At 56.4% G+C, this 55974-nt stretch carries 55 protein-coding genes and 1 tRNA gene (2 of these 56 cut by a window edge); 38 read left to right on the top strand and 18 right to left on the bottom strand.

Annotated features, from left to right (window positions below):
* The 5 genes from lapB to cysM all read left to right on the top strand — a co-directional run.
* Positions 1–175: the final stretch of a lipopolysaccharide assembly protein LapB gene (gene lapB, locus H0484_RS09635; RefSeq protein ID WP_226954357.1), read on the top strand. The gene continues 1046 nt to the left of window position 1, outside the view; the window shows 175 of its 1221 coding nt (coding positions 1047–1221); the start codon falls outside the window, past its left edge; the stop codon is at positions 173–175.
* A complete protein-coding gene (rfaE1, locus tag H0484_RS09640) occupies positions 172–1101 on the top strand; it encodes a D-glycero-beta-D-manno-heptose-7-phosphate kinase (protein WP_226954358.1) in 930 nt (309 codons plus the stop codon). Before lapB ends, rfaE1 begins: the two co-directional genes overlap by 4 nt.
* On the top strand, positions 1098–2093 hold the full coding sequence (gene rfaD / locus H0484_RS09645) for an ADP-glyceromanno-heptose 6-epimerase (RefSeq protein WP_226954359.1): 996 nt from the start codon (positions 1098–1100) through the stop codon (positions 2091–2093). Before rfaE1 ends, rfaD begins: the two co-directional genes overlap by 4 nt.
* 156 nt (positions 2094–2249) lie before the next feature.
* Positions 2250–2762, top strand: a complete 513-nt coding sequence (locus H0484_RS09650; protein WP_226954360.1) for a ComEA family DNA-binding protein — start codon at positions 2250–2252, stop codon at positions 2760–2762.
* 41 nt (positions 2763–2803) lie between these two features.
* Positions 2804–3721, top strand: a complete 918-nt coding sequence (gene cysM / locus H0484_RS09655) for a cysteine synthase CysM (RefSeq protein ID WP_226954361.1) — start codon at positions 2804–2806, stop codon at positions 3719–3721.
* A 9-nt stretch (positions 3722–3730) separates the two neighbouring features.
* Here cysM and mltB read toward each other — a convergent pair whose 3' ends face one another.
* Entirely contained in the window at positions 3731–4831 is a 1101-nt protein-coding gene (gene mltB, locus H0484_RS09660; RefSeq protein WP_226954362.1) for a lytic murein transglycosylase B, read from the bottom strand.
* 11 nt (positions 4832–4842) lie between these two features.
* Between mltB and H0484_RS09665 the strand changes: the two genes are divergently transcribed.
* The 5 genes from H0484_RS09665 to H0484_RS09685 all read left to right on the top strand — a co-directional run bounded on the left by H0484_RS09665 (position 4843) and on the right by H0484_RS09685 (position 10891).
* On the top strand, positions 4843–5766 hold the full coding sequence (locus H0484_RS09665; RefSeq protein ID WP_226954363.1) for a histone deacetylase family protein: 924 nt from the start codon (positions 4843–4845) through the stop codon (positions 5764–5766).
* Positions 5767–5863: 97 nt separating this feature from the next.
* Positions 5864–6613 carry an electron transfer flavoprotein subunit beta/FixA family protein gene (locus H0484_RS09670; RefSeq protein ID WP_226954364.1) on the top strand — a complete coding sequence of 250 codons (750 nt, stop codon included), beginning with the start codon at positions 5864–5866 and terminating at the stop codon, positions 6611–6613.
* Between the two features lie 2 nt (positions 6614–6615).
* Positions 6616–7545 carry an electron transfer flavoprotein subunit alpha/FixB family protein gene (locus tag H0484_RS09675; protein WP_226954365.1) on the top strand — a complete coding sequence of 310 codons (930 nt, stop codon included), beginning with the start codon at positions 6616–6618 and terminating at the stop codon, positions 7543–7545.
* Positions 7546–7807: 262 nt separating this feature from the next.
* Positions 7808–8449, top strand: a complete 642-nt coding sequence (locus H0484_RS09680) for a peroxiredoxin (protein WP_226954366.1) — start codon at positions 7808–7810, stop codon at positions 8447–8449.
* Positions 8450–8692: 243 nt separating this feature from the next.
* Positions 8693–10891, top strand: coding sequence for a sulfatase-like hydrolase/transferase (locus H0484_RS09685; RefSeq protein WP_226954367.1), 2199 nt, complete (start codon positions 8693–8695; stop codon positions 10889–10891).
* Positions 10892–10895: 4 nt separating this feature from the next.
* Here the strand turns inward: H0484_RS09685 and H0484_RS09690 are convergent, their stop codons facing one another.
* Both H0484_RS09690 and H0484_RS09695 read right to left on the bottom strand, forming a co-directional pair.
* Positions 10896–11450 (bottom strand): DUF934 domain-containing protein, encoded by a 555-nt coding sequence (locus tag H0484_RS09690; RefSeq protein ID WP_226954368.1) that lies wholly within the window; start codon positions 11448–11450, stop codon positions 10896–10898.
* Positions 11443–13176 (bottom strand): nitrite/sulfite reductase, encoded by a 1734-nt coding sequence (locus tag H0484_RS09695; RefSeq protein ID WP_226954451.1) that lies wholly within the window; start codon positions 13174–13176, stop codon positions 11443–11445. Before H0484_RS09695 ends, H0484_RS09690 begins: the two co-directional genes overlap by 8 nt.
* Before the next feature lie 335 nt (positions 13177–13511).
* On the opposite strand from H0484_RS09695, the gene H0484_RS09700 reads away from it, so the two are divergent.
* The 6 genes from H0484_RS09700 to H0484_RS09725 are packed head-to-tail and all read left to right on the top strand — an operon-like array spanning position 13512 to position 19256.
* On the top strand, positions 13512–14534 hold the full coding sequence (locus tag H0484_RS09700; RefSeq protein WP_226954369.1) for a sulfate ABC transporter substrate-binding protein: 1023 nt from the start codon (positions 13512–13514) through the stop codon (positions 14532–14534).
* 21 nt (positions 14535–14555) lie between these two features.
* The gene (gene cysT / locus H0484_RS09705; protein WP_226954370.1) at positions 14556–15428 is read left to right on the top strand and encodes a sulfate ABC transporter permease subunit CysT; all 873 of its coding nucleotides are present in this window, start codon (positions 14556–14558) and stop codon (positions 15426–15428) included.
* On the top strand, positions 15428–16288 hold the full coding sequence (gene cysW, locus H0484_RS09710) for a sulfate ABC transporter permease subunit CysW (RefSeq protein ID WP_226954371.1): 861 nt from the start codon (positions 15428–15430) through the stop codon (positions 16286–16288). The genes cysT and cysW overlap by 1 nt, the downstream gene beginning before the upstream one ends.
* A gap of 34 nt (positions 16289–16322) precedes the next feature.
* Positions 16323–17051 carry a phosphoadenylyl-sulfate reductase gene (locus H0484_RS09715; protein WP_226954372.1) on the top strand — a complete coding sequence of 243 codons (729 nt, stop codon included), beginning with the start codon at positions 16323–16325 and terminating at the stop codon, positions 17049–17051.
* The gene (gene cysD / locus H0484_RS09720; protein ID WP_226954373.1) at positions 17044–17952 is read left to right on the top strand and encodes a sulfate adenylyltransferase subunit CysD; all 909 of its coding nucleotides are present in this window, start codon (positions 17044–17046) and stop codon (positions 17950–17952) included. The genes H0484_RS09715 and cysD overlap by 8 nt, the downstream gene beginning before the upstream one ends.
* Positions 17952–19256, top strand: coding sequence for a sulfate adenylyltransferase subunit 1 (locus H0484_RS09725; protein ID WP_226954374.1), 1305 nt, complete (start codon positions 17952–17954; stop codon positions 19254–19256). The genes cysD and H0484_RS09725 overlap by 1 nt, the downstream gene beginning before the upstream one ends.
* 14 nt (positions 19257–19270) lie before the next feature.
* On the opposite strand, the gene H0484_RS09730 is transcribed toward H0484_RS09725, so the two are convergent.
* The 7 genes from H0484_RS09730 to fdnG all read right to left on the bottom strand — a co-directional run bounded on the left by H0484_RS09730 (position 19271) and on the right by fdnG (position 28358).
* Positions 19271–19366 (bottom strand) — tRNA-Sec (locus H0484_RS09730).
* 53 nt (positions 19367–19419) lie between these two features.
* Positions 19420–21324 carry a selenocysteine-specific translation elongation factor gene (gene selB, locus H0484_RS09735; protein ID WP_226954375.1) on the bottom strand — a complete coding sequence of 635 codons (1905 nt, stop codon included), beginning with the start codon at positions 21322–21324 and terminating at the stop codon, positions 19420–19422.
* On the bottom strand, positions 21321–22697 hold the full coding sequence (gene selA / locus H0484_RS09740) for an L-seryl-tRNA(Sec) selenium transferase (protein WP_226954376.1): 1377 nt from the start codon (positions 22695–22697) through the stop codon (positions 21321–21323). Before selA ends, selB begins: the two co-directional genes overlap by 4 nt.
* The gene (fdhE, locus tag H0484_RS09745; RefSeq protein WP_226954377.1) at positions 22697–23608 is read right to left on the bottom strand and encodes a formate dehydrogenase accessory protein FdhE; all 912 of its coding nucleotides are present in this window, start codon (positions 23606–23608) and stop codon (positions 22697–22699) included. The genes selA and fdhE overlap by 1 nt, the downstream gene beginning before the upstream one ends.
* A 9-nt stretch (positions 23609–23617) precedes the next feature.
* Entirely contained in the window at positions 23618–24301 is a 684-nt protein-coding gene (locus H0484_RS09750) for a formate dehydrogenase subunit gamma (RefSeq protein WP_226954378.1), read from the bottom strand.
* Positions 24298–25179, bottom strand: coding sequence for a formate dehydrogenase subunit beta (gene fdxH / locus H0484_RS09755; protein ID WP_226954452.1), 882 nt, complete (start codon positions 25177–25179; stop codon positions 24298–24300). The genes H0484_RS09750 and fdxH overlap by 4 nt, the downstream gene beginning before the upstream one ends.
* A 98-nt stretch (positions 25180–25277) precedes the next feature.
* Positions 25278–28358, bottom strand: a complete 3081-nt coding sequence (fdnG, locus tag H0484_RS09760) for a formate dehydrogenase-N subunit alpha (protein WP_255644767.1) — start codon at positions 28356–28358, stop codon at positions 25278–25280.
* Between the two features lie 198 nt (positions 28359–28556).
* Here fdnG and H0484_RS09765 point away from each other — a divergent pair, with 198 nt between their 5' ends.
* Together H0484_RS09765 and H0484_RS09770 are read left to right on the top strand one after the other, a co-directional pair.
* The gene (locus H0484_RS09765) at positions 28557–28736 is read left to right on the top strand and encodes a hypothetical protein (protein WP_226954379.1); all 180 of its coding nucleotides are present in this window, start codon (positions 28557–28559) and stop codon (positions 28734–28736) included.
* A 308-nt stretch (positions 28737–29044) separates the two neighbouring features.
* The gene (locus H0484_RS09770) at positions 29045–29254 is read left to right on the top strand and encodes a cold-shock protein (protein WP_226954380.1); all 210 of its coding nucleotides are present in this window, start codon (positions 29045–29047) and stop codon (positions 29252–29254) included.
* Between the two features lie 196 nt (positions 29255–29450).
* Here the strand turns inward: H0484_RS09770 and H0484_RS09775 are convergent, their stop codons facing one another.
* A complete protein-coding gene (locus H0484_RS09775; RefSeq protein ID WP_226954381.1) occupies positions 29451–30530 on the bottom strand; it encodes an adenosine deaminase in 1080 nt (359 codons plus the stop codon).
* 14 nt (positions 30531–30544) lie between these two features.
* A complete protein-coding gene (locus H0484_RS09780; protein ID WP_226954382.1) occupies positions 30545–30922 on the bottom strand; it encodes a DUF423 domain-containing protein in 378 nt (125 codons plus the stop codon).
* A 201-nt stretch (positions 30923–31123) separates the two neighbouring features.
* On the opposite strand from H0484_RS09780, the gene H0484_RS09785 reads away from it, so the two are divergent.
* From H0484_RS09785 to H0484_RS09810, 6 genes are read left to right on the top strand one after another with little or no spacing between them, the layout of a single operon-like run.
* Complete coding sequence (locus H0484_RS09785; protein ID WP_226954383.1) at positions 31124–31654, top strand: thermonuclease family protein; 531 nt, start codon at positions 31124–31126, stop codon at positions 31652–31654.
* Positions 31651–33864 (top strand): ABC transporter substrate-binding protein, encoded by a 2214-nt coding sequence (locus tag H0484_RS09790; protein WP_226954384.1) that lies wholly within the window; start codon positions 31651–31653, stop codon positions 33862–33864. The genes H0484_RS09785 and H0484_RS09790 overlap by 4 nt, the downstream gene beginning before the upstream one ends.
* Positions 33861–34841: an ABC transporter permease gene (locus tag H0484_RS09795; RefSeq protein WP_226954385.1), complete on the top strand. Its 981-nt coding sequence runs from the start codon at positions 33861–33863 to the stop codon at positions 34839–34841. Before H0484_RS09790 ends, H0484_RS09795 begins: the two co-directional genes overlap by 4 nt.
* A 20-nt stretch (positions 34842–34861) precedes the next feature.
* The gene (locus H0484_RS09800; RefSeq protein WP_226954386.1) at positions 34862–36322 is read left to right on the top strand and encodes an ABC transporter permease; all 1461 of its coding nucleotides are present in this window, start codon (positions 34862–34864) and stop codon (positions 36320–36322) included.
* Complete coding sequence (locus H0484_RS09805) at positions 36319–38001, top strand: ABC transporter ATP-binding protein (protein WP_226954387.1); 1683 nt, start codon at positions 36319–36321, stop codon at positions 37999–38001. Before H0484_RS09800 ends, H0484_RS09805 begins: the two co-directional genes overlap by 4 nt.
* Before the next feature lie 16 nt (positions 38002–38017).
* Positions 38018–38455, top strand: coding sequence for a MarR family winged helix-turn-helix transcriptional regulator (locus H0484_RS09810; protein WP_226954388.1), 438 nt, complete (start codon positions 38018–38020; stop codon positions 38453–38455).
* A gap of 82 nt (positions 38456–38537) precedes the next feature.
* On the opposite strand, the gene H0484_RS09815 is transcribed toward H0484_RS09810, so the two are convergent.
* Both H0484_RS09815 and argF read right to left on the bottom strand, forming a co-directional pair.
* Complete coding sequence (locus tag H0484_RS09815) at positions 38538–41084, bottom strand: penicillin acylase family protein (RefSeq protein WP_226954389.1); 2547 nt, start codon at positions 41082–41084, stop codon at positions 38538–38540.
* A 279-nt stretch (positions 41085–41363) separates the two neighbouring features.
* A complete protein-coding gene (gene argF, locus H0484_RS09820; protein ID WP_226954390.1) occupies positions 41364–42302 on the bottom strand; it encodes an ornithine carbamoyltransferase in 939 nt (312 codons plus the stop codon).
* Between the two features lie 114 nt (positions 42303–42416).
* On the opposite strand from argF, the gene H0484_RS09825 reads away from it, so the two are divergent.
* The 4 genes from H0484_RS09825 to H0484_RS09840 all read left to right on the top strand — a co-directional run bounded on the left by H0484_RS09825 (position 42417) and on the right by H0484_RS09840 (position 44282).
* A complete protein-coding gene (locus H0484_RS09825) occupies positions 42417–42725 on the top strand; it encodes a DUF3579 domain-containing protein (RefSeq protein WP_226954392.1) in 309 nt (102 codons plus the stop codon).
* Between the two features lie 9 nt (positions 42726–42734).
* Positions 42735–43157, top strand: a complete 423-nt coding sequence (locus H0484_RS09830; RefSeq protein ID WP_226954393.1) for a hypothetical protein — start codon at positions 42735–42737, stop codon at positions 43155–43157.
* Positions 43158–43277: 120 nt separating this feature from the next.
* Positions 43278–43772, top strand: coding sequence for a copper chaperone PCu(A)C (locus H0484_RS09835; RefSeq protein WP_226954394.1), 495 nt, complete (start codon positions 43278–43280; stop codon positions 43770–43772).
* Positions 43773–43781: 9 nt separating this feature from the next.
* Entirely contained in the window at positions 43782–44282 is a 501-nt protein-coding gene (locus H0484_RS09840) for a copper chaperone PCu(A)C (protein WP_226954395.1), read from the top strand.
* Between the two features lie 71 nt (positions 44283–44353).
* Here H0484_RS09840 and H0484_RS09845 read toward each other — a convergent pair whose 3' ends face one another.
* From H0484_RS09845 to H0484_RS09855, 3 genes are all read right to left on the bottom strand, one after another.
* Positions 44354–45325 carry a 2-hydroxyacid dehydrogenase gene (locus H0484_RS09845; RefSeq protein ID WP_226954396.1) on the bottom strand — a complete coding sequence of 324 codons (972 nt, stop codon included), beginning with the start codon at positions 45323–45325 and terminating at the stop codon, positions 44354–44356.
* A 156-nt stretch (positions 45326–45481) separates the two neighbouring features.
* Positions 45482–45748 carry a 30S ribosomal protein S20 gene (rpsT, locus tag H0484_RS09850; RefSeq protein ID WP_226954397.1) on the bottom strand — a complete coding sequence of 89 codons (267 nt, stop codon included), beginning with the start codon at positions 45746–45748 and terminating at the stop codon, positions 45482–45484.
* A gap of 223 nt (positions 45749–45971) precedes the next feature.
* A complete protein-coding gene (locus tag H0484_RS09855) occupies positions 45972–47189 on the bottom strand; it encodes an amino acid aminotransferase (protein ID WP_226954398.1) in 1218 nt (405 codons plus the stop codon).
* 115 nt (positions 47190–47304) lie between these two features.
* Here H0484_RS09855 and uvrB point away from each other — a divergent pair, with 115 nt between their 5' ends.
* The 10 genes from uvrB (at position 47305) to iscX (ending at position 55622) form a co-directional block, all read left to right on the top strand.
* Entirely contained in the window at positions 47305–49332 is a 2028-nt protein-coding gene (gene uvrB / locus H0484_RS09860) for an excinuclease ABC subunit UvrB (RefSeq protein WP_226954455.1), read from the top strand.
* Between the two features lie 194 nt (positions 49333–49526).
* Complete coding sequence (locus H0484_RS09865) at positions 49527–50018, top strand: low molecular weight protein-tyrosine-phosphatase (protein ID WP_226954456.1); 492 nt, start codon at positions 49527–49529, stop codon at positions 50016–50018.
* A gap of 135 nt (positions 50019–50153) precedes the next feature.
* Entirely contained in the window at positions 50154–50672 is a 519-nt protein-coding gene (locus H0484_RS09870) for a Fe-S cluster assembly transcription factor (protein ID WP_226954399.1), read from the top strand.
* A gap of 37 nt (positions 50673–50709) precedes the next feature.
* Positions 50710–51924, top strand: a complete 1215-nt coding sequence (locus H0484_RS09875) for an IscS subfamily cysteine desulfurase (RefSeq protein ID WP_226954400.1) — start codon at positions 50710–50712, stop codon at positions 51922–51924.
* A gap of 24 nt (positions 51925–51948) precedes the next feature.
* Positions 51949–52332, top strand: a complete 384-nt coding sequence (iscU, locus tag H0484_RS09880) for a Fe-S cluster assembly scaffold IscU (protein ID WP_226954401.1) — start codon at positions 51949–51951, stop codon at positions 52330–52332.
* A 3-nt stretch (positions 52333–52335) separates the two neighbouring features.
* Complete coding sequence (gene iscA, locus H0484_RS09885; RefSeq protein WP_226954402.1) at positions 52336–52659, top strand: iron-sulfur cluster assembly protein IscA; 324 nt, start codon at positions 52336–52338, stop codon at positions 52657–52659.
* A 1-nt stretch (position 52660) separates the two neighbouring features.
* Complete coding sequence (gene hscB / locus H0484_RS09890) at positions 52661–53194, top strand: Fe-S protein assembly co-chaperone HscB (protein WP_226954403.1); 534 nt, start codon at positions 52661–52663, stop codon at positions 53192–53194.
* A 2-nt stretch (positions 53195–53196) separates the two neighbouring features.
* Positions 53197–55062, top strand: coding sequence for a Fe-S protein assembly chaperone HscA (hscA, locus tag H0484_RS09895; protein ID WP_226954405.1), 1866 nt, complete (start codon positions 53197–53199; stop codon positions 55060–55062).
* A 27-nt stretch (positions 55063–55089) separates the two neighbouring features.
* Complete coding sequence (fdx, locus tag H0484_RS09900; protein ID WP_226954406.1) at positions 55090–55431, top strand: ISC system 2Fe-2S type ferredoxin; 342 nt, start codon at positions 55090–55092, stop codon at positions 55429–55431.
* A complete protein-coding gene (gene iscX, locus H0484_RS09905) occupies positions 55431–55622 on the top strand; it encodes a Fe-S cluster assembly protein IscX (RefSeq protein WP_226954407.1) in 192 nt (63 codons plus the stop codon). Before fdx ends, iscX begins: the two co-directional genes overlap by 1 nt.
* Positions 55623–55731: 109 nt before the next feature.
* Here iscX and lysS read toward each other — a convergent pair whose 3' ends face one another.
* Positions 55732–55974: the end of a lysine--tRNA ligase gene (gene lysS / locus H0484_RS09910; RefSeq protein ID WP_226954408.1), read on the bottom strand. 1281 nt of this gene lie beyond the right edge of the window; the window shows 243 of its 1524 coding nt (coding positions 1282–1524); its start codon lies off the right edge, out of view; it ends in the stop codon at positions 55732–55734.

A 55974-nucleotide genomic window follows, 5' to 3' on the forward strand; every position in this document is an offset into this window, starting at 1 on the left:
GCAGTCTCTGGCTGACCTCGGGCTGTTGCGTAAGCTAATCCATAGGCATACGCAACGCCTTGATCGATATGCTTGTCGTGAGTGCGGCTTTGAAGCCCGACATTATTATTGGCAGTGCCCGGGCTGCAACGCCTGGGAAACCTATCAGCCCCGGCGTATCGAGGAAGCAGTATGAGTACATTTCCCATGCAGGCGGTAGCCGCCGCGCGGGTGTTGGTGGTTGGCGACCTGATGCTTGATCGCTATTGGTTTGGTGAAGTCGATCGCATTTCACCCGAGGCGCCGGTGCCCGTGGTCAAAGTGGCCAGACGCGAAGATCGCCTAGGTGGCGCAGCCAATGTGGCGCGCAATGTGGCCGCGCTGGGTGCGCAAGTCAGCTTGTTAGGCATTGTTGGCGACGATGAAGCAGGGCGTCAGATTGATGCGCTGTCTCAGCAGGCCGGCATACGCACTCAACTTTTGACCGATGTGGGTTTACACACCACGCTGAAAATGCGGGTGCTAGGAAGACAGCAGCAGTTATTGAGGGTCGACTTCGAAGAGCGTCCTGCCGCAGAGTCCCTGGCACAGTTGCAACAGGCTGTAGCCCAATGGTTGGCTCAGCACGATGTCCTGGTGCTTTCCGATTATGCCAAGGGCACTCTGCATGGCGTTAAAGCCTTGATCGATATGGCGCGACAAGCCGGCGTGCCGGTGCTTGTGGACCCCAAGGGGCGCGAGTACGAACAGTACGTGGGCGCGTCGGTTATTACCCCTAATCGGCTTGAAATGACCGAAGCCATAGGGGCTTGGCGCACCGAGGATGAACTGACAGCGCGGGCACAGGCACTGCGTGAACGCCTCCAGCTCGAAGCCTTGCTGGTCACGCGCTCAGAGCAAGGTATGACCTTGTTTACCGAGCAAGGGCGGCAACATGTGGATGCTCTGGCTCAAGAGGTTTTCGACGTCTCTGGGGCAGGGGATACCGTTTTGGCTACCTTGGCAGTGATGCGGGCTTCGGGTCTGGCTTGGTTCGACTCCGTTCAGTGGGCCAACAAGGCGGGCGGTATTGTGGTCGGAAAATTAGGTACGTCGGTCGTTACAGCAGGAGAACTAGCATGATCATCGTCACGGGCGCTGCGGGTTTCATAGGCAGCAATCTGGTACGCGGCTTGAACCGCTTGGGGCACACAGACATCCTGGTCGTAGACGACTTGGTCGAAGGCGACAAGTTCGTCAATATGGTGGATCTGAGTATTTCCGACTACATGGATAAGGACGATTTCCGCATCCGCCTGGCGCAAAATCGCTTACCCAAGATCGAAGCTATCTTGCATCAAGGCGCTTGCTCAGACACCACCGAGCGCAACGGCAAGTACATGCTCGACAACAACTATCGCGTCACGCTCGAGATTTTCGAATTCGCGCAAAAGCATAAAGTGCCTTTGCTGTACGCATCTTCCGCTGCGGTATATGGCGCCGGCCCGCAATACGTCGAAGACCTGCGCTTCGAAGCGCCGCTTAATGTGTACGGCTACTCTAAATATTTGTTCGATCAGGTGCTGCGTCGGCATCTAGACAACCTGACCGCACCTGTGGTGGGGCTGCGTTACTTCAATGTGTATGGCCCTGGTGAGCAGCATAAAGGCCGCATGGCTTCGGTGGCCTTTCACAATATGAACCAGTTTCGCGCCGAAGGTCATGTGCGCTTATTTGGGGGTTGGGATGGCTATGAGTCCGGCGGTCAGATGCGAGACTTCATCCACGTAGACGACGTGGTTTCAGTCAATATGTTTTTCCTCGAACGGCCCGATATCTCTGGGGTGTTCAATTGTGGCACCGGCAGGGCTCAGCCTTTCAACGATGTGGCGTCAACGGTGGTCAATACCTTGCGTCAGTCCCAGGGTGAAGAGCAGCTCTCATTGCCAGAGTTGGTTCAGCAAGGTTTGCTGCGCTATGTGCCTTTCCCCGACGACCTGAAAGGGCGTTATCAAAGCCATACCCAGGCTGATCTGTCGCGTCTGCGTAGCGTAGGCTATGACAAGCCTTTCATGACTGTGCAAGAGGGGGTTGCGGCTTACGCGCAGCATCTGGTTCAAACCGGGCGGCTCTGATCTGATTGGTTTTTCTCCACCATAGGCAAAACTACTGGTGGAGAAAAGTGTTCATTGGCGGCAGACGTGGGCTGTCCCGCGTTGCATGATGTTTGAACAGCGTGCCTTACCTATACGCACGCTGTGTTCCCAGCATCGTTCAACGGAGGCAGCATCATGAACCCATTTATCGATTCCACTTTAGCTGAGCCGCTGCAAGACGCCGCAGCACACTGGCCGAAAGGCGAGCGTGCATCTGGCGGCCCATCGCAAGGTAGGCCTTCGCGCATGGCACGCTTGTTAAGACGCCGTTCGCGCGCGCTTAAAAGCGATAAGGCGCGCTCTAAGCCCTCGGGTGTGGGGTTAAAACGCTTGGCGGGCAATGCTGTTGTGCTTTTGGGCCTAGCCTTGAGCGGCTCGGTTCCCGCTTGGGCTGTCGATGTAAATAGTGCGACTCAGGAATCTCTGCAAACCATACGTGGCATAGGGCCAAAAACGGCCCAGGCGATACTGGATGAACGTATGCGAGGTGGTGCATTCGACTCATTCGAAGACCTATCGGAACGCGTCAAGGGGATAGGGGCCAAAAAAGTGCAGTCGTTGCAGGCGGCAGGACTGAAACTTTCGGCGCCGCGCATGACGGCTTCACCTGATAAACCTGGTGTAAGCAAGTCTGTGGCCGGGCGCTAGCAAATTGGCAGCGTGGGCCACGCCCGGTGTATGATTTCGCGATGAAGCCAAATTATCCTACCCTAGAACAGACAATAGGGCGTACGCCCCTGGTGCGTTTGCAGCGTATTCCCGGCGATTTAGCCCAAGCGCGTGGCAACGTGATTCTTGCCAAGCTCGAAGGCAATAACCCTGCGGGTTCTGTCAAAGACCGCCCGGCCTTGTCCATGATAGTCAGGGCCGAGCAACGAGGCGAAATCCGGCCGGGAGATACGCTCATCGAAGCCACCAGTGGCAATACGGGTATTGCCTTGGCCATGGTGGCTGCGATACGCGGTTATCGCATGATTCTCATCATGCCAGACAATCTTTCCCTAGAGCGTCGTGCCGCGATGACAGCTTATGGCGCCGAGCTTATCCTCACCCCGGCGTCTCAGGGTGGCATGGAGTACGCCCGAGATCTGGCGCTACGCATGCAGTCCGAGGGCAAAGGTAAAGTGCTGGATCAATTCGGCAACGACGACAACCCCCAGGCACACATTGACACGACAGGGCCCGAGATCTGGCAGCAAACCGAAGGCCAAATTACGCACTTTGTCAGCGCCATGGGTACCACCGGCACCATCATGGGGGTGGCGGCCTATTTGCGTGACTGTAATGAGGCTATCCAGATAGTTGGGGCGCAGCCTGCGGAAGGGGCGCAAATTCCGGGTATACGCAAGTGGCCCGAAGCCTATTTGCCCAAGATTTATCATGCCGATCGTGTCCATGCCCTGGAGTACATCGGCCAGCCTGAAGCCGAGACCATGGCGCGCCGACTGGCCGCCGAAGAAGGCATATTTGCGGGGATATCTTCGGCTGGTGCCTTGGTGGCGGCATTGCGCGTGGCTGCCCGCGTGCAAAATGCCACCATCGTGTTCATCGTCTGCGACCGGGGTGACCGTTATCTTTCCACGGGTGTTTTCAATCAAGAAAGCTAGGCTATGCGCTTAGCGCGCAGCCAGCTTTCTGCGTTCAGACTCTAATGCTTGGGCCAGATCGGCCACCGACGCTGCGTAAAAATAGCTGCGGTTGTATTGTGTGATGGCAAAAAAATTGGGTGTGGCGGTACGGTATTCGGCGCGTTGTTGGGTTTCGTCAACCAAATCCACGACACCCAATTCATAGGTTTGCCAGGCTTGTGGTGAGCCGACCTGGGTGGTGGCACCCGCCAGTTTTAAGGTGTCCCAGGTAAGCGTGGGCTTCAGGCCGCCTGCTACCAATGTTTTGGCGTTAGCTGGGAGCTTGACCGGCGCAAACACCGGCAAACCGGGCTGCCAGCCATGCATAATCAAAAAATTGGCGACTGAAGCCACTACATCGGGGACGCTGCCATGAAGGTCTATGTGTTTGTCACCGTCGCCATCTACCGCATAAAGCTTCAGGCTGCCAGGCATGAACTGAGGCAGCCCGATAGCCCCTGCAAACGAGCCCTTGGCGCTTGTCGCGTCTAGTTGGCCGGCGTAATCCAATTCGATAAGGTCGGCCAGTTGTTCACGAAACATTTGCACACGTTCAGGGCGTGCGGGTTCGGGATGGCGGAAAGACAGTGTATAAAGAGCATCCAGTACTGAAAAACCACCGGTGTGGCGCCCGTAAACGGTCTCTACGCCTATGATGGCGACGATGATGGAGGCAGGCACGCCGTATTGCTTGGCAGTTTGCTCTAAGGTGTTTTGATGTTGCTGCCAAAACTCCAAGCCTGCGCGTATTCGTATGGGCTCAACCACACGCTTGCGATACACCGTCCAGCTGCGGCGTACGCGAGTGGTTTTTGCGGGCGACATGAGTTCGGCCACGCGCGCGTTATAACTGGCTTGGCTTAGCCGATTCTCGACATGGTTTACCGGTAGCTGCCGGGATTGTGCAACGTACAAGGCATAATCCTGTTCGCTGCTGCTTAGCGGCACCGAGGGCCTTGCCACTTGTGCTTGTGTGGGTTCCGGGGAAGACATTGCCGAGCCGGAGGCTGTAGGTGTACCAGGAGAGGCGGCGCAAGCGGTTAGCAACGCCAACAACGAAACTTGCAAAAACCCATTGGGCTTGAACATAATCATCCTTTATGCAGACGCTCTATATTACCCATCCCGCATGTCGATTGCACGACATGGGCGACTGGCATCCGGAATCGCCCGACAGGCTGGACGCCATTCAAGATCAGTTGATTGCGCAAGGCCTGCTGGATTTGCTGGATGAGCGGCAAGCCCAGCCAGCGCAGCCTACAGACGCGCTCCGTGTGCATGGGCAAAGTTACCTGCATCTTCTCGATATGTTGGCTCCCACTGAAGGGGTGGCGACGCTGGATGATGACACCCTGATGTGCGCTCATACGGCTGCGGCGATGTGGGCCGCAGCTGGGGCGGGTATGACTGCGGTAGACGCCATCATGGGAGGAGAGGCCCAAACTGCCTTCTGTTCCGTACGCCCACCCGGGCACCATGCGCGGCCCGAACAAGCCATGGGCTTCTGCTTCCTCAATAATGTTGCTATAACTGTAGCGTATACACTCGAAAAATACGGGTTAGAACGTATAGCAATTATTGATTTTGATGTGCATCATGGCAATGGAACAGCGGAAATGTTTGCTGGAAATGATAAAGTGCTAATGTGCGGAATCTTTCAAGAAAATATTTTTCCTGGTGTGTACGCTCAAAATAGTGGAAAAAACCTATTGAACCTACCCATGCACGCGGGCGCGAACGGCGAGCAGATGAGGCAACTGGTGCAGCAACATTGGTTACCCCGTCTCGAGGCCTTCCGGCCGCAATTGATTGTGGTTTCTGCAGGGTTTGACGCCCACCGGGATGATGACATGGCACAGCTTAACCTTAGCGATGGCGATTATCTCTGGCTCACAGAGCAAATCATGCAGGTGGCCGAACGCCATGCCTCAGGGCGGGTGATCAGCTTGCTTGAGGGGGGCTACGATTTGCCTGCCTTGGGGCGCTGTGTTGCACTGCACATAAAAAAGCTGGCAAACTTGTAGAATAAGGCGTTTTTACACTCGGGCCGTCTTCCCTAAACCATGGAAGCCCGCCATACCAAGAATTAGTCGTTCAATTTTTATCCGGAGGTAGTGCTCGATGAAGGTGCTGGTACCCGTCAAGCGCGTGGTTGATTACAACGTCAAGGTACGCGTCAAGTCCGATCAAAGCGACGTAGATATTGCTAACGTCAAAATGTCCATGAACCCCTTCGACGAAATTGCTGTCGAAGAAGCCACGCGCTTGCGCGAGCAGTCCGTGGCCACCGAGGTCGTTGCCGTTTCTTGCGGCGTGGCCCAAAGTCAGGAGACCCTTCGTACGGCTATGGCCATTGGTGCCGATCGTGCCGTGCTGGTGCAAACCGATGCTCAGTTGCAGCCATTGGCTGTTGCCAAACTGCTCAAAGCGGTCGTTGATAAAGAACAGCCTCAATTGGTTATCCTGGGCAAGCAGGCTATCGATGACGACGCCAACCAAACCGGTCAAATGCTTGCCGCGCTGCTAGATTGGCCGCAGGCTACCTTTGCCAGCAAGGTCGAAGTCACCGGTGATCGCGTCAAAGTCATTCGTGAAGTCGACGGCGGTCTGGAAACCCTGGACCTCAAGCTGCCGGCTATCATCACAACCGATCTGCGCTTGAACGAGCCGCGTTATGTCACGCTGCCCAACATCATGAAGGCCAAGAAAAAACCCCTCGAGACCCTCACCCCAGAGGAACTCGGTGTCGATGTCGCTCCCAGGCTGAAGACCTTAAAGGTCGCCGAGCCTCCGGCACGCGCAGCCGGTGTCGTGGTGCCTGATGTGGCGGCACTGGTCGACAAACTCAAGAACGAAGCAAAGGTGATCTGAACATGTCCATTCTCGTTATTGCAGAACACGACAATGCCCAACTGAAGGGCGCTACATTGAATGTATTGGCTGCCGCTGCCAAGCTGGGTGGCGACGTGCACGTGTTGGTGGCCGGTGCCAATGCGCAAGCGGTTGCTCAGCAGGCTGCGCAAGCTGTCGGCGTGGCCAAGGTGTTGGTTGCCGATGCACCCGCCCTCGAAAACGCATTGGCTGAAAACCTGGCCGCCCAGGTGTTGGCATTGGCTTCAGGCTATAGCCATATCTTGTTTGCTTCTACCGCCAGCGGCAAGAACGTAGCGCCTCGCGTGGCAGCTAAACTCGACGTTGCACAGATCTCCGACATCATTGCGGTCGATTCGGCAGACACCTTCCAGCGCCCCATCTACGCGGGTAACGCCATTGCAACGGTGCAGTCGGCTGACCCGGTCAAGGTCATTACCGTGCGTACCACGGGCTTTGACGCCGTGGCGGCTGAAGGCGGCCAAGCGGCCATCGAGAATGTAGATGCCGTGGCTGATACCGGTCTTTCCGCTTTTGTTAGCCGTGAAGTGGCCAAAAGCGATCGTCCCGAGCTGGCCGGCGCTCCTATCGTGGTCTCTGGTGGCCGCGGTTTGGGCAGTGCCGAGAACTTCAAGGTTGTCGAGGCCCTGGCAGACAAGCTCGGCGCAGCCGTGGGTGCTTCACGTGCGGCGGTCGATGCAGGCTACGCGCCCAACGATTGGCAAGTGGGTCAAACCGGCAAGATCGTTGCGCCTCAGTTGTACGTGGCGGTAGGTATTTCCGGCGCTATTCAGCATCTGGCCGGCATGAAAGATTCCAAGGTCATCGTTGCCATCAACAAAGATCCCGAAGCCCCGATTTTCGGCGTAGCCGATTACGGGCTGGTGGCTGATTTGTTCCAGGCCACACCTGAACTGACCAAGGCGCTGTAAGCGTCCATATGCCCCGCTACGGGCTCAAGTAAACCCGTAGCAGGTATAAATTCGTCATGTTGCACCCCAAAGGCTGAATTACCTTCCAGTCTTTGGGGTGTTTTCATATTCGGAGGGAGCCGCTTGTTAGTATTGTCTGGTTCCTCTAATTAAATATAAGCCATAAGAATATAAACAAGGGGAATTTTGATTTTTTGAAATAAAGTGGCACTATCATGAATGTGCTACGACCCTCATGTTTTCTCTTTTAAGGACGATCATCATGGCAACTCTGCGATTGGGCGATACCGCCCCCGACTTCGAACAAGACAGCAGCATCGGTCCTATACGCTTTCACGAGTTCTTGGGTGACAGCTGGGGCGTGTTGTTTTCGCACCCGGCCGACTACACGCCCGTGTGCACCACCGAACTAGGCTACACAGCCAAGTTGGCCGACGAATTCGCCAAACGTAATGTCAAAGTCTTGGCGCTCTCCGTTGATGATGCTCAGTCGCATAAGGGCTGGATAGACGACATCAACGATACGCAAAAGACCCAGGTTAATTTCCCCATCATTGCTGACGCAGACCGCAAGGTCTCCGAGCTGTACGACATGATTCACCCCAATGCCAGCGCTACCGTAACAGTGCGTTCGGTGTTTGTCATCGACCCAGCCAAAAAAGTCAGGCTAACCATTACTTACCCTGCCAGCACTGGGCGCAACTTCGACGAAATCCTGCGTGTCATCGATTCGCTGCAACTGACGGACAACTACAGCGTGGCAACGCCTGTCAACTGGAAGGATGGCGAAGACGTCATCATTGTTCCGTCCCTGAAGGACGAAGCCGTGTTGAAGGAAAAATTCCCCAAGGGCTACACCGTTGTTCGCCCTTATCTGCGTGTAACGCCTCAACCTAACAAGTAAAGGCCAGGCGCGCCTGGCTCATTACAGGCGGCCTACACCAAGCTTCACAGGCGCATGCCGGTCTAGCTTTTTTGGCTGGCCGGCATTTTTTATGAGAAAAATATTTTCAATTACTTATTTAAGAAGTAAAGTTTACTGCAGCGTAGAGTCGGGGCTTATCTATTTATTGAAACGCTCATTTGACATCCGGTGGCTCAGGGTGGGGCTTTTAGCAAAGCCATAACAATTAATCTGGAGACAACTATGGATGCTCATCCCTTGCGCGCGGCAGCCGCTTTGTTAGCGTCAGCCTGGCTATTGGCGGCTTGCGGTGGGTCAAGTGATTCCAGTGATGTCGATCCCGTCCCTCCACCCGTCGCCTCTACGCCCAATATCCTGGTGTTCATCATGGACGACGTGGGCATAGACCAAATGACGTCGTTCGGCTATGGGGGGCAGACTCCACCCCAGCTACCCAATATCGACACCATAGCCGATGGCGGCATACGGTTTCGCAACACCTGGGCCATGCCCGAATGCTCGCCCAGTCGCGCAGCCTTGTTCGTAGGGCGTTACCCTGTTCGAACCAATATCAATCAAGCCATAGGTCCCAACGATTCGGCCCTTTCGCAAGTCTCGCCCTTCGAGGTTACGGCCCCCAAGCTGCTTAAGGCAGCAGGTTACGAAAGCGCCATGTTCGGCAAGTTTCATTTGGCCGGGCCGCATCACAATCAAGCGGGGGTAACGACGCCCAGCGTGTTGGGCTGGGACTACTTCTATGGTTGGGTCGATGGCGTGCCAGGCTCCATTGACACAACGGCTGGCGGTGTGGCCGAAGGCAACACGCGGTATTCCTGTGGCTTTGTCCCCAATGCCAAAGCTGCGGGTGGCGCAGACACCGGTGCCTGCTATTACGCCGACAACTCTTGCGTCCCTATGCAAGGCAAAGGGCTGCAAAGCGATGCCCCAGGTTTGCAGTGTCTAGAGTCAGGTGGCATATTTGTCCCCAAAAATAATTGCGGCGATGCTCACCCGCCACTGAACTTTAAGCGCGAGAACGCGCATTATGTCTCGCCACTGGTCATTATCGATAACGGCAAGCTCGAGGAGGTCCCTCTCGATGATTCCCGCGGTCGCGGATACCGCACGCGCATCGAGGCCAATGCGGCCATAGACTGGATCAAAGCGCGCACTGACTCAGCCGCGCCCTGGATGGCCACAGTTAGTTTCAGTGCCGCGCACACGCCCATCCAGCCCCCTCCGCACGATTTGGTGCCGGGTGGAACCGGCTTGGCCGATCTGGCAAGCTGCGAAGACTTCGGCCAGATGCGCGTGTTACAGAACCGCATGACCGAAGCGCTTGACAGCGAAATAGGCCGCATTCTGATTGAAACCGGTATTGCCAAGCGTGGCGCAGATGGCGCCTTGGCCTATGATCCCAAAGCCTCCAATACCATGGTGGTCATCATCGGTGATAACGGCACCTTTGGTTTTGCCGTCAAAGAGCCTTTCAATCCGCAGCGGGCCAAGGGTACGGCCTATCAGACCGGCGTATGGGTCCCGCTTATTGTTGCCGGCCCGCAGGTCGAGCAACCCAATCGGGATGTCGGTCATATGGTCAATGTGGTCGACTTGTTCCAGCTGTTCGGGGAAGTGGCCGGCATTGATGTACACCAAGCCGTACCCCGTCCAGTTGATGCCGCGCCCATGTTGGCCTACCTTGAGAACCCCAGGCAAGACAGCGTGCGCAGCCTCAACTTTGCTATCTCGGGTTTCAATATCCAAGACAATGGCGGCCAGAACGGCCCTTGTGTCATGGATACCGCCTGCACGCAAATACCCATGAGCAAAAGCGTGTGCGAAGACAATCAGGGTGTTTGGTGGGGCGAAGGCTACGATGAAGACTCGGTCATAGACAACGGCGGTAAAGGGTACAAAAACTGCTGCGCGGTGAATCAAGCCTTGGCCGGCAAGGGCTTTGATCAGCTTAATATTTTCCCCGAGCGTTCTGTGGCGGTTCGTGACGCTACCCTTAAGTTGGTGCGCAACACCACGCAGTCATACGATGCCACCAACAAAAGTTGCGGCTACACCGAAAGCGACGAGCTTTATTTGGTCAATGAAGAGGCACCTAAGCCTTTGCTCGATAACCCCGAGGAAAACCTGTTGGGGAAGGGTGGAAACCTTGAGCCCGCCATGCAAAAACGCTACGAGGCGCTGGTGGCAAGCATGGAAAGCATATTGGCTTCCGACCCTGCTTGCCCGGGCGATGGCAATCGTGATGGTGTCGTCAACGAAGAGGATATGGCCAACTGGCGCCGGATTGCCCAAGAATGGGGGCAATCCAGCGTTTACGATATGTTCATCGATGGGCAGGTTGATGGCTTAACCAATGCGCTTGATGCCCAAATCATCCAGCAAAATATGGGCAAGACCTGCCCTAAGGCCTATGCCCAGTACTAAGGCTTCAGGCGGCGGGCGCCAAGCTCGCCACCTGGGCCGAGTGTCGATACGACTTTTGATAAGCCAAGGTAAAGGTGGCAAGCGCGGCCAAGGCGGCCTGGGGGTTATGCCCAGGCTTAACCAGAAAGCTGTCGAAGCCGCAGCGTGCCAGATAGTGCATGGTGTCTATCATCACATCACCCACAGCGCGTAGCTCTCCTGTCCAGCCATATTGCTGACGCAATAATTGTGCCAACGAGTACCCGCGCCCATCGGTATAGGCGGGAAAATCCACGGCAATCAAACTGACATGCGCCTGCAGGTCGGACAAGCTGCTGTGCTCAAAGAGAGACTCCAGCTCGGTGTGGGGCTCGACCAGCAGTGCTACGGGATGGCGGCGCTGCTTCCAGTCATCGAGCGGGTGTGCCACCCACACCGATACAGGCACCAGCCAGCCAGCCTCATCGTCAGGGGTGGCGTGCGTGTCGGGCTCTGGTTCAAAGCGTCGCAAGTCATTTTCGACCAGCTTGCCTTCAATGATGAGGTGCGGGGTGGGGGGTAGAACAATAGGTTCAGACATGGGCGGCTTCCTTGGGAGTGCTGTTGCTGAGGGCCGAATCGGCATAGACGCGCTCTTTGAAAGGGCCTATGCCCAAGCGCTCGACGACGTCGATAAACCGCTCGTGCTCGCTGTCGCGCATATCCAGGTAGGCTTGGACGAGGTGTTCGACAACCACAGGGACTTGATCTCGTGCAAAAGAGGGGCCGATGATTTTGCCTATGGCTGCGCCCGTGCTTTTATCGGCTTCCAGAGCGGAGACATTCTTTTGTGCGCCGCTTTGACGCCCACCCAAGGTAATTTGGTACCACTCTTCGCCGGCCTTATCCACGCCCAGAATGCCGATATGGCCGACGTGGTGGTGCCCGCAAGAGTTGATGCAGCCCGAGATGTTCAGATCCAGTTCGCCGATATCGTGCAGATAGTCTAGATCGTCGAAACGTTCTTGAATGGCCGCTGCGACAGGGATGGAGACTGCGTTGGCCAAGGCACAGAAGTCGCCGCCGGGGCAGGCAATGATATTGGTCAGCAAACCTATGTTGGCGGTGGCCAGATTCAGTGCTTTAAGGCGTTGCCACAAGGCGTACAAATGATCGCGGCGTACATCGGCAAGAATAAGGTTTTGCTCATGGGAAACGCGTAACTCGCCAAAGCCGAACTCTTCTGCAAGGTCGGCAACAGCGTCCATTTGCTCGGCGGTGATGTCACCTGGGGGCACACCCGTGGCCTTGAGCGAAACCGTGACGGCGGCGTAACCCGGCACCTTATGGGCGTGGACATTACGCTTGAGCCAATGGCGATAGCCGGACTCGGCCTTATCGTCGGAACCGTCGTTCAGATCGGCAGGCAAGCTTTCGTACTTGGGCCAGGTAAAGCGGGCAGCGATGGCGTCCAGTTCTTCTTGGCGTATGGTGTCGGGGCCGCCGCGCAGGGTTTGCCACAAGGCCTCGACTTCCGCCGCAAAAACGTGGGGCTTGAGGTCTTTGACGAGTATCTTGATGCGCGCCTTGTATTTGTTGTCGCGTCGACCATGCAGGTTGTAGACACGCAAGGCGGCTTGCAGATAGGTAAGAAGGTCGTACCAAGCAACGAAAGGCTTGATCAGATGACCCACCATGGGGGTGCGCCCCAGCCCACCGCCTATCCAAACGCGGAAACCGACCTCGCCGTTTTGTTCGACAGCCTGCAGACCGATGTCGTTGACACCTGCTGCGGCACGGTCGGTATGGGCACCGCTGACAGCAATCTTGAACTTGCGTGGCAAGAAGGCAAACTCGGGGTGGAAGGTAGACCATTGGCGAATGATTTCGCACCATACCAAGGGGTTCACCAATTCGTCGGGCGCAATGCCGGCGAAGTGGTCAGTGGTGGTATTGCGTATGCAGTTGCCACTGGTTTGAATGGCGTGCATTTGTACTGTTGCAAGCTTGGCCAGAATGTCGGGTACGTTGGGCAGGGCAGGCCAATTGAATTGGATGTTCTGGCGCGTGGAAAAGTGAGCATAGCCACGGTCCCAACGTCGAGCAATCTCAGCCAAGGCGCGCAATTGCGTGCTGCTGAGCATGCCATAAGGAATCGCGACGCGCAGCATGGGGGCGTGGCGTTGAATATACAGACCGTTCTGCAAGCGCAGGACTCGGAACTCGTCTTCGGTCAGTTCGCCTGCCAAGAAGCGGCGTGTCTGGTCGGAGAACTGAGCGACGCGCTGTTCCACCAGATTCTGGTCGACTTCATCGTAGATGTACATGGTGCTCCAAAGCATGAACCGAGCAGCTGAGTGCCGGCTATGAAATAAGTAATAGTGCTAAGCGGGCACGAAAAAGTGCAGTTTCCGCAATTGGGAAAATTGTAGGCGGGTTTAAAGCAGTTTCAGTGCTTACCTTATGGCGGCCAGGCATAAGAGCGTAAACAAGGAATGGGGGGATTTGCTCGCAAAGCCTTTATACATGCGGGTTTCGATGGATGGTGCTGTTGTTTAATGAGTAAAAGGCATAAGCAACGAAAAAACGATTCGTTCTTTTGATGCACCTGGCTGGGTCAAGATGGCGCTTCTTTGCGCAGCTGGCTCTCCAGGAGGCCATCATGAAATTCCGTCGTATCGCTAGATCCTTACACATACTTGCTACCGCCGTCGCGCTAGCGCTGCCCGTTGTTAGCCAGGCGCAGCAGCCGGTGACGCTGCTCAATGTGTCCTACGATCCGACGCGAGAGCTATACCGTGAAATTGATGCTGGCTTTATAGAGCATTACAAGCAGCAAGCCAAGCAAGACATCGTGATTCGCCCCTCGCATGGTGGCTCTGGTCGTCAAGCGCGCTCAGTGATCGATGGGCTCAACGCCGACGTGGTGACCCTGGCCCTGGCTTCTGACATCGATGCCATAGCGGATGCTGGCTTGTTGCCTCAAGACTGGCAAAAGCGTTTGCCCAACAATAGCTCGCCTTACACCTCCACCATTGTGTTCTTGGTGCGTAAAGGCAATCCCAAGCAACTCAAGGATTGGGATGATTTGGCGCAAGAGGGCGTACAAGTGATTACGCCCAACCCCAAAACCTCGGGTGGCGCACGCTGGAACTACTTGGCCGCTTGGGCTTTCGAACTGGCCCGCACCAACGGAGATCAGGCCAAGGCACAAGATTTCGTCAAACGCCTTTACAAGAACGTGCCTGTGCTTGACACCGGCGCGCGCGGCTCGACCACGACTTTCGTTGAGCGCGGAATGGGTGACGTGCTGCTGGCATGGGAAAACGAAGCTTTCTTGGCACTGAATGAGTTGGGGCCGGACAAATTCGATATTGTGGTGCCTTCGCTGTCCATTCTGGCCGAGCCGCCGGTGGCGCTTGTCGATAAGGCGGTTGATCGCAAAAATACTCGTGCGCAGGCACAAGCCTACTTGGAGTGGTTGTACACGCCGGAAGCGCAAGAGATCATTGCCAAAAACTATTACCGGCCCAGTGATCCCGCCGTTGCAGCCAAATATCGCGATAAGTTCCCTGAGGTTAAGTTGGTCACCATAGACGAGGTGTTCGGTGGCTGGCGCAAGGCGCAGAAAGAACACTTTGCAGATGGCGGCACCTTCGACCAGATCTATCAGCCGAGCCGCTGAGCGCTGTAGGTGACATCCATCATGAGCGCTAGTGTTGCCGCTGTTGCTTTGCCCGCGCGAAATCTTTCGCGTGGGGCATTGCCCGGCTTCGGCTTAAGCATGGGTTATGCCGTGCTGTATTTAAGCCTGTTGGTTTTGATTCCTCTTTCGGCCTTGCCGCTGAAAGCCGCCGGCCTGGGGTGGAGCGGGTTCTGGGAGGTTGTGACTGAGCCGCGCGTGGTGGCTTCGTATCGCTTGTCGTTTACCACTGCGTTCATTGCAGCGGCAGTCAATGTGGTTTTCGGCGCCATAGTCGCATGGATACTGGTGCGCTATCCCTTTCCCGGTAGACGCGTGGTAGACGCGCTGGTAGACCTGCCTTTTGCCCTCCCTACTGCGGTGGCCGGTATCGTGCTGACATCCTTGTACGCGCCCAAGGGTTGGTTAGGCGCGCCGTTGGAGCAATGGTTTGGTTTGAAGGTGGCCTATACACCGCTGGGTATTTGCCTGGCGCTGATTTTTATAGGCTTGCCCTTTGTCGTACGCACGGTTCAACCGATTCTGACCGACCTCGATCGCGAGCTGGAAGAGGCGGCTGCGGTGCTGGGTGCGGGTCGATGGGTAACGTTCAGGCAGGTAATACTGCCTGCCATAACCCCGGCTTTGCTTACGGGCTTTGCCATGGCCTTCGCGCGTTCAATTGGCGAGTACGGATCCGTTGTGTTTATTGCCGGCAATATGCCCATGTTCTCTGAAATCACGCCTTTGCTGATTATCTCCAAGCTGGAGCAATATGATTACGCCGGTGCTGCCGCCATCGCTACCGTAATGCTGAGCGCCTCGTTTGTGCTGTTGCTGCTGATCAATGGCTTGCAGTGGTGGCAGGGTCGTCGCGGCCAGGCAAGGGGGCACTGATGGGCGCGGTGGCTATCAATGTGGGGATGCCCATTCAGGCTGAGGCATTACCGGCGCACCTGACCGAATCCTCTTGGGTGCGGGGCTTGCTGTTGGTGCTGGGCTTGGGGTTCCTGACGCTATTCCTATTCCTGCCGCTTGCTGCCGTATTCATAGAGGCCTTCCGCCGAGGGGCGCACGTATATTGGCAATCTATTACCGACCCCGATGCGTGGTCCGCCATCAAGCTGACCCTGATGGTGGCGGCCATCAGCCTGCCGCTGAACCTGATCTTTGGGCTGGCCGCCGCGTGGGCGATTACGCGTTTTCAGTTTCGCGGAAAACAGCTGCTGGTCACGCTGATCGACTTGCCATTCACTATATCGCCGGTGGTTGCGGGTTTGATCTTCATCTTGTTGTTTGGCCGGCATGGCTGGTTTGGCACTACCTTGCAAGAGTGGGACATACGCATTGTTTACGCTGTGCCCGGTATTGTGCTTGCCACGCTATTTGTCACTTTCCCTTTTATTGCACGTGCGCTGATCCCCTTGATGCAGTCGCAGGGGCAAGATGAAGAGCAGGTGGCGCTGACGCTGGGTGCCGGTGGTTGGACTATTTTTCGGCGCGTGACATTGCCCAATATTAAATGGGCGCTGCTCTACGGCGCCATTCTGGCCAATGCGCGGGCCTTGGGCGAATTCGGTGCGGTTTCGGTGGTGTCCGGGCAGATACGCGGCCTGACCAACACCATGACTTTGCACGTCGAGATTCTCTACAACGAGTATATGTTTGCATCAGCGTTCGCGGTTGCATCGCTATTGGCATTGCTGGCCTTAGTGACTTTAGTGCTGAAAAGCTTGGTGGAATGGCGCATGCGCTAGCCCGGCCAAGTGCTTTTTTAAGAAAGGTTTAACGATGAGTGAATTTCCGGAGACCCGCTGGCAAGCCTTGCAAGACTCGCTTGCATCGGTTGCCCAAGAGTTTCCAAATGCGGTGGTGGCATCGTCATTGGCGGCTGAAGACATGGTATTGACCCACGCCTTGTCCGAACTGGGTTTTCCGCTGGCCATGCTTACCCTGGATACCGGCATGCTGCCGGCGCCAACCTTGGCGCTGTTGGAAACCGTGCGTCAGCATTATGGCTGTGCCATCGAAGTGTGGCGGCCTGAAGAGCAGGCCTTGCAGCACTACGTTGCAGAACATGGCGCGTATGCCTTCTACGAAAGCGTCGCATTGCGCAAGAGCTGTTGTCAGATTCGCAAAGTAGAGCCTCTGCGCCGCGCTTTGCAAGGCCGCGGTGCCTGGGTTACGGGCCAAAGACGAGGGCAGGGGGTGACTCGCGAAGATCTTCCCTTATCAGAGTTTGATACGGCTTTCGGCCTGCAAAAATTCAATCCCCTGGCCGAATGGAGCCACGACGAGGTCTGGCAGCTCATTCGTCACTTTGAAATTCCCTACAACACATTGCACGACCAAGGCTATCCCTCCATAGGTTGCGATCCTTGTACCCGTGCGGTAAAGCCTGGAGAAGACCTGCGTGCCGGCAGATGGTGGTGGGAAAGCTCCGACTCAAAAGAGTGCGGGTTGCATGGGGCCAACCTGCAAAGAAACACTGTAGAACAGGAAACACAGAATCATGGTTAATGTGCAAGCAAGAAGTCATTTGGATTGGCTGGAAGCCGAAGCCATCTATATCCTGCGAGAAGTAGCCGCTGAATGCGAACGCCCGGTGTTGCTGTTTTCGGGCGGCAAGGATTCTTGCGTGCTGTTGCGTCTGGCCGAAAAAGCTTTTCGTCCGCAAGCCTTCCCCTTCCCTTTGATGCATATCGACACGGGACACAACTTTGCCGAGGTCATTGAGTTTCGCGATGAACGTGCTCAGCAACTGGGTGAGCGCCTTATCGTGCGCAGTGTCGAAGACTCCATCGCACGCGGTTCGGTCGTGTTGCGGCGTGAAACAGACTCGCGCAATGCGGCGCAGGCCGTCACGCTGCTCGAAGCCATTGAAGAGTTCCGTTTCGATGCGTGCATAGGCGGAGCACGTCGCGATGAAGAGAAAGCCCGTGCCAAAGAACGCATTTTCTCCTTCCGTGATGAGTTCGGCCAATGGGACCCTAAGGCGCAGCGCCCCGAGTTATGGAATTTGTACAACACCAAGGTGCACCCGGGTGAGAACATGCGAGTGTTCCCCATCTCGAACTGGACCGAATTGGATGTCTGGCAGTACATCGAGCGTGAGCAAATCGCCTTGCCCTCCATCTATTTCGCGCATGAGCGCGAGGTGGTGCCGCGCAATGGTCTGCTGGTGCCGGTGACGCCGTTGACGCTTCCTCAGGAAGGTGAAACAGTGGAAACGCGCTCCGTGCGTTTCCGTACCGTGGGTGATATTTCCTGCACCTGCCCGGTAGCCTCCACCGCCACCACGGTGGATCAGATCGTGGCAGAAACCGTTATCAGCACGGTGACAGAGCGCGGCGCAACCCGCATGGATGATCAAACGTCGGAAGCTTCGATGGAGCGCCGCAAGAAAGAAGGGTATTTCTGATGAACGCCATCAATGAATCCTGGCAGCGAGAGTCTGCCACGCAAGTTCTCCGATTCATCACTGCCGGTTCGGTAGATGACGGTAAATCCACCCTGATAGGTAGGTTGCTGTTTGACAGCAAAGGTGTCTACGTCGATCAGCTGCGCGCCTTGGAAACCAGCAAGTATCGTCGCACGCAGGACGAAGCCCCCAACTTGGCATTGCTGACGGACGGCCTGGAAGCTGAGCGCGAGCAAGGCATCACCATTGACGTAGCGTATCGCTACTTTGCTACGCCACGGCGCAAGTTCATCGTTGCTGATGCCCCTGGGCACGAGCAATACACGCGCAATATGGTAACTGGCGCAACCACAGCCGACGCAGCCATTATTTTGGTGGACGCTGCCAAGGTGCCAGACGGTGAACTCTTGGTGCAAACGCGCCGGCATAGCACCATTGCCCAGCTTCTGGGCGTGCGTCACATCGTGCTGGCGGTTAACAAGCTGGATCTCTTGAACTGGGACGAGGCGGTATTCCAACGTATTGTGCAGTCTTATCAGACACTGGCTGACCGTATCGGCATACGTGAATTCCAGGCAATACCGATTTCTGCCCTGAATGGCGACAACATCGTCAATGCTTCGGCACATACGCCCTGGTATCAGGGCCCCGCGCTGCTGACGCATCTGGAGTCGCTGTCGGGCACGCAGGACCTCAGCCAAGCGCCTTTGCGCTTTACTGTGCAGTGGGTGGCGCGTCATAACGGCCATCAAACAGATGCCTTGCGCGGCTATGCCGGTCAGTTGGTCAGCGGCACCTTAAAAGTGGGCGACGAGGTGCAAGTGCAGCCTTCCGGTGAAACGGCGCGTGTGCAAACGCTGCTGACCAGCGAAGGCCCCTTGGATTTCGCCGTGGCAGGGCAGCCGGTAACCGTAGTGCTTGATCGTGAAGTGGATGTCTCTCGCGGCAACTGGCTGACTCATACTGTGCAAACACCCCAAGTGGGTAATCAGTTCGAGGCCGAGCTATGCTGGCTGGACACACGCCCGGCCAGCTTGGCGCGGCGCTATCTGATCAAGCATGGCACGCAACTGAGTTCAGCCAAGATTCAACAGGTGCATACCCGGCGCGATTTGCAGCGTCTGGAAGAAACCCCTGTACAGGACGGCACCTTGGCGGTGAATGACATTGGCCGCGTTACCATCAAAACACGTGATGCCTTGGCTTTTGACGATTATCGTCAGCTGCCGGCGACTGGCGCTTTTATCTTGATAGACGAAGCGACGCACCAGACAGTGGCTGGCGGGATGATACGGCTGAGTTAAAACGTTGCAAGGAATGGCGGAAGGACATGGGAGTTGAACCCACCCAGGACAGGCTCGCTGCCCTAACCGGATTTGAAGTCCGGCCGCCCCACCGGGGACGACGTCCTCCCTTTAAGAGAGAAACCGCTTGCGGTGATGATAGCATCGCAAGCGCTAAAGTAAACTAATCTCCAAACAAATCAGTCCGATGTGGATTGAGACGGCGCATATCCCCTTTGCGCAAAGTCAGGCCCAGGCGATCAAAGAAATCCATGATTTCGATGGCGACTTTGCGGCCGTTATTGACGCGATCTCGGAAGGCTGGGGCGCTGAACCAGCCGTCTTCGCTTTGCGCTGCCAGGTCGCGGATGATCTCCACCATTTCGCGGGTCACTTCGCGAGCAAAGAAGTGATCGTTGGCGATCTGGTCGGTGCGGCCCAGCTTCTGTGTCAGGCGCAGCAGCTTGCGCACGTCTCGCTCGTCAGCATCAAAAGCCTTGGCAAAGTCACGCACTCGTGGGGGTCTGAAGCGGCCTTCACCCAACAGTTGAGGCTGTATGCGTTCGAACAGCGCTTCTTCTTCGACTGACAGGCGTACCTCGTGACCGGGGAGGCGCACAAAAGCACCGTCAAGTACTACGCGGCGGGCTTCCGATTCCGCGTTAAGAAACACAAGGAAGGCTTCTTTGGGCAGGCGTGGCGAAAGTAGCAAACGCAGTTTCTCGCGCCCGATACCTGACAGGTCTGGGTTCTCTGCGTGAAAGGTTTCCAGTTGCTCGTGCAAGCACTGGCGTAATGCATCAAGTTTTTCTTGAGACAAGGCAATGTGGCCGATGAGACTGACATCGGCTTGTGCCACGACAGAAGATAAGGCGGATGGTGCGAGCGCGCGGTCTCTGATAAAAGCTGGCGCATCGACAGGCGCCAATCGGGCGAGTGCAGCTAAGGCCTGATGAGGGGGCGTCAGGCTTAAGGCTGCCAGTGCGGCCAAACGCTCGGGCGTCCCACGCTTGCGCTGAGGCGCGCGCAAATCCAGGAATCTGCCGCCGCCTATGGTTCGACTGGCAGAGGTGTCGCGAAGCACGAATCGGTCGCCGAAGGCAGCGGCGATGGGACGTTCAAGCACTAATTGAACCAAGCCTGTTGTGCCGGGTGCAATGGCGGTTTGCAAGGGTACCAGTCGTACACCGGTTTCCACAGCATGACTATGTAGTCGCGCGGGGAACCAGATGTTCACTGCCTTGGGCTCGCTGGCCAAAAGCGTGAACTCGGCATCGATACGATCTGTGGGGGCATGAAGACTTGCATCGAGAATCATGTCACCACGGTGAACGGCGTCTTTGGTGATGCCGTCACCGACCAGATTCAGGGCGCAACGCTGACCCGCCAAGCCAAGGCTTGCCTTACGGTTTTGTGCATGAATGCCGCGTACACGAGCATGTAAACCACTGGGGCTGACCACAATGTGGTCGTCAATCGATACTTGCCCTGCCAGCACAATACCCGTTACCACAGTACCCACGCCCGGCAGCGTAAAGCTGCGGTCTACGGCAAAACGCAGCGGACCTGTAACGTGGCGGGCAGCGGTATCGGCTTCGCACTTCAGCAGCGCGCACCGCAGGGTGTCTATCCCTTCACCTGTATGCGAGGAAACCGGGATAATCGGAGTCGAGCTTAGAGAGGTGCTTGCCAGTGTTGTCTGGATTTGAGCTGCCACCTCGGCGCGACGCTCGGGAGTCGCCAGATCCGCTTTGGTCATGGCGACGATGGCGCGTGAAATGCCAAGCTGCTCGATGATGGCCAGGTGTTCGAGCGTCTGGGGCATGATGCCGTCATCAGCCGCCACGACAAGCAGCGCCACGTCTATGCTACCGGCGCCCGCCACCATGGTGTGAATCAGGCGCTCGTGCCCAGGGACGTCGACAAACCCCATGATGTTGCCCGAACCTAAGTCGGCGTAGGCAAAGCCCAGCTCTATGGTGATGCCGCGCGTCTTTTCTTCGTCCAGCCTGTCGCCGTCTACACCTGTAAGGGCTTTGACCAGGGCGGTTTTACCATGGTCTATGTGGCCTGCCGTACCGACGATCATAGTGGCTTGAGTGCGTCCGTCAGGGCCTGGTCTTCGCCTAGGCAACGCAAGTCGAGTATGAGGCCACCGTCGCGGATGTGACCTATGACAGGAGTGGGCAAAGCGCGAAGGCGGCTTGCCAGTTGCTGCGGCGCGTCGCCGCTCTGGCCTGTGATTTTGAAGCCGGCGCTGGGCAGGGTGTCGACGGGCAAGGCACCTGAACCAATCTGGCTTTCACAATCGGTAAGGCTAACGTTGAATCCATGTGGGGTCAGCAGCGCCTGCATAGAGGCCAGCAGCCTGGCCGCCTGAGCGTGTATGTCTGCCTGGGTGCGCGCCAGCATGCGAAGCGTGGGTAGGCGTTGAGCCAGACGATCTGGGTCTTGATACAAGCGCAAGGTGGCCTCAAGTGCACTGATACGAATTTTGTCTAGACGGACTGCGCGTTTGAGAGGATTCTTGTTGATGGCTGCAATAAGGTCGCGACGCCCTACGATGAAGCCGGCTTGTGGGCCGCCCAGTAACTTATCGCCAGAAAAAGTGATCAGGTCTGCGCCTTCGGCGACGGCTTCCGATACTGTGGGCTCACGGCGCATGCCATAGGCAGACAAGTCAACGAGCGAGCCTGAGCCCAAATCATTGAGCAAGGGAATACCGGCTTTGCGTGCTAACTGAGAAAGCCTAGGGGCATCGACCTCGGCGGTGAAGCCCTCGATGCGATAGTTTGAGGTGTGCACTTTCAGGATAAGCCCGGTTTGGGGCGTGATGGCGTTTTCGTAATCCTGAAAATGGGTACGGTTGGTGGTGCCGACTTCGACAAGTTGGGCGCCTGCCCTGGCCATGATGTCGGGCATGCGAAAGGCGCCGCCGATTTCTATGAGTTCGCCGCGTGAGACGATGGCTTCGCGCCCTTGGCCCAGCGTGTTTAGCGCAATCAGCACCGCTGCAGCGTTGTTGTTGACCAGGGTAGCGTCTTCGGCGCCTGTCAGCTCACAAAGCAGCCCCCGAAGGTGGTCGTCGCGCTGGCCTCGTGTGCCGTCGTCCAGATCGAACTCCAGGGCTAAAGGGTTACCCATGGCGGCGGTAGCGGCCTTGATGGCCTCATCTGCCAAAATGGCACGCCCAAGGTTGGTATGCAAAACCGTACCGGTAAGGTTAAGTACGGGGCGCAACTTAGAGCGCGATGCCAGAGCAAGGGCCTCGGCCAAACGTTGTGGCAGTTGTGCCGCAAGGGCATGGCCGTCTGCCCCGGCGTGTATGGCCTTACGCATGGCCTCAAGCTGTTGGCGCAGCCTGGCCAGCACACTGGCACGGCCATGCTGCGCTACCAAGGCCTGGCCAGCCCGGGACTGCAGGAACTGATCTGCCGAGGGCAGGGCACGAAAGCCTTGCATCAATACCCCGTAAGAAATGGGTTGAATCCATGCCGGCGTACACCGGTGTCTTTCATCAGGATATCCAGCCCCAGGGTGCCGACATCGTCGGCGATGGCCTCAAGGCTGGCGTTCTTGACAACATGCAGGATTTTCACCCAACTATTGCACTCACTGCAAACCTCGGCTTTTACTGTGGCTTCGTGAGTATCGACAGAGCGGTAGCTGATGCCTTTGGTAGAGCCGCAGCAAAGACATTTGACTCGCACTTCGTTCCATTGCGTCGCGCAGCAGCCGCAAGTCGCGTAGCGCACGTTCTCTATGCCTTGGGTGCCCATGATGGACGAAGTAGCCGGGCGTCCTCCGCACGAGGGGCATACCCCGGTGCTGATGCGGGTTAGCAAGGAAACATCAAGCGTGGCAGCCAACCTGGCTACATGCAGTTGTACCGCAGCAGCCACGAACAGGTGAGGCGCCACGCCGTCGTCGGGAATGGTGTCAGACAAGATATTGCTGAGCAGCCATCGCACGTCCTCGGGCTCGGCTTGACGCACGGCAGTCAGGGCGAGTTGAGCAGGTTCGGGCATGGCAAGATTGGCCGCCTGCTCGCAGAACACAGCCAGAGTTTCCTGCAATTGCGGGTCGTCGGCCAATGCCATGCGGTCTATGGGAGGCATGGCATTGGCCTGCGCTGCCTTTTGCCGCTCAGCCGAAACAGGTGCGACAGGTGGCAGCATGACGCACAGGCGGGCCTGCAGTGAGCAGATATCGGCCAGCAGTTTCAGGTAAGGCGCCAGCCTGCTGGTTTGTGCCAGAAAGGCGAAGCGGCGTGCCCTGACCTGAAAAACCTGCAGAGGCTCAGGCAGAAAAGCCAGCGGCGCCTCGGGGACGCCGCCGATGAGGGACGGATCAGGTTGAATAGGAATGTTCATGCTTGCATTCTAGTGCTGCCCACGCCGCTCGGCTAGCTCACGCAGCCATTTACGGTGATGGCGATAGGCCCAGCCACCTGTGACTGTACCGCGTGTCATGGCGCGCAAGGTGCCGCGTGTCCAGATGGCTGCGTATACATGCAGCACGAACACAAGGAACATAAGGACAGCAGCCAGCGCGTGAACCGCTAAAGCAATACGACGCACGGGAATAGACACCAGATTGGGGAAGTAACGTTCCCACATCATGATGCCGGAGACCAGCAAGACGACGATGAGCGCCGTCATGGCCCAGAACATCGCTTTTTGCCCCGCGTTGTATTTGCCAAGCTCGGGCAGGTTTTCTTCCTTGCCTTTGATCACGTCACCGATCTTTCCCAGCCAGGTGCAGTCTTCCTGCCGGGGCAGGTTCAGGCGCCACATCTGTAAAAACAGAATAAGAAAGCTGAGAAACATCACCACGCCCATGATCGGGTGCAGCCAGCGTACGACCTGGCCGCCCCCGAACAGACTGCTTAAGCCATATAGAGAAGGATGGAAGAGGGCAAAGCCGGAGAGCAATAACCCTATCATGCACAAGGCTGTGAGCCAGTGATTCGCCCGGGTGAGGCCGCGATAACGGCTGACCACCACGGGCTGAACGGACTCGATCTTGTCGCCGCTTGCGGAATAGATGCGTTTCTTATCCATCATGGCTCCTTGATATCCGAGAGGTCGACGTGCTCGACCAAACGCTTGGCTTCGACTTCGTCGTGTTCCGTGACCTTATTGGCACGAGCTATAACGCCATGAAGCACAGCGCCGGCAGCGGCGATACCCATGGCAGCCAAACCAATAGTCTTGGCTTCGCCCTTCCAGCCCTGCACCACCGAGGAGATCTTGGGATCTTCCGGTAGCCCCGCATACAGTGAGGGCTTGTCGGCGTGGTGCAGCACGTACATGACATGCGTGCCGCCCACCCCTTGAGGGTCGTACAGACCAGCGTTGTCGTAGCCCCGAGACTTCAGATCTTCTATGCGCTCTTCTGCATGGGCGATCATGTCGTCTTTGGTGCCGAAGACGATGGCTTGGGTGGGGCAAGCCTTGGCACAGGCTGGCCCCTGGCCTACCGCCACACGATCGGAACAAAGCGTGCACTTTTTGCTTTTGTTCGTGATCTTGGAAACACGCGGCACGTCGAAAGGGCATCCGGCAATGCAATAGCCACAGCCTATGCAGTTCTCGGAGATGAAATCGACGATGCCGTTGGAGTATTTCACGATGGCGCCAGGAGCTGGGCAGGCCTTAAGGCAGCCAGGATCCTCGCAGTGCATACAGCCATCTTTGCGGATCAGCCATTCGAGATCGTTGGTTTCAGGGTTCTCGTATTCAGTGAACCGCATCAGGGTGAACATCTCGGGGGTGAGGTCGTGGGGGTTCTCGTAGACCCCCACGTTCTCCTCGATGTCCGGCGAAGTGTCGTTCCATTCTATGCAGGCTGTTTGGCAAGCCTTGCAGCCTATGCACTTGGAAACGTCGATCAGCTTGGCGACCTGGGTCAACTGGCGGGTAGGCGCCGGGATGTTGGGCATCGCCGACGCTAGCACCACGTCGCTGGGTAACAGGTTAGAGGCCAAGGGCTGAACCGGCGGGTTGGCTGCCGCCGTGGTGGGTTGGGGTGCGTGGTCGCTCATGCTTGGCCCTCCGGAGCAAGTTCAATATTGACGAGGTAGGCCTTGAATTCCGGCGTCTCGATATTGGCGTCGCCGACGAACGGCCCCAAGGTATTGGGGCCGAACCCCTTGCGGGCTGCGCCCTTGAAACCCCAGTGCAGCGGAATACCTACGACGTGCACGGTTTTACCATCGCACATAAGCGGTTGTATGCGCTTGGTGACCACCGCCTTCGCCCACACCTGGCCGCGCTTACTCCAGACACGGACTCTGTCGCCCTTGGTGATGCCGCGCTCGGCTGCGAGTTCTTCGCTGATTTCGACGAAGAACTCCGGCTGATTGACGGAGTTCACACGGTTGTGCTTTGTCCAGTAGTGGAAGTGCTCGGTCAGGCGATAAGACGTTGCGACGAATGGGAATTCCGAACGATCGCCCAATTGCGCGACGTCGCCCTCGAACATGCGAGCAACGGGGTTGCCACGCATCTTAGGATTGAGCGGGTTGTCGATAGGACTTTCGAAAGGCTCCATATGAGTGGGGAAGGGGCCGTCGCGCATCAGCTTGCGGCTGAAGAAGCGGCTGGTACCTTCGGGATTCATGATGAACGGACCCACTTCGCGAGGTTTGGCGTTGACAGCGATATCCGGAATATCCGGACCCACCCACTTTTCGCCATTCCATTCAATGAGCACTCGTTTGGAGTCCCATGGCTTGCCGTCCAGGTCGCAAGACGCACGGTTGTACAGCACCCGTCGGTTTGCCGGCCAGGCAAACGACCAGTTTTGATAGACCCCCATACCTGACGGGTCGCTGTTGTCGCGTTTAGCCATGATATTGCCGGCCTCGGTAAAGCAGCCGGTGTAGATCCAGCAGCCGCTGGCTGTGGTGCCGTCGTCTCGGAGCTGGCCGAAGCTGGAGAGTTGCTTGCCTTTCTCGACTAGAACCTTGGAAGGGTCCGCTGGGTCGTATAGCGTTTCGAGCGCACGCCCATTGAGTTCTTTGGCGAGTTCGGCCGCTGTAGGTTCATGAGCCTCTTTGTAGTCCCAGCTAAGGTTCATGATGGGCTCAAGCGCTTTGCCGCCTTCCTTCTCGTACAGTTCCCGTACGCGCAAATAGATGTTGGACATGATCCAGACATCGGTTTGCGCTTCGCCTGGAGGCGTAACCCCTGCCCAGTGCCATTGCAGCCAGCGACCGGAGTTGACCGTAGCGCCTTCGTCTTCGGCGAAACAGGTCGTTGGCAGTTCGATGACTTCGGTCTGGATGGAAGCGGTGTCTACATCGTTGTAGATGCCGTGGTTCTCCCAGAAAGAGGCGGTTTCGGTCGAGAGCGGGTCCATGACAACCAACAGCTTGAGCTTGGAGAACGCTTCCGTCATCTTGCCCCGGTTGGGGAAAGCAAGCAGAGGGTTGAAGCCCTGGCAGAAGTAAAGATTGACTTCGCCTTTGGCCATCATGTCGAACATGCGCAAGCCGTCGTACTGCGGAATATCGAGCTTGGGCAGCCAGTCGTAGCCCCAACCGTTGTCGGCGGTAGCTTTGTCGCCCCATAGAGTCTTGAGGAGGCTGACGAAGAACTTGTTGTAGTTCTGCCAGTAGCTCATTTGATTGGGACGTAAAGGCTTGTTGCCACGCGACGATATGTAGGTGGCGTAATCAGGCTCCTTCTCGGTTGGCATCGCCAGATAACCTGGCATGAGATTGGACATAAGACCTACGTCCGTCAGGCCCTGGATGTTGGAGTGGCCGCGCAGCGCGTTCATGCCGCCGCCAGGCACGCCGATGTTGCCCAGCAACAGCTGCAGCATGGCCATGCCACGGATGTTCTGCGAGCCTTTGGAGTGCTGCGTCCAGCCAAGCGCGTACATGGAGGTCATGGTTTTGGTGGGCGACGAGCACTCTCCGATCATTTCGCAGATTTTCAGGAAGCGATCTTTTGGTGTGCCGCAGATGTTCTCCACGAACTCGGGTGTGTAGAGCTCGACGTGCTTTTTCAGCAGCTGCCAGACAGTACGCGGGTTCTGCAAGGTTTCGTCGGTAAGCACATAACCGTCTTCACCAAACTGGTATTCCCAGCTGGTTTGGTCGTAGGCGCGCTTTTCTTCGTCGTAGCCCGTGAACATGCCGTCTTGCCAGCCGAAATCTTCGCGCACGAGATAAGAGACATTGGTGTAGTTGCGGACATAGTCCCACTGCACTTTGTCGTTCTCTATGCACCAGCGGATTACGCCCATAAGAAAGGCGATATCCGAGCCGGGACGGATAGGAGCGTAGTAATCGGCAACGCTGGCCGAGCGGTTGAAGCGTGGATCGACCACGATAAGCTTCGCGCCGCGATGGTGCTTGGCCTCGGTCACCCATTTGAAGCCGCAAGGATGCGCTTCAGCGGCGTTTCCGCCCATGATGATGACGAGGTCGGTATTCTTGATGTCGGTCCAGGAGTTTGTCATTGCTCCACGGCCAAATGTCGGGCCCAAACTGGACACCGTAGGGCCGTGTCAGACGCGTGCCTGGTTATCGAATCCAACCATGCCCAGCGAGCGGACTACTTTCCATGTCGCCCAGGCAGTTTCGTTAGTGGTGGCCGATGCAGCCAGGAAGCCGGCTGTCGTCCAGCGGTTTACAGTCAGACCATTGGCGTTTTTTTCGATAAGGTTGGCATCGCGGTCATCTTTGATGGCGCGAGCGATCTTGTCCAGGGCTTCATCCCAAGAAATTTCCTGGAATTTATCGCTGCCCGCAGCGCGAAAACGCGGCTTGGTGAGGCGGGTTTCGGCTTTGACGTAGTCTTTAAGGGCTGAGCCCTTGGGACAGAGCGTGCCACGGTTGGTGGGGTGATCGGCGTCGCCTTCTATGTGCAGCAGTTCGGCTTTTTCGCCGGCGGCCAAATCACCTTTGGAATACATGATGATTCCACAGGCTACCGAGCAATAAGTACAGATATTGCGGGTTTCGGTGGTGGTCGCTAATTTGAACGGCCGTACGTGGGCTGCCTCGGCGGCTTCTGCATCGCTAAAGCCCATGGCCCCTAGCGATGTTGCCGCAATACTCGCGCCGGCTAGCTTTAAAAAGCCGCGGCGCGAAATGGACATGTTCATGAGTGAACTCCCTTCGCGGTAATGGATGCTGATAAAAACTTTATTTCAGTAGGGTGATTATAAGACTGCCGTAAACAATTTTGGTTTCAAAATAGGCGCTTGCGCGGAAAGCTGTTTTTTTGTACAGTATAAAAACACTGTATGAATAAACAGCTTTTGTGCGTATAGAGGCAAAAGCATCCACTCCCGAGGTGAGCCATGCAAACCCAGCGTTCCCAGTCTCGCGGCAAATGGCCGTTTCCACCATCACCGCAGCCGCGCCGCCAGCAAACCGGGCGCCTTACCCGCGGCGCCATGTTGGCCGATGTCGTGTTGGTCATGGTGTGGGGGGCAAGCATTCCTGGCCTTATGTGGTTAGGTGCCGCAGGTGGGTTTTAGCGCCTAAAATTCAGTCTGGTCTGCTTAGATTTTCAGGGGCTGTTGCATACCTTTTAGTTGGGGTTTTCCCTTGGCACATAAGCTTTACAGGGCTATTACGGTTGCTTAGGCGACACAGCAAGGCATAGCAATGCAATATCTGCTTGACGCTTAACACTGACAAGGCCTATAAACATCTTGGCTGGATTTTCAAGTTCGTTGAAGTTAGTACAAGTCAGTACCCGTTTAGTACTTTTTTGCGCCGATCTTTGCTCTTGAAGTCTCGCTGTAGGGCGCTGTTGCCCTGTCTTTTATTTGGAACGCAAAAAATGCAAACTGAAACCGGTATCGTCAAATGGTTCAACAACGAAAAGGGCTACGGCTTCATCAAGCCTGAGTCGGGCGGCAAAGACTTGTTCGCTCACCACTCCGACATCATGGGCACGGGTTTCAAGACCCTGGAAGAAAACCAGCGCGTGTCTTACGTGGCTGCCGAAGGCCAGAAAGGTCCTCAAGCCAAGTCCATCCAGGTCATCTAAGCCTGTCGGACCAAGCCTTATCTAGCCACTGAATCCAGATTCAGTCGGGGCAACATAAATCGTTTAATCGCTAGTTGCACACCCGATAAGATAAGCAAAAACTAAAACCGGGCCCACCATAAAGTGGGCCCGGTTTTTTTTTGGGCTTTTATTCGTAAATGCAGCCCTGGTGGGCGCAGTTTCCAAGGGGGCTGGCTTATTGGGGCATGGCCTGAGATTCAGCGTAATATTGCTGGCAGTAGGTTTCCAGTTCATCCAATAATGCTAGTTTGCGGGCGTCTGGTAAAAACGATGCGGAAATACTGTTGCGTGCAAGTGTTGCTAGCTGCGGTGCCGTAAGGTTCAGCGCTTGTGCGGTTGCCAGATAATTCTCTACCAAATAGCCGCCAAAGTAAGCCGGGTCGTCGGAATTGATTGTGACGCATAAACCCAGCCGCAAAAGGCGCGCCAGGTTGTGCTGGTCTAGCTCATCCACCACCTGCAGTTTCAAGTTGGAAAGCGGACAGACCGTAAGAGGCGTACGCTGATGAATCAGGCGCTGCAGCAGCGCGGGGTCTTCTTCGCTACGAACGCCATGATCTATGCGCTCCGCCTGCAAAACGTCCAAGGCGTTGCGCACATATTCAGCGGGGCCCTCTTCGCCGGCGTGGGCCACAAGCCGAAACCCCAGTGTGCGGCAACGCTCGTAGACACGAGCAAATTTTTCGGGAGGGTTGCCACGTTCTCCTGAGTCCAGCCCCACGCCTATCCATAAGTCTAGATAAGCTTCTCGCAGCGGCAGGGCTTGTTCCAGCGTGACCAGGGCATCTTCTTCGCTGAGGTGGCGCAAGAAGCTGAGCAGCAGATAAGCACTCAAGCCCCAGCTGTCTCGCGCCTCTCGCAGCGCTCGGGCTAAACCGGCAAAAACCGTAGAGATGTCTACGCCTCGTACGGTGTGGGTTTGCGGGTCAAACATGATCTCGACATGCCGAACCCCTTCGGCGCGCATACGCAGAAGGTAAGCCATGGTCATGTCGTAAAAATCCTGTTCGGTGATCAGTACGCCTGCGCCTGCGTAGTACAGGTCGAGAAAGGACTGCAGATCGGTGAACTGATAAGCGTCGCGTAGCGCTTGTACCGAAGGGTAGGGCAGCTGGATGCCATTGCGCTCGGCCAAGGCAAAAATCAACTCGGGCTCTAGGGTCCCTTCGATATGCAGATGCAACTCGGTCTTGGGAAGGCCGAGGACGAAGGGCCGCAGGTGATGCGCCTGGGCAAGGGAAGGCGTCTGAGTCATAAGGGGTTCCTGGGTTAATGGGCGCGCCAAGCCGCAAGGGCCAGCAGCAGCCATCCTATGATAAACATGACACCCCCTAACGGTGTGATGGCGCCCAGCCACTTGGTGCCGCTAAGCGCCAGCACATATAAACTGCCGCTGAAAAAAATGATTCCAACGAACATCAACAGGCCTGCCCAGCCCAGAAGGCCGTCGGAAAAACTGCGGCCCATGAAAGCCGCTATCGCCAGCATGCCAAGCGCATGAATCAGATGGTAAAGTACACCGGTTTGCCAAATCTGCAGCATGTCGGTCGTTAGGATGCGCTTGAGCCCGTGCGCCCCAAAGGCGCCAGCGGCAACACCCGCGGCTAACGCTAATGCGGCAAGGATAATAATAGGGCGTTCGGTCATGATGGCCACCAAAGATAAGACAAACAGCCAGAGTTTTAGCACGAATGCTAAAGCTTGGTAGAGACGGCAGGCCGCGTCAACATTCGAAGGATTGCAAGAATGTCGAGTAGTCAGCGTAGGCGGCAAACTGCAGTTTTGCCGAGTCGACAAGAGAGGGCTTGGGCCCGTGTTTGGCATGGGCTAGTGTGCGCAGCCGCGTTCATGCTGGCAACGGGGGGGCTACCCGCTCAGGCCAAGCAGGCAGCGGCCCAAGAAACGCCTCATTATGCTTTCACCTTAAAGGGAAAAGTGGTCAGCGTAGCCGATGGCGATACCCTGACATTGCTGGTGGGTAAGCGCCGAGAGAAAGTGCGGCTGGCCAGCATAGACGCGCCCGAAATCAAAAAAGACGGGGCGCGCTTGGGGCAAGACATGGCGCAGCAGTCGCGCAAGGCGCTGGCCGATTTGTTGGCAAGTCAAACTGTGATTGCGCAATGCTTTGAGCAAGATCGCTATCAGCGTAATATTTGCGACGTGATGCTGCCTGATGGTTCCAGCGCCAATCAAAGGCAAGTTGCAGCGGGCATGGCGTGGGCCAATATGGAAAAGCGAGGCCGGTTCTTGCGTGATGCCAGTTTACCCGCCCTTGAGCGGCGGGCCCGCCGTGATCGTTTAGGCATCTGGCAACGCAGCGACGCTATTGCACCTTGGGTTTGGCGTTATCAGTGCTGGCAGTTGGGGCAATGCTCATGAGGCGGCTAGGCTTATTTGCGCTAACCTTGTTGTTGGGGCTAGGACTGACAGCCTGCTCTGACAGGGCGGTCAATAGCCCGCATCCAACAGGTGCGGAAGCCGGTAACACCCTGTTCACGGCCTTCTCGCAACGTTCGCCTAAAAACCTAGATCCCGCAAAGTCTTACTCTAGCGACGAAACGCCGTTTACTTATTCCATTTACGAGCCCTTATATCGTTACGAATATCTGGTGCGGCCTTATCAGCTGGCGCCGCGTTTGGCCCAAGAGGTGGTTAAACCTGTTTTTTATGATGCGCAAGGGCGCCAGTTAGCGGAAGATGTCTCAGGCGATAAAGTCGCCATCAGCGTTTACGATATTCCCCTTCGCAAAGGGGTGCTCTTCGAGCCGCATCCTGCTTTCGCACTGGATACCAACGGCCATCCCGTCTATTGGCCTATCACGCCCGAGCAACTGGCAGGCAAGTACTCCATTGCGGACTTCCCCGAAGTGGGCTCGCGCGAGCTGACCGCTCACGATGTCGTCTTTGCGTTTCGGCGCTTGGCCAGCCCCAAGGTAGTCTCCCCCGTGTTTTCCGTTATGGCCGAGCACCTTGAGGGCATGCGTGAGTACAGCGAGCAGCTAAAGCAGGTTCTCGAAAGTGATGCCAGCCAACCGCACTGGGCTGTTCTGCAAGAGCTGGGGTTCCCCGGTGTTCAGGCGCTGGATGACCATACCGTGCGTTTCCGTGTTTTGGGCAAGTACCCTCAGTTCAAGTACTGGCTGGCCATGACCTTTGCCGCGCCTGTTCCTTGGGAGGCAGAGCGTTTTTATGACCAACCCGGCATGTTGCGGCATGGTCTGTCGTTGAATACCTGGCCAGTGGGTACCGGGCCTTATCGCCTGATAGAGTCCATTCCTAACCGTCGGCACGTACTAGAGCGTAATCCTAACTTCCGTGGGGAGCCTTACCCTTGCCACGGAGAGTTCGAGGATGCGTCGGCCGGGCTCCTGAATGATTGCGGTAAACCTACGCCTTTCATAGACCGCATTGTCTTTACCCTGGAAAAAGAAAGCGTGCCGTTACTGGGCAAGTTTTTGCAGGGTTACTACGATGTACCTGCAGCCCAAGACGCCGACTATGGCATTGCCCTCACCGTGGCGGCGGGGGATTCCCCCGAGAAAGCACAACTATACGAAGACAGGGGCTTGCAATTGCTGACCAGTACCGAGGCCAGCATTTATTACCTGGGTTTCAATTGGTTGGACCCTGTCGTGGGTCGGGGCGACACTCCCGAGCAGCAAGAGCGCAACCGTAAGCTGCGCCAAGCGCTAAGCATTGCCTTTGATTGGGAGCAATACATTTCCATCTTCCTGAATGGTCAGGGCGATGTGGCGCATGGGCCTGTGCCGCCGGGCATATTGGGGCATCATCCCTTGCCGGAAGGGCGTAATCGGTTGGTGTACGAGCTGCTGGATAACGTGGCCTCACGTCGCCCCATCGAGCAGGCACGCCAGTTGCTGGCCGAGGCCGGCTATCCCGACGGGCGTGATGCCCGCACCGGGCAGCCCCTGTTGCTGTATTTTGATTCGGCTGGGGGTATGGGGGCCAGCGCCAGCCTGGACTGGATGCGGCGTCAGCTGAAACAGCTGAATATCGAGTTAGAGATTCGTGCCACGGATTACAACCGCTTCCAAGACAAGATGCGTACCGGTTCCGCCCAGATGTTTATGTGGGGGTGGATGGCGGACTACCCCGATGCCGAGAACTTTCTTTTCTTGTTGTATGGCCCGAACGCCAAGGCGGTGAATGGCGGAGAGAACGCCTCCAATTATCAGAATGCCGAGTTTGATCGCCTGTTCGAGCAAATGCGGTTTCTGGATGATGGGCCCAAGAAGGAAGAGCTGGTACGCCGCATGGTGGCGATCGTACAAAACGACATGCCGTGGATGTTTGGTTTTCTGCCGCGTTCCGGCGGAGCCTACCAGTCTTGGGTGCGTAATGCACGGGCGACGCAGATGGTGCGTGACAATTTGCCGTATCTACGGCTAGAGCCCAAGGTTCGTACCGAAAAAATTCAGCAGTGGAACCAACCCTTGTGGTGGCCACTCTGGGGCGTGGCAGGGATTTGCCTGCTGGTAGCCGGCTTGGCCTGGTGGGCCGCGCGGCGCCGTGAGAAAGCCACGGGGCTTTCGGCGCAAGCCAATCATAACGCCGGAGAGTCGCCATGATTACGTACATTTGCCGCCGTCTGGCGTATGGCGTATTGGTGCTGCTAGGGGTCAATATTCTGACCTTCCTGCTTTTTTTTACCGTCAACACACCCGACGACATGGCACGCATGGCGATTGGGGGGCAGCGTATCAGCCAAGAGGCCGTTGAGCGCTGGAAGCTTGAGCGCGGATACGACAAGCCCTTGTTTTTCAATACCCAGGCTGCCGGTGGCGATAAGCTGACAGACACCATTTTTTATGAGCGCTCGCTGCCTTTGCTCAGGCTGGATTTCGGCCTCTCGGATGCGGGGCACGATATAAGCCACGAAATACGCCAGCGTATGGGGCCCAGTCTGGCATTGGCCTTGCCCACTTTTATATTGGGGCTGGGAGTATGCATTGCCTTTGCGTTCTGGCTGGTGTTTTTCCGCTATACGGCAATAGATTTTGCCGGCGTGGTGATGTGCGTGGTGTTGCTATCGATCTCGGGGCTGTTTTATATCATCGCCGGCCAATGGCTGTTTGCAAAAGTATTGCGCTGGGTGCCTTATTCCGGTTTCGGCGAGGCCTGGTGGGACAGTCTGAGGTTTCTGGCCTTACCTGTGCTGGTGGCCATCATCAGCAGATTGGGAGGTGAAGCGCGCTTCTATCGCACGTTATTTCTCGAAGAAATCAACAAAGAATATGTGCGTACGGCCCGCGCCAAAGGCTTGGCCGAGCGCGTGGTCATGTTCCGGCATGTCTTGCGCAATGCCATGTTGCCTATCTTGACCGGGTCGGTATCCGCCATTCCCTTATTGTTCATGGGCAGTTTGATTGCAGAGTCCTTCTTTGGTATTCCAGGGCTGGGCAGCTACACCATAGATGCCATCAATGCCCAGGATTTTTCCATCGTAAGAGCGATGGTGTTTCTTGGGTCGGCGTTGTATATCGTGGGCCTTATATTGGCCGACGTTTCTTACACCTTGGCTGACCCGCGTGTGCGTTTTGAATAATTCTCGACAGGCCTAAACCCATGCCCAAGTTCACCTTGCTCTGGACGGATGCCTTCATATTGGGTCTGGCTGTCGCACTTTGTGTGTATGCCATCCATGTCGCACGCAGGCCAAATTTGCGCCGCGTGTGGAGTACGGTTGCCGCCGACGCACCGGCCATGTGTGCCAGCGTTATTTTGACGGTTTTTTTCTTGGTGGCGGTGCTCGATTCCATTCATTACCGTCCTGTTATTCCGCCACAAGAGGGTGAGGTCGCTAGCGAAACCAAGTATTCGCCCGTGGTGCGCTCGGTGCTGGACGACCTAATGGGCTTGACGCGCATGGGTAGCCCCGAAAACACGTATTCCGCCCCTTTATCTTTGTATCAATTCACCAAAGAAACGCAATGGGTTAACGGCGAGGCACAGCGCGTATACCCGCGGCTTCTCAATGCCGGGCTAGGGCTGCAAAACGATGAGCAGCGCGCTGAGGACATTCAGGCGCGAGTGCTTCAAGGTTTGCTTTTCGGGGCCGTGGCGGCTGTGTTGTTGGCTGTGCTGTTAACGCTGGCGCATTGGCGCGCCAGCGGCTCCATCTGGCGAGCTTGGCTGTCTTGGTGGCGAGCCGAGTCGGGCATACGTTGGCGTGCCATCTGGCTTACCTGGCTGTTGCTGTGCCTTATCGCTGGCGTCGGGCTGGCGCTTGCGGGTAACTATCATGTTCTGGGAACCGATAGAACCGGCAATGATGTATTGGGCCTGTCTTTGAAAGGGCTGCGAACCGCTTGGGTAATTGGAACGCTGACCACGCTGGCCATGTTGCCCCCGGCGCTGCTGTTTGGAATTTCGGCCGGCTACTTCAAGGGGCGTGTCGATGATGTCATTCAATATGTTTACACCACGCTGACCTCTATTCCAGGCGTCTTGCTTATTGCGGCTTGCGTGTTGATGATGCAGGTTTACATTGATACCCATCCCGACTTGTTCCCAACCATGGCCGCACGCGCCGATCTGCGTTTGTTCTTGCTGTGTGTGATTCTTGGGCTTACCGGGTGGGCAGGGCTATGTCGCATGTTGCGCGCCGAGACGCTCAAGTTGCGAGAGCTCGAATACGTGCAAGCGGCCAAAGCCTTTGGCGTGAGCCATCTGCGGATTATGTTGCGGCATCTTTTGCCCAACCTCATGCATATTGTTTTGATCACAGCCGCTTTGGAGTTCTCCGGTCTGGTGCTTTACGAGGCTGTTCTATCCTACTTAGGTATAGGCGTGGATCCCGCTACGCCTTCGTTTGGCACCATGATTGATGCCGCTCGTCTTGAAATGGCTCGCGACCCTATGATTTGGTGGAGTCTTTTGGCTGCCTTTACTTTCATGTTGGCCTTGGTGCTGTCGGCCAACCTGTTCGCCGATGCTGTGCAACGTGCCTTTGATCCTCGTGCTCGACGTATCAGGGGCCGCTCGGTTTTGCGTTCCCGCAAGCAGCAAGTAAAGGGGGCGGCATGAGCACCAATTCCGTGTTGCTGCGGGTGCGCGATCTTTCCATAGAGGTGGAAACCGACGAGCGCGTCATGCAGGCGGTAAACAGTCTGAGCCTATCCGTTTCGCGTGGGCAGACCTTTGCTTTGGTAGGGGAATCGGGCAGCGGTAAAAGCATGACGGCATTGGCCTTGTTACGTTTGCTGCCCGAAGCTGCGGCGGTAACAGAAGGCTCAGTCGAACTGGACGATACCGAGCTTCTGCGCCTACCCGAGGCAAGTATGCGAGCTGTGCGCGGGGGGCGCATAGGCATGGTGTTTCAAGAGCCGGCTTCGTGCTTGAACCCGGTTTTAAGCATAGGTAGTCAAATCCTTGAAACCGTGCACGCACATACCCCCTTGCGAGGGGCTGCGGCTCGCGAGCGTGCTGCTGCCTGGCTTGAACGAGTAGGCATAGAAGAGCCGGAAAAGCGCCTGAACGATTATCCCTTCCAGTTTTCTGGGGGACAGAAGCAGCGCATCATGATTGCCATGGCTTTGGCCGCCGAACCCAGTCTTTTGATTGCGGATGAGCCCACCACAGCCTTGGATGTGACTGTGCAGGCGCAGATTCTGGAGTTGTTGCGAAGCATTCAACAAGAGATGGGTTTGGCCATGCTGCTGATCACCCACGATCTTGCTGTAGTGAGGCAGGTTGCTGACTGGGTTTCCCTCATGCGGGGCGGAGAAATACTGGACACTTCTCCTGTGCCCGAGTTTTTTTCGGCGCCACGTCATCCTTATGCTAGGCAGTTGCTCGCAGCCATTCCCACCTTCGACAAAAGAGGGCAGCGCCTGAGCGTGCAGCAGGCAGAGCCGGCTAACAATGCCTCGCCGGTGGTTTCCAAACACACAGATGCTAAAGAGCAGGCTCAATCCCTGCTGTTGCGGGTCGAAGGCTTATCGGTGGCTTATGAGCAACGACGTTACGCCGGTTTGGTGCGCACCAGCGTGCCGGTTGTGCACCACGTTAGCTTCGAGCTGCATGAAGGAGAAACATTGGCTCTGGTGGGGGGCTCAGGTTGCGGTAAAACCACGACTGCCAAGGCCTTGCTAGGCTTGCTGGATAAAAGTGCCAAGCTTGGCGGCCAGGCTTGGCTTTCGGGGCGGCCTCTGGTGGATGCAGACAAGCGTGCCAAAAGAGTCATGAGACGTGCCATGCAGGTGGTGTTCCAAGACCCTTATGCCTCTTTGAACCCGCGTATACGAGTGGGTGAGATTCTGGCTGAGGGCATGCGCGCGCTTAAGCCCGCTTTAAGCCACCCCGAGGTGCAGCGCCATGCGGCGCAGTGGATGGAAAGGGTAGGGCTACCTGCCGATGCGCTGCAGCGTTATCCGCACGAATTCTCGGGTGGGCAGCGCCAGCGTATTGCCATTGCTCGCGCCTTGGCGGTTGAGCCCGCCTTACTCATTCTTGATGAACCTACCTCGGCTCTGGACGTCTCAGTGCAGGCGCAGATTCTGGAGTTGCTGATGGATCTGCAGCGCCAATATCGCATGGCGTATTTATTCATCACCCACAATTTCGGTGTGGTTGAATACATGGCCGATAGAATGGCTGTCATGCATGAAGGCCGTATCGTAGAGCAGGGCCTCGTCGAGTCGGTCTTGCGTCATCCCGAGCATTCGCAAACACGAGCCTTGTTGGCAGCGGTGCCAAGGCTATAAAACGAGGTAGTTCGTCATGGAAAAAAGCTCGATCGGTCTGGGGCGTCTGGATAAGTTGTTGGGCTTTAATATCCGCCTGACTTACTCATACTTTATGGTTAACTGGGCTCGAGAAGTTCAGCCCTTGGGCTTGACGCCGCTAGAGTTCACGGTGCTGGCGGCGATAGATGCCAATGAGGCCGTGTCGGCCATGGATATTTCCAAACGACTGAACATTGCCATGCCAAATGTGGTGGCACTGGTTACCAAAATGTCCAAAGCAGGGCACGTGTGCCGCGATAAGGACAAATCCGATGGGCGACGGCAGCTGTTGACCTTGACGCCTTCGGGGACGGAGCTAGTGCTTGCCATAGAGCAAGCCATCATCAAGGCGGATGCCGCCCTGATTAGTAAATTGACGCCCGAGGAAGCCAAGGAGTTCATGCGTTTGCTTAAGCGTTTGCAACCCTATTAAGAGATCGCTGTGTGCCAATAGAAACAGGCCCCGAACCTGGCTTGCGCCAGATTCAGGGCCCGGTTCTACTCCCCCCAGGAGTCTAGCGCTCTACATTAAGCGTTTGGGTGCTAACTGCTTGGACGTCGTTCAAGCTGCCTGGCTTGAGTTTGAAGTCGCCGTACAACTTCAACTGATCTTGATAGTGTGGGCTGGCCGACCCATCGGGAGCGACGAAGCCACTTTGTCCGGGTGCGATGACGTCCGCGTAATCCAGTTGATTCCCTTTGAAAGTCACCATGTGGTTGGCGGTGCCGCGTGCCATTTCGGCAGGAAGCGATACGGCCTGGTCTGCGGTGTTGACGGTAACGCCGCCAATGGCCCTGACCCCGAAGGTATGAGGGATAAGCGGAGACAGCCAGTCGTTGAGGGTGGCATGTCCAAAACGAGCGGTCAGGTCTTGCACGGAATCAGCCATGACCCGGTTGATGACGTCATTGCGGCTTTCGCCATTAAGGAAGTCATAGTTCTGGGCAACCGTGGCTTCTTCACCCAGCAAGGCGTTTAGCGCGACGTTAACGCCTATGGATGTAGAGGCCGCCGACGCGTTTCTATACTGTGCCCAATAGGCGTCCGGCAAATCGTCGCGCAAAGCGGCTTCTACCAGTTTGGGCAGCCAGGTACGGAAGATGGTGTAGGCAGCAGAGTCGTAGACACCCGTTTCAGCATTGGGGTGGCTGTAGCCGTCCCAGTCAGCCAAGACTTCGTAAACTGGTTTAAGCGGGTCACCTTCAGCCAAGGCCTGACTGGCTTCTGCCAGCAGGGGCTTGAAGTAGTTGAAGTTGACTTCTGTGTGCGAAACAATCTCGTTGGTTTCGTGGAATTCCTCTAAAGTCAGCTTTTCCTTTCGGTTGACGGCGTTGTTGATAACATTGACGTGGTGAGCTCGGCCCCAGAACTGGTAGTCAGCGTTATCCCACGAAGCACTGACTTTGTTGTTCCAGTTAATGATCTCGCCCGACTCGGGGTTCAAAACCTTAGGCTGCTTGGAGAAAGGTAGTGCACCCAGCCAATCGGCGGAACCATCGCCTGGCAACGGTAAGCGGAAGTCGTGGCCTGAAGGTTTCTCGACGAACGCCCCTAAGTAGGCTGCACCGATGTTGTTATCGGCATCCACGTAATACCAGTTAAGCGAAGCTGCGATTTTGCTGCCTTGTTCCAGATACTCTTGCCAGTTCTGTGCCTTGTTCATTTTGGACCAAGCAATCAGCGTGCTCACTTCCTGACCGACCCAAGTTCGTCCCCGTGCATACGCTACACCTTGAGCCTCGTCGAAGCTGTCGATCTGGCCGTAATGGCTGGACAGAAACTCCACCGAGACATCGTCAGCACCCTTGACGGAAATCGTTTCGGTGCGTTTGGTCAAATTGCGCCAGCCGCCATTGTGGCGGTATTGCATGGGGTTGTTGGGATTGATTTGCAGTTGGAAAATATCGACTGTGTCACCGAAACCTACAGTCACGCCCCAACCGATTTTGTCGTTAGCACCCCACATGATCATAGGGAAACCCCAGTGGCTGGTACCCACGGCGTTATAGCCTGCGCCATGCAAACCTACACCAAAGGCGTTGGTGGGGTTGTTGTTGCCATATTGTGGGCCGATGTAAAGGGCGGCTTGGCCTTCTTCTACTCTGTCGCCGTTGAGTAGCCAAGTATTAGAAGCGCGCGGAAAATAATCAGGTCCAGTGCCTCCATAGTTTTCCATTTCAGCCGCAAGAGTTTCATTAATAACTTCAGGTGACACTCGCTGCACTAACTTTGTTGGAGCTTGGCTTGCTCCTTTTGGTAACAGGGCTGCGACGGTGGTTTTCGCCCATGTCGCCAAATCGTTTGTCCAAGAGGCAAGTGAGGTGCCAGCTTGACGGGGCTGCCCTAGTGCGACATTAGTGATGTCGGACTCTTTTATGCTGGTGGGCGAGGCAGGGTCATTCTTCCATCGAAGCTGGTCAAAAATATTTTTGCCTGTTTGTTCGCCGTGTCGTTGCTGTAGGGCGCTGAGTAAACCGAGGTTGGCGACTTCAGAATTAGAGTCGGCGAAATTGGCCAAAGAGCCGCGGAAGTATGCTGCGACCAGATCCAAAGCGGATATAGGTGTGGGAGCAATGCCAAAGTCTGAAAATTGCTTGGGCATTAGGCTATCGGGTGCGGCAAGCACTTCCTGCAGACGTTTGTTGTATCCGTCGGCCCAGCCAACCAGAATATCGCGGTCTGCCTTGGGCAGCTCGTCGATTTGCTGTTGCAAAGTCTTGGCATCATAGGCTTTGCGAGCAGCCTTATCGGCTTCAATGTAATCGGCACCCAAGGCTTCGGCTGTGGTGCCGCGTGCCATGCGCTTGATCATTTCCCATTGGAACAGGCGGTCTTCAGCCACGGCATAACCCATGCCATAGAAAAGGGAATACGTGTCTTCTGCGTAAATGTGCGGGGTGCCGTACTTGTCGCGCTTGATGGTGATTTCGGAGGCTTTTGGAGGGTCTGTGGGATCACTGGCGTTAGAATCATCGCCGCTGCTTCCGCCGCACGCGGCCAGTAAAGCGGTGCAAAGCAGTGTGGCGCAAAGCAAATGTGGCTTGCCGGGGTGGGAATGCATGCTGATGTCTCCGAATATTGATGGTTCTCGCGCTGAGCAGGTCTTGTTTTCTTTACGCGAGCCGCCCGGACTAGGGGCGCAAGAATATTTTAGTTATGAGTCATCACAATTTATCTCGAGATTAACCCTAGGTTTTTGGTCGTATTTGTATCAATAGATATCTAATGCAGTTTTTTTGCGGGGACGAAAAAATGCCGCCCATGGGCGGCATTTAGAGAGCATGTGGCGGTACGTAAATGGGATGCCTTAGACTAAGGCTGCTGGCGTACCTGTGTTTTGTTACAACTGGCCCAGCAACAAAAACTCCATAAGTGCTTTTTGTACGTGCATGCGGTTTTCGGCTTCTTCCCACACCACGCTTTGTGGGCCGTCTATGACTTGAGCGGTGACTTCTTCGCCACGGTGGGCCGGCAAGCAATGCATGAACAAAGCCTCGGGGGCGGCGGCAGCCATCATCTCAGCGTCGACGCACCAGTCAGCGAAGGCTTTGCGCCTGGCTTCGTTCTCTTCTTCGTAACCCATGCTGGTCCAGACATCCGTGGTAACCAGGTGGGCGCCTTGGCAAGCCTGCATGGGATCATCGAACTGCTTAAGGACGTGTGGCGCAAGTTGTCCAATACGGCTGGATTCCAGACGATAACCAGCGGGGGCTGATACGTGCAAGGTAAAACCGAGCTGTTCGGCGGCCTGCAACCAGGTATAGGCCATGTTGTTGGCGTCACCCACCCACGCGACCACCTTGCCTTCCAGGCTGCCACGATGCTCGATATAGGTGAAGATGTCTGCCAGAATCTGGCAGGGATGGAATTCGTTGGTGAGGCCGTTGATGACGGGCACGCGAGAGTGTTCGGCAAAGCGTTCAAGACGGGTTTGCTCGAAGGTACGAATCATGACCAAGTCGACCATGCGCGATACAACGCGGGCCGTGTCTTCAATGGGCTCAGAACGACCTAGTTGCGAGTCGCCGGTGGTGAGATGGATGACCGCCCCGCCCATCTGATACATGCCGGCCTCGAATGAAACCCGGGTTCGCGTGCTGGCTTTCTCGAATACCATCGCCAGCGTGCGGTCGTGCAAGGTGCGATGCGGTTCGTAATGCTTGAATTTCTCTTTGATCAGGCGGGCTCGATCAAGCAGATAAAGAATTTCGGCCTTGGAAAAATCGTTGAACTGCAGAAAATGGCGCAGCTTGGGGGCATTGATGCTGGCGGAAGACATGAGGTGCCTGTGAGTTGGGTGGCGAAACGTGTAGAGGGTAACAGTATCATATACAATCGAGTGTTGTGTCAGGAAGCGGCTCGCAATAGTGGGGCCATCGGAACTTTAGGCGTCATGTCGGAGAAGCAGCAGCTGGTCATTTTGGGGTTGACCCAGTCAGGTGAACGTTTTCGACCCAGTGATTGGGCCGAGAGGTTGGCCGGGGTGATGTCCCGCTTTAAGCCCCCAGGCTTTGATGCTGGTCCTTTGGCATATTCGCCATATGTGGTTCCTTCCTATTTCGAAGGGGCTCGGTGTGTTGTTGTCGATCATCGATTACGTGAGCTCGAACCCCTGGCTTGGCGTTTTGTCTGTGGTTTTGCGCAAGACAACCATTTGCAAACCCGCGAGCTACCACCGCAGGAACCCTCCAGCCCAAGCTGATTCGCATCCATGCCCTTTATTGCACGGCCACTGCTTAGACTGATCTCGCTTTCAGCCAGTACATGGGTGCTGGGGCTGGCCATGTTGGCCATGGCTTGCCGTGTTGTATTGCCGGCTGGATATATGCCTGGGGCAAGCGGCGAGTTGCAATGGCTAACGCTTTGCTCGGGGGCCGGCCAAACCCGTGTGGTGGCGATTGCCCTTTTCAATGCTCACAACGACACTGGCCAAGACGACAGCGCCGCGCAGCCGCTGCATTGCGTCTTCGCGGCTCAGCTGGCGGCACAGGCTTTGCCGCCGCACACGGCTTGGGTATTTGCCGAGCCTTCTCTGTACGGCGTGGCATGGGCCCCAGGCGAGTCTGCTGTCGCATCGTTCACAAGAAAAATAGGTTCCCCTTTGGGCGCTCGTGCGCCCCCGATGGTGGTTTAAGTTTTCAGCTTGAACCTTATGACGCATGGCCGTGCCAGGCATGCGTTCCCTTGAGTTATACACCTGAACGCCTGACCCCTAGGGCAGTAGGCAAATCAGGTGTGCCATCGGAGCAATACCATGAAATTTCTTAACAAAACCGCATTTGTCCTTGCTGGTTGCACGCTGGGCATGGCTCATGCTTGGGCTGATGTCCACGTAACTGATCCGTGGGCGCGCGCCACAGTGCCTGGCCAGCCGGCTTCAGGTGTTTTCATGCAGTTGAAATCGGATACGGATGTCCGCTTGCTGGCGGCTGAGTCTCAAGCTGCCCAGAATGTGGAGATCCACGAAATGGCCATGCAAAATGACGTGATGCGTATGCGTCAGATTCAAGACTTGGCTTTGCCTGCCGGCGAAACCGTCACCTTGGCGCCCGGCGGCTATCACATCATGCTCTTGGGCTTGGCTCAACAGCTGAAAGAGGGCGAGCACATCAGTGTCACGCTGGTGTTCGAGCAAGATGGCAAGCGCGAGACCCAGACGCTGAGTGTGCCCGTCAGAGCCCTGACACATGGGGGGCACGGCTCTGCTCCGGCTGTGCAGGGGCATGGCCATGCGCATGGCGCTCACTGAGAGCGCAGCATGATAAGCAAGCAATTAACAGTGTGGCTGGCGAGTTCCGTGTTTGCTGTCGGGGCGGCGCAAGCCCATGATCATGGCGGACATCATCATGGGGCTGGAGTGGCCCCGTCTTCCGACGAGCCGCCGTTAGGGGTCAAGATAGAAGATTGCTGGATTCGGGCCTTGCCTACCCATCTACCTTCGGCTGCCTACTTCAAGGTTCGCAATGAGTCGACCGCACCCATCACCTTGTCCGGCGTCCAGACTGATGCATTTGCCCACGCTATGCTGCACGCCAGTCGAGACGAGAATGGCATGGCGAAGATGATGCATGCCGAGCCGATAGTCATCCCCGCGGGGGGCGAGTTTGCTTTTAAAACCAGCAATGGCTATCACGTGATGCTGGAGCAAGCTCGGCAGGCTCTGGAAATGGGCAGCTCCCAGACGCTGAGCTTTCTTTTCGACAGGGGTGGTCCTTTGTCGGTTGATTGCATAGTCAAGCCGCCATCAGCGTTAGAGTAAGTGGCAAGTGGCATTTTTACGGCACAGGCACGTAGCGCGCCGGTGCCGTAAATCTGAGTGCAACGCTGGTGTCAGGGCTGAACTTCAGTGAGTAAACGCCCCGAGCGTGCGTAGGCGCACAGATTATCAAGCTGCAGGGCCACCATGGCGCTACGGGTTTCGATGGTGGCGCTGGCAATGTGGGGCAGCAGTGTGGCGTTATCGGCCTGTAGCAGCCCAGCAGGCACATGAGGCTCATCTTCGAAAACGTCCAGACCTGCCCCTGCGATGATGCCTTGCTCCAAGGCTTGTGCCAGGGCCTCTTCGTCGACGACGGATCCTCGTGCGATATTGATGAGAAAACCTTCAGGCCCTAGAGCCTGAAGTATCGGCATGTTTATCAGGTGCCGAGTCTGCTCGCCGCCCGTGGTGGCAATCACAAGAATGTCTGCCCATTCTGCCAGCTCGGGCAGGCTTGCGGCGTACTCGTACGGGCATTCGGGTCTAGGGTTGCGGTTGTGATAACGTACGGGCATGCAGAATCCCTGCGCGCGAGTGGCGATGGCCTGTCCGATACGGCCGAGCCCGACAATACCCAGGCGCTTGCCTGTTACACGATGCCCCATGGGGAGTGCCGCCAAGCGGCTCGTCCACTGCCCCGAGCGCAAATAACGTTCGGCTGCCCCCATGCCTCGCAAAGTGCTTAGGATCAGACCCCATGCAAGGTCGGCAACGCAGTCGTCTAACACGTCGGGGGTGTTGCTAACCTTGATGCCGCGCCGCTTGGCATGAGCCACGTCGATATTGTCGTAGCCGACACCCAGATTACAGATAGCCTGCAATGCAGGAAACTGGTCGATGAAAGCCGCATCTACAGGAATAAAAGCGCTGGTGGCCAGCACTTGGGTTCTGTGTCCATGAGCAGCGATGCAGGCAGAGGCATCGGCGGCTTGCCAAAGTGGTACGACTTCGTAAGCGGCTTGCAGACGACTCAGGCTATCGGGCGGTGCGCTTGGGGGCAGGGCAAAGCACTGCATCAGCACCGGTAGGGCGGTATCGCTCATGATCGAACTGTGCTCCGAATAAAGTGTTGCAAACGGACAACGACAAAAACCCCGCTTTTTTAAGGGCGGGGTTTTAGCATCAAGCGTAAGACGGCAACTTAAAGGCCGGCAAACGCTAGGCCAAACGGCACGGGGCCGATGGCTGAGCAAGCCTTATCAGGCAGCCAGGGCCTTGATGGCAGCCGACAGGCGGCTCTTGTGGCGAGCAGCTTTATTCTTGTGGATGACGTTTTTGTCGGCCACGCGATCGATGACGCTGCTAGCTTTGTGGAAGACTTCGTTGGCGGCAGCTTGGTCGCCGGCGGCGATAGCTTGGCGAACGCGCTTGATGGACGTGCGCAGCATGGAGCGCAGGCTGGAGTTATGTTTGTTGCGGGCAACCGCTTGACGGGCGCGCTTACGAGCTTGGGCTGAATTGGCCATGGTATATGTAAAGTGCTGAATCTATAAACGGAGTACCGCGCCCTGTACGGATACTGCCGCAAGCCAGTGGGCGCAAAACCAGAACCCACAGACCGTTGTTTGCGCCTTGGGTGTTTATTGCAAGCATGGTGCTTTCAATATTGGCCCAATGGTTGCCTATGCGGGCAATAAAGCCGTATAGGGTGTGCGCAAGCCTTATGGCCTGTGGCAAAAGACAACTATTTTATGCTGCCCCGCTCGTTTTGTAAACCTGAGCGACAGATTGTGCAACATAGTCGAGATTATTGGGGTTAAGCGCCGAGACGCAAATGCGCCCAGTGCCTACGGCGTAAATGCCGAATTCGTTGCATAGCCTGGCGACTTGTTCTGGGCTCAAGCCCGAATAAGAGAACATACCGCGTTGGCTAAGGATGAAACTGAAGTCTTGCTGTACGCCAAGAGCGGCTAGCTTGCTGACCAACTGGCCGCGCATGTCGCGAATGCGGTTGCGCATCTGGGCGAGTTCTTGCTCCCAGAGCTGGGCGAGTTCGGGGGTGTTGAGCACCGTGGAAACGATGGCGCTGCCATGTGTGGGCGGGTTGGAATAGTTGGTGCGTATGGTGCGCTTGAGCTGGCTGAGTACCCGTGCGCTTTCGTCGGCGCTGGTGGTAAGCAGAGTCAGGGCGCCTACGCGCTCGCCATACAAAGAGAAGGATTTCGAGAAGGACGAACTGATCACCACATTGATGCCCAGACCGGCGAACAGGCGTACGGTGGCGGCGTCTTCTTGCAGGCCGTCGCCAAAGCCTTGGTAAGCCATGTCGATGAAAGGCAGCAGGCCGCGTGACTGAACGACCGCCGCAATGCGCTGCCATTGTTCGGGGGTGGGGTCGACGCCGGTGGGGTTGTGGCAGCATGCGTGCAGGACAACGATGGTGCCGGCTGGCAGCGACTCAAGGTGCTTGACCATGCCCTCGAAATCCAGGCCGTGGGAGTCAGCGTCGTAATAGGGGTAGGTGCCTACGTTGAAGCCTGCGCGCTCGAAGATGGCGCGGTGGTTTTCCCAGCTGGGATTGCTGATGACCACGTCAGCTTGCGGCAACCATTGACGCAGGAAGTCGGCGCCTATTTTCAGGGCTCCCGTGCCGCCCAAGGTTTGCACGGTGACGGCGCGGCCTTCGGTGATGGCGGCGTGATCGCTACCCAACAGCAAGGCTTGCGCGGCCTTGTTGTAGGCCGGGGCGCCGTCGATGGGCTGATAGCCGCGGGGGCGCGGCGTAGCCAGCAGGCGGGCTTCGGCCTGTTGTACGGCTTGCAGCAGCGGTAGGCGACCGTTTTCGTCGCCATATACGCCTACGCCCAGATTCACTTTCTGGGTGCGGGTATCAGCATTGAATTGTTCGGTAAGGCCAAGAATAGGATCGCGGGGGGCGAGTTCGACGGGAGCGAAAAGAGATGACATGTGTCGGCTGGGAGAGGGTGGGAAGGTGCAGGCCGTGCGCGAGAAACAGCGGGCCTGATAAATGTGATAATAAGGGGTTAACCCTGCCTTGTCCAGAAACGAGCGGCCCGCCTATATGTCCGATACCGTGCCCGGATTTACCCGTTACCCCAACAGCCCCTTCGAGCTCTACCAGCCTTATCCGCCGGCTGGTGATCAGCCAAGCGCCATCGAGGCCCTCACCGAGGGGGTGGAAGACGGGCTCATGTTCCAGACTTTGCTGGGCGTGACGGGATCCGGCAAAACCTACACCATGGCCAATGTCATTGCGCGCACAGGGCGCCCGGCTTTGGTGTTGGCGCCCAACAAAACTTTGGCCGCCCAGCTCTACGCCGAGTTCCGGGAGTTCTTTCCCAATAACGCGGTGGAGTATTTCGTTTCTTACTACGATTACTACCAGCCCGAAGCCTACGTGCCTTCGCGCGACCTGTTCATCGAGAAAGACTCGTCCATTAACGACCACATAGAGCAGATGCGTTTGTCTGCCACCAAAAGTTTGTTGGAAAGGCGCGACACCATTATTGTGGGTTCGGTGTCTTGTATCTACGGTATCGGTAACCCAGGCGACTACCACGCCATGGTGCTCACCCTGAGGGAGGGCGACCGTATCGGTCGACAAGAGCTGCTGGCGCGCCTGGTTTCCATGCAGTACGAACGTAACGACATCGATTTCGCGCGGGGTACCTTTCGTGCTCGCGGCGAGATCATCGACATTTTCCCTGCCGAGCATGCGGAACTTGCCGTAAGGGTGACGATGTTCGATGACGAAATTGAAACGCTGGAACTCTTTGATCCGCTGACGGGCAAAATCAGGCAAAAAGTGCTGCGTTTTACGGTCTTCCCGCGTTCTCATTACGTGACGCCGCGAGAAACCGTTTTGCGCGCCATCGAGAGCATCAAGCTTGAGTTGCGCGAGCGCTTGGCCGAACTGACTCATGCGGGTAAATTGGTTGAGGCGCAACGCCTAGAGCAGCGCACCCGTTTCGACCTCGAAATGCTGCAAGAGCTGGGTTTTTGCAAGGGCATCGAGAACTACTCGCGCCACTTGTCGGGGGCGGCTCCAGGCGAACCACCACCTACGCTTATCGACTACCTGCCGGCCGACGCTTTAATGTTCATCGACGAAAGTCACGTCACCATCGGCCAGGTCGGCGCCATGTACAAAGGCGATCGCTCGCGCAAAGAGACCTTGGTCACCTTCGGTTTTCGATTGCCCTCGGCGCTGGATAATCGTCCTCTCAAGATGGAAGAGTTTGAGCAGCGCATGCGTCAAACCGTATTTGTGTCTGCGACGCCCGCTGCCTACGAAAAGGACCATGCGGATCAAGTGGTCGAGCAGGTGGTCAGGCCCACGGGTTTGGTGGATCCCTTGGTCGAAGTGCGTCCGGCGGCGACTCAAGTAGACGATTTGCTTGGTGAAATCAAGCTGCGGGTGGCGCAAACACAGCGCGTATTGGTGACCACCTTAACCAAGCGCATGGCCGAGGACCTTACCGACTACCTAGGCGAAAATGGGGTGCGAGTGCGTTATCTGCACTCTGATATCGATACGGTAGAGCGCGTTGAAATCATTCGGGACCTACGACTGGGGGCATTCGATGTGCTGGTTGGTATCAACCTGTTGCGCGAGGGTTTGGATATTCCCGAAGTTTCACTGGTCACGATACTGGATGCCGACAAAGAAGGTTTCCTGCGCTCAGAGCGCAGTTTGATTCAGACCATAGGGCGCGCTGCGCGTAACCTTGATGGCAAGGCTATTCTCTATGCCGATGTCATCACCGACTCCATGCGTCGTGCCATGGGGGAAACTGAGCGTCGGCGCATCAAGCAGATCGCTTTTAACGAAGCGAATGGAATTGTCCCCAAAGGCGTCAACAAGGCTGTGCGGGAGCTTATCGACGGGGTCATGGCGGCTCCTGCCGGCCCAGCACAAGAAGCGCCCATCGATATCGAGGTACTGGGCGACGATAAAAAGCTGGCTAAGGAAATCCGTCGCTTGGAAAAGCAAATGCAAGATCACGCGCGCAACCTGGAGTTCGAGCAAGCGGCACAGGTGCGCGACACCCTGCAGCGCTTGAAACAGCAGGCTGTGCTTTTGGGCTGATTTCGGACAAAAACACCAACCGTCGTTTTTTGACAACTTATCGGTTTGTGTTGATGCGTCCGCATAGTAGCGGCGAGCTTGAGGACTGGCGCATTCCAGATCAGTTGCCGCCATATATTGCTGCGTTGCGTAAACGTCGTTTATCCGAGGAAAAAGGTTGCCTTATTGCGGGTTTTCCCTCACAATCTGACCTCATTATGACTAAAGTACTTTTCATCTGCACGGGTAATATCTGTCGCTCACCGAGCGCGGAAGGCGTATTTCGTCATCTGGTCGATGAGGCTGGTTTATCCGGCCAGGTCGAGGTCGACTCTGCCGCTACCCACAACTTCCACTTGGGCGAAGCCCCCGATGCGCGTGCGCAGGCGGCTGCTCGCAAACGTGGCTACGATATTTCGGCCTGTGTGGCGCGTCAGATACGTCCCGAAGACTTCCGAGAGTTCGATCTGATACTCTCTATGGATTGGGAAAATCTTTCGGCGCTGCAGCAAATGTGTCCGAAGGTCTATCGGCACAAGCTTATGCTGCTGATGCGTTTTGCCAACGAATTCGAAGAAGCCACTGTGCCCGACCCATACTACGGTGGGGTAGAAGGCTTTGGTAAGGTGCTCGATTACATCGAAGACGCCTGTCAAGGTGTGCTCGAGGTCGTTCGTAAGCGCGTGACCCAGTACCAGGCAGCCTAAAAAAGGGCTCAGCCCGCCGCAAAAAAACCGGGTGGTTTTGTACCGCGCGGTTTTTTTTTACCGAGTAAGTCTACCAATATGGTCGGGTATAAGTTATACTTGAGTTAATTACTCGGGTATAACCAGGGAGTCCCCATGCGCTTGACTACCAAAGGCCGTTTCGCCGTTACCGCCATGATCGACTTAGCTTTGCGTCAGCAAAGCGGGCCGGTGGCGTTATCGGCTATCAGCCAGCGCCAGAACATTTCCCAGTCCTATCTAGAGCAGCTGTTCGGTAAGTTGCGCAGGCACGAGCTGGTGGGTAGCGTTCGTGGGCCGGGTGGCGGCTATTCTTTGGCGCGCCTGGCTCGCCATATTACAGTGGCCGACATTATTTTGGCGGTAGATGAACCGCTTGATGCCACCAGCTGCGGCGGCAAGGAGTCCTGTAATGTGGGTCGCTCCGGTCAGTCCAGCAAGTGCATGACGCACGAGTTATGGACCACCCTGAACCAAAAGATGGTCGAGTACTTGGATTCCGTCTCGCTGCAGGACCTCGTCGATAAACAGCGTATGCGTTTGCTGCACGATGCCTCTGCGAGTGTGCCGGTTAGCGCGCCACGCGAAACTGCTCGTCCCGAGCAGGCGCGGGCAGCCTCCCCGCTGGCTATCTGAACCCGATCATTGAATTCGTATTACGGAGCACTCAAACATGACCACACGTCGTCCCATTTATCTCGACCATGCGGCAACTACGCCCGTCGACCCACGTGTCGTCGAAGCCATGTTGCCTTGGCTGACCGAAAAGTTCGGCAACCCGGCATCGCGCACCCACGCTTATGGCTGGGAAGCCGAAGAAGCCGTTGAACGCGCTCGTACCCAAGTGGCAGAGCTTATCAATGCCGACCCGCGCGAAATCGTCTGGACCTCCGGCGCCACTGAGTCTGATAACTTGGCCATTAAAGGTGCTGCGCACTTTTATTCGGGTCGTGGCAAGCACATCATCACGGTCAAAACAGAACACAAGGCAGTGCTCGACACCTGCCGTGAGCTGGAACGCGAAGGTTTCGAAGTCACTTACCTCGATGTTCAAGACGACGGCTTGATTAATCTTGATGTGTTTCGCGCAGCCCTGCGCCCCGACACCATTCTGGTGTCCGTCATGCATGTCAACAGCGAAATCGGCGTCATCCAGGACATTGAAACCATAGGCGAAATCTGCCGCGAAAAGGGCATCATTTTTCACGTTGATGCGACCCAAGCCGCTGGTAAGGTCGCCATCGATGTGCAGAAGCTCAAGGTCGACCTGATGTCCTTCTCGGCACATAAGGTTTATGGCCCCAAAGGCATTGGTGCTTTGTACGTGCGCCGCAAACCGCGCATTCGCATCGAGGCGCAAATGCACGGCGGTGGTCACGAGCGGGGCTTTCGCTCTGGCACATTGCCTGTCCATCAAATCGTAGGTATTGGCGAAGCCTTCCATTTAGCCAAGCTCGAGATGGACGCCGAGGCCAAGCGCTTGGGCGCACTGCGCGACAGGCTGCTCGAAGGCTTGCAGCAAATTCCCGAGATCTACGTTAACGGCAGCATGGAGCACCGCGTTCCGCATAACCTCAATGTCAGTTTCAACTACGTAGAGGGCGAATCGCTGATCATGGCTGTTAAAGAACTTGCCGTTTCTAGTGGTTCGGCCTGTACGTCAGCCAGTCTTGAGCCTTCCTATGTGCTGCGCGCATTAGGTCGCAACGACGAACTCGCCCATAGTTCGATTCGTTTCACCTTGGGTCGCGGCACCACCGAAGAAGAGATCGATTTCGCCGTTCAATTGTTGGTAGAGCGCGTCGGCAAGCTTCGTGAAATGTCCCCACTGTGGGAAATGGTTCAGGAAGGTGTAGATCTGGATTCCGTACAATGGGCCGCCCATTGATGGGGCCAAACAGGAGTAAGCATCATGGCATATAGCGATAAAGTTTTAGATCATTACGAAAACCCCCGCAACGTTGGGGCCTTCGAGAAAAACGACAGTGGTGTCGGAACCGGTATGGTGGGTGCACCCGCCTGTGGCGACGTCATGAAGCTGCAAATCAAGGTTAACGAAGAGGGCGTTATTGAAGACGCGCGTTTCAAAACCTATGGTTGTGGCTCGGCTATTGCCTCCAGCTCGCTGGTCAGCGAGTGGGTCAAAGGCAAGACGCTGGACGAAGCCCTCAGCATCCGCAACACGCAGATCGCTGAAGAGCTGGCATTGCCACCCGTCAAGATCCACTGTTCCATCCTTGCCGAAGACGCCATCAAGGCAGCCGTGCAAGATTACCGAGCCAAGCATCAGGAGTAAGCCATGGCCATCACGCTCACGCAGAACGCCGCCGATCACATCAGCCGCTACCTCGAAAAACGAGGCAAAGGCGTAGGCTTGCGCCTGGGCGTGCGTACCACCGGCTGTTCGGGCATGGCCTACAAGCTCGAATTCGTCGACGAGCCCGAAGGGCACGATCACGTTTTCGAGCAGCACGGCATCAAGGTTTTTGTCGATCCTAAAAGCCTGGTCTACATTGATGGCACCGAGCTCGATTATGGTCGTGAAGGCCTGAATTCCGGCTTCAAGTTTACCAACCCCAACGAGAAGGCTTCCTGCGGTTGCGGTGAGTCGTTTACGGTGTAATGTGACGGCTGACGATTACTTCGCCTTGTTCGGCTTGCCCGCACGGCAACAGCTGGACGCGCAAGCATTGGAAAAAACTTGGCGAGAGCTGGCGGCTCGGGTTCATCCCGACCGCTACGCTACAGCCAGTGCCGCCGAAAAAAGGGTCGTCATGCAATGGGCGGCCACTATCAACGAAGCTCATCAAACCTTGCGTCACCCTCTGCAGCGCGCACGCTATTTGTGCGAGCGGGCAGGGCAGCCCCTAGAGGCTGAAAGCAATACCCGCATGGCACCGCAGTTTCTCATGCAGCAAATGGAATGGCGCGAAGAGCTGGATCGCGTGCGTGATGACGGCGACCTCCAGGGGCTGCAGACCCTCTTGCAAGAGGTGCAGCACCATGCGCAGCAGCTAGAGTCGCAAGTGACCCGTTTGCTGGACGAGCAGAACGATGTTGCCGAAGCTGCAAGGCATGTGCGCGAATGGATGTTCGTCGATAAGCTGACCCACGAAATCCAGGCGGCACGCTCGAGTGCCGTCCAAACCAAACATTGATTATGGCGTTATTACAAATCTCCGAGCCGGGACAATCCACCGCCCCGCATCAACACCGTTTGGCTGTGGGCATAGACCTCGGCACCACGCATTCGCTGGTCGCCGCCGTGCGCAGCGGTACGCCTGAAGCGTTGGCTGATGCTCAGGGGCGGGTGTTGCTACCCTCTGTCGTTCGTTATCTGGCCGATGGCGAAGCAGTGGTGGGTTACGAGGCTTTGGCGCATCAAGCGTCGGATTCCGCCAATACGGTGGCATCAGCAAAACGATTTATCGGTCGCTCATTCGATGAAGCGCAAGCCGAAGGCGGCCAGCTGTATGTCATGGAGTCTTCCGGGCAGGGCGTGGTTTTGCAAACGGTGCAAGGCGCCGTTACACCACTGCAGGTTTCCAGCCAGGTCTTGAAGGCTTTGCGCGAGCGTGCAGAGGCGGCTCTGGGTGGTGAACTGGTGGGTGCCGTTATCACGGTGCCGGCCTATTTTGACGATGCTCAGCGTCAAGCTACCCGTGATGCCGGTCGTCTGGCAGGCTTGAACGTCTTGCGTTTGCTTAACGAACCCACAGCGGCAGCGGTCGCATATGGTCTGGATAACGCATCCGAAGGCACTTATGCTGTGTTCGATCTGGGCGGCGGCACTTTTGATGTTTCCATCCTGAAGCTGACCCGTGGTGTCTTTGAAGTCATCGCCACACGTGGGGATACGCGCTTGGGCGGTGATGATTTTGACAGTGTGATAGTCGAGCAGGTGCTCGCGACATCAGGGGCGCAGGCCAAGACCCGCGAAGATCAGCGTATCTTGCGTCTCGAAGCCCGCCGTGTGCGTGAAGCGCTTTCCACTGAGCAAAAATTTGTTTTCAAGGCGCTACTGTCCGACGCCGGCCAAGTCGAACTTGAAATTACGCGTGAACAGTTCGAGGTTTGGGCCAAGCCTTTGCTGCAGCGTGCGCAAGATTGTGCGGCTAAGGCCTTGGCCGACGCAGGTCTGGCCCCGGCGGACATCAAGGGTGTGGTCATGGTCGGCGGAGCGACGCGTATGCCTATCGTGCGCCAGGCTGCAGAAAGTTTCTTTGGTACCACGCCGCTGACCGACCTCGATCCTGATCAGGTAGTGGCATTGGGTGCGGCACGCCAAGCTAATTTGCTGGCAGGCAATCGCGAGGCCAACGAAGACTGGACGCTTCTAGACGTCACGCCTTTGTCTTTAGGTCTGGAAACCATGGGTGGCTTGGTCGAACGCATTATTGCGCGCAATAGCACCATACCCGTCGCGCGCGCCCAAGACTTCACCACCTTCAAAGATGGCCAGACGGCGATGAGCATTCACGTGGTGCAAGGCGAACGGGATCTGGTTTCAGAGTGCCGCTCTTTGGCGCGTTTCGAGCTGCGCGGCATCCCGCCCATGGTGGCGGGGGCGGCACGTATACGGGTCACCTTCCAGGTGGATGCAGACGGCTTGCTAGAAGTGAGTGCGAGAGAAGAAAGTACCGGTGTACAGGCTCAGGTGACGGTCAAGCCTTCTTATGGCTTAAGCGATGACGAAGTCGCAGCCATGTTGGCTGCGGGCATGAGTCATGCCGAGTTGGACGCGCAAGAGCGTGCGCTGCGTGAGCAGCAGGTTGATTTGCGTCGTTTGGTCGAGTCTGTGCAGGCCGCCTTGGCTGTGGATGCCGACTTGTTGTCGGCCCAAGAGCTTGAGCAAGTACAGGCTAAGCTTAACGAGGCTGTTGCCGTACTAGAGGCCAACGATGCGCAGGTGGTGCGCGAAGCCGAACAGGCGCTTAGTGCCGTGACCGATGATTTCGCTGCGCGTCGTATGGATCGCAGCATTCGTGCCGCGCTAGCCGGTAAGTCGCTCAATGAACTGAGCTGACACTACAACCAGAACAAGATTTTTCTCATGCCCAAGATTACTGTATTGCCGCACCCCGATGTTTGCCCTGAAGGCGCCGTCATTGACGACGCAGCGGTAGGGACTTCCATTTGCCGGGTGCTGTTAGATAACGATATTCCCATAGAGCACGCTTGCGAGCTTTCTTGCGCCTGTACCACCTGTCATGTCATAGTGCGTGAAGGTTTCGACTCGTTGGAAGAGGCGACTGACAACGAAGAAGATTACCTTGATCGTGCCTGGGGCTTGACGCCTACCTCGCGCTTATCGTGCCAGGCTATTGTGGCTCAAGAGGACCTCACCATAGAGATTCCTCGATATACCATCAACCATGCCAAGGAAAACCACTGATGCGCTGGACAGACACCTACGAGATCGTGGACGGCTTGATTGAAGCTCATCCTGATGTCGACCCTTTGACTGTGCGTTTTACCGACTTGATGGCATGGGTCATGGCTTTGCCAGGGTTTGATGACGTCGAGGAAAACTGTAGCGAGCGCATCCTTGAGGCGATTCAAATGACCTGGATAGACGAGCTGTAACGCTGGTTTTCGACAGGGCTCATATCTAAACAAAACAGCCGCTGGCCATAATAGGCAGCGGCTGTTTTGTTTAGATGCCGGGAGCGGGTGCAGCCCGGCATCTTCTGACTTAAACGTCTTCAGGCCTGAGGTGAGGAAAGAGAATCACATCGCGGATGCTGGGGCTGTTGGTCAGCAGCATGACCAAGCGGTCTATGCCGATGCCGCAGCCGCCGGTGGGGGGCATGCCGTATTCCAGAGCTCGAATGTAGTCAGCGTCGTAATACATGGCTTCTTCATCGCCGGCGTCCTTGGCTTGTACCTGGGCCAGGAAGCGGGCAGCTTGGTCTTCTGGGTCATTCAGCTCGGAAAA

Origin of the sequence: Mesopusillimonas faecipullorum (assembly GCF_020539505.1) — a bacterium.
Lineage (GTDB): Bacteria > Pseudomonadota > Gammaproteobacteria > Burkholderiales > Burkholderiaceae_B > Mesopusillimonas > Mesopusillimonas faecipullorum.

What these genes read in the sequence shown, in the direction of transcription:
- rfaE1 (WP_226954358.1), top strand. Translation starts at nt 172, where the DNA reads ATGAGTACATTTCCCATGCAGGCGGTAGCCGCCGCGCGGGTGTTGGTG.
- rfaD (WP_226954359.1), top strand. Translation starts at nt 1,098, where the DNA reads ATGATCATCGTCACGGGCGCTGCGGGTTTCATAGGCAGCAATCTGGTA.
- H0484_RS09650 (WP_226954360.1), top strand. Translation starts at nt 2,250, where the DNA reads ATGAACCCATTTATCGATTCCACTTTAGCTGAGCCGCTGCAAGACGCC.
- cysM (WP_226954361.1), top strand. Translation starts at nt 2,804, where the DNA reads ATGAAGCCAAATTATCCTACCCTAGAACAGACAATAGGGCGTACGCCC.
- mltB (WP_226954362.1), bottom strand. Translation starts at nt 4,831, where the DNA reads ATGTTCAAGCCCAATGGGTTTTTGCAAGTTTCGTTGTTGGCGTTGCTA.
- H0484_RS09665 (WP_226954363.1), top strand. Translation starts at nt 4,843, where the DNA reads ATGCAGACGCTCTATATTACCCATCCCGCATGTCGATTGCACGACATG.
- H0484_RS09670 (WP_226954364.1), top strand. Translation starts at nt 5,864, where the DNA reads ATGAAGGTGCTGGTACCCGTCAAGCGCGTGGTTGATTACAACGTCAAG.
- H0484_RS09675 (WP_226954365.1), top strand. Translation starts at nt 6,616, where the DNA reads ATGTCCATTCTCGTTATTGCAGAACACGACAATGCCCAACTGAAGGGC.
- H0484_RS09680 (WP_226954366.1), top strand. Translation starts at nt 7,808, where the DNA reads ATGGCAACTCTGCGATTGGGCGATACCGCCCCCGACTTCGAACAAGAC.
- H0484_RS09685 (WP_226954367.1), top strand. Translation starts at nt 8,693, where the DNA reads ATGGATGCTCATCCCTTGCGCGCGGCAGCCGCTTTGTTAGCGTCAGCC.
- H0484_RS09690 (WP_226954368.1), bottom strand. Translation starts at nt 11,450, where the DNA reads ATGTCTGAACCTATTGTTCTACCCCCCACCCCGCACCTCATCATTGAA.
- H0484_RS09695 (WP_226954451.1), bottom strand. Translation starts at nt 13,176, where the DNA reads ATGTACATCTACGATGAAGTCGACCAGAATCTGGTGGAACAGCGCGTC.
- H0484_RS09700 (WP_226954369.1), top strand. Translation starts at nt 13,512, where the DNA reads ATGAAATTCCGTCGTATCGCTAGATCCTTACACATACTTGCTACCGCC.
- cysT (WP_226954370.1), top strand. Translation starts at nt 14,556, where the DNA reads ATGAGCGCTAGTGTTGCCGCTGTTGCTTTGCCCGCGCGAAATCTTTCG.
- cysW (WP_226954371.1), top strand. Translation starts at nt 15,428, where the DNA reads ATGGGCGCGGTGGCTATCAATGTGGGGATGCCCATTCAGGCTGAGGCA.
- H0484_RS09715 (WP_226954372.1), top strand. Translation starts at nt 16,323, where the DNA reads ATGAGTGAATTTCCGGAGACCCGCTGGCAAGCCTTGCAAGACTCGCTT.
- cysD (WP_226954373.1), top strand. Translation starts at nt 17,044, where the DNA reads ATGGTTAATGTGCAAGCAAGAAGTCATTTGGATTGGCTGGAAGCCGAA.
- H0484_RS09725 (WP_226954374.1), top strand. Translation starts at nt 17,952, where the DNA reads ATGAACGCCATCAATGAATCCTGGCAGCGAGAGTCTGCCACGCAAGTT.
- selB (WP_226954375.1), bottom strand. Translation starts at nt 21,324, where the DNA reads ATGATCGTCGGTACGGCAGGCCACATAGACCATGGTAAAACCGCCCTG.
- selA (WP_226954376.1), bottom strand. Translation starts at nt 22,697, where the DNA reads ATGCAAGGCTTTCGTGCCCTGCCCTCGGCAGATCAGTTCCTGCAGTCC.
- fdhE (WP_226954377.1), bottom strand. Translation starts at nt 23,608, where the DNA reads ATGAACATTCCTATTCAACCTGATCCGTCCCTCATCGGCGGCGTCCCC.
- H0484_RS09750 (WP_226954378.1), bottom strand. Translation starts at nt 24,301, where the DNA reads ATGATGGATAAGAAACGCATCTATTCCGCAAGCGGCGACAAGATCGAG.
- fdxH (WP_226954452.1), bottom strand. Translation starts at nt 25,179, where the DNA reads ATGCCCAACATCCCGGCGCCTACCCGCCAGTTGACCCAGGTCGCCAAG.
- H0484_RS09765 (WP_226954379.1), top strand. Translation starts at nt 28,557, where the DNA reads ATGCAAACCCAGCGTTCCCAGTCTCGCGGCAAATGGCCGTTTCCACCA.
- H0484_RS09770 (WP_226954380.1), top strand. Translation starts at nt 29,045, where the DNA reads ATGCAAACTGAAACCGGTATCGTCAAATGGTTCAACAACGAAAAGGGC.
- H0484_RS09775 (WP_226954381.1), bottom strand. Translation starts at nt 30,530, where the DNA reads ATGACTCAGACGCCTTCCCTTGCCCAGGCGCATCACCTGCGGCCCTTC.
- H0484_RS09780 (WP_226954382.1), bottom strand. Translation starts at nt 30,922, where the DNA reads ATGACCGAACGCCCTATTATTATCCTTGCCGCATTAGCGTTAGCCGCG.
- H0484_RS09785 (WP_226954383.1), top strand. Translation starts at nt 31,124, where the DNA reads ATGCTGGCAACGGGGGGGCTACCCGCTCAGGCCAAGCAGGCAGCGGCC.
- H0484_RS09790 (WP_226954384.1), top strand. Translation starts at nt 31,651, where the DNA reads ATGAGGCGGCTAGGCTTATTTGCGCTAACCTTGTTGTTGGGGCTAGGA.
- H0484_RS09795 (WP_226954385.1), top strand. Translation starts at nt 33,861, where the DNA reads ATGATTACGTACATTTGCCGCCGTCTGGCGTATGGCGTATTGGTGCTG.
- H0484_RS09800 (WP_226954386.1), top strand. Translation starts at nt 34,862, where the DNA reads ATGCCCAAGTTCACCTTGCTCTGGACGGATGCCTTCATATTGGGTCTG.
- H0484_RS09805 (WP_226954387.1), top strand. Translation starts at nt 36,319, where the DNA reads ATGAGCACCAATTCCGTGTTGCTGCGGGTGCGCGATCTTTCCATAGAG.
- H0484_RS09810 (WP_226954388.1), top strand. Translation starts at nt 38,018, where the DNA reads ATGGAAAAAAGCTCGATCGGTCTGGGGCGTCTGGATAAGTTGTTGGGC.
- H0484_RS09815 (WP_226954389.1), bottom strand. Translation starts at nt 41,084, where the DNA reads ATGCATTCCCACCCCGGCAAGCCACATTTGCTTTGCGCCACACTGCTT.
- argF (WP_226954390.1), bottom strand. Translation starts at nt 42,302, where the DNA reads ATGTCTTCCGCCAGCATCAATGCCCCCAAGCTGCGCCATTTTCTGCAG.
- H0484_RS09825 (WP_226954392.1), top strand. Translation starts at nt 42,417, where the DNA reads ATGTCGGAGAAGCAGCAGCTGGTCATTTTGGGGTTGACCCAGTCAGGT.
- H0484_RS09830 (WP_226954393.1), top strand. Translation starts at nt 42,735, where the DNA reads ATGCCCTTTATTGCACGGCCACTGCTTAGACTGATCTCGCTTTCAGCC.
- H0484_RS09835 (WP_226954394.1), top strand. Translation starts at nt 43,278, where the DNA reads ATGAAATTTCTTAACAAAACCGCATTTGTCCTTGCTGGTTGCACGCTG.
- H0484_RS09840 (WP_226954395.1), top strand. Translation starts at nt 43,782, where the DNA reads ATGATAAGCAAGCAATTAACAGTGTGGCTGGCGAGTTCCGTGTTTGCT.
- H0484_RS09845 (WP_226954396.1), bottom strand. Translation starts at nt 45,325, where the DNA reads ATGAGCGATACCGCCCTACCGGTGCTGATGCAGTGCTTTGCCCTGCCC.
- rpsT (WP_226954397.1), bottom strand. Translation starts at nt 45,748, where the DNA reads ATGGCCAATTCAGCCCAAGCTCGTAAGCGCGCCCGTCAAGCGGTTGCC.
- H0484_RS09855 (WP_226954398.1), bottom strand. Translation starts at nt 47,189, where the DNA reads ATGTCATCTCTTTTCGCTCCCGTCGAACTCGCCCCCCGCGATCCTATT.
- uvrB (WP_226954455.1), top strand. Translation starts at nt 47,305, where the DNA reads ATGTCCGATACCGTGCCCGGATTTACCCGTTACCCCAACAGCCCCTTC.
- H0484_RS09870 (WP_226954399.1), top strand. Translation starts at nt 50,154, where the DNA reads ATGCGCTTGACTACCAAAGGCCGTTTCGCCGTTACCGCCATGATCGAC.
- H0484_RS09875 (WP_226954400.1), top strand. Translation starts at nt 50,710, where the DNA reads ATGACCACACGTCGTCCCATTTATCTCGACCATGCGGCAACTACGCCC.
- iscU (WP_226954401.1), top strand. Translation starts at nt 51,949, where the DNA reads ATGGCATATAGCGATAAAGTTTTAGATCATTACGAAAACCCCCGCAAC.
- iscA (WP_226954402.1), top strand. Translation starts at nt 52,336, where the DNA reads ATGGCCATCACGCTCACGCAGAACGCCGCCGATCACATCAGCCGCTAC.
- hscA (WP_226954405.1), top strand. Translation starts at nt 53,197, where the DNA reads ATGGCGTTATTACAAATCTCCGAGCCGGGACAATCCACCGCCCCGCAT.
- fdx (WP_226954406.1), top strand. Translation starts at nt 55,090, where the DNA reads ATGCCCAAGATTACTGTATTGCCGCACCCCGATGTTTGCCCTGAAGGC.
- iscX (WP_226954407.1), top strand. Translation starts at nt 55,431, where the DNA reads ATGCGCTGGACAGACACCTACGAGATCGTGGACGGCTTGATTGAAGCT.